The sequence below is a fragment of the Pseudoalteromonas sp. APC 3355 genome, assembly GCF_030407615.1.
Lineage (GTDB): Bacteria > Pseudomonadota > Gammaproteobacteria > Enterobacterales > Alteromonadaceae > Pseudoalteromonas > Pseudoalteromonas distincta.
The window spans coordinates 1-57,671 of record NZ_JASDDB010000012.1 but is presented as its reverse complement, the minus strand read 5'-3'; the positions used below and the strand labels follow the sequence as shown (position 1 = coordinate 57,671).

Sequence of the window (57,671 nt, the reverse complement as noted above, 5' to 3'; positions counted from 1 at the left end):
GCTATTAAGCATATTTAATACCTAAAAGTCGTTTAAAAAACACGCTTTTTAAATGTGTAATTACTTATAACATTTATTTGTTAGAGAGTATTAGAAAGCGCAAAAGGATTAGTTTAAAATGCGCCGCTATGATTAAATTCTTACTTTTAAAATTCATTACTTTCTTTTTAGGCTTTGTAGCTTGCTTTGCTATGCACACTACTTTTGCACTGCCTTTAGTAATTTCTGCCGCGCTAACGGGGCTTATTGGCTCTTTTATTCCTTTTCCTGCGCGTTATAAAAACCATCCTTATGCTGCAATTTATGCTGGTAGCTTTGCCGGTATGTGCTCAACCCATTTAATTACCAGTTACTGGGAAATTGCTATTATTTCGCTTATTGGCTCAAGTTTGTATGTGCTTACTATGAATATGTTTACAGGCTTTGGTGGCAAACTTGGCAGTGTCGCTTTTGCAAGCGTGGCACTTTTTGTATTAGCTAAAGGAATCGTACTATGAGTATTGAATACCCATTACTTGTACTGCTTGGTGCTTTTTTAACGTTTTACTTAGCTAAACATAGTCGCTTTGATGGTATAAGAGCATCCTCTTCACTTTCTATTATTGCTTACTTAATTTTTAGCGCATTGAATTTAAACCCCGATTTATACGCGATTATATTTTTTGGCGGTACATTTATTGGCATGAGCGCCCCGCATCGTTTTGGTATTTATACCGTAGCAAGCTCATCTGTTTTGTTTTCAATATTATTTGAATTTCTTGTACCAAAACTTGACGGCTACGGTGGTGCACTAGGTATTAGTGCATTTTTATCTGTATGTATTTGCCATACCTGTATTTTGTTAGGTGCCCCAAGAAGTAAAAAACCACCGCCAGTTAAATAAAAAATTATTGAGCTGGTCTAGTTTCTCCCAGCATTCGCTTCAATATAGTAGAGAAATTAGAGTGTAAAATATTCATGTTTTAAGCTGTTCTTTTTCTCTGCAAGTCTGTTAGAATCTTTCGCGAACTTTATTTACCCTAAATAAAGACAATCATATATGGATTTATGAAAATGAAAAAACTAATCGCAGTAGCTGCACTATCTTTACTACCTTTCTCAAATGCTATGGCTGACCAAGATATTGGTTGTGGTCTTGGTTCTATGTTATTTGCAGGTCAGCAAGGTAAAGGCGTTAAAATTTTAGGCGCTACAACAAACGGTACTTCTGGTAACCAAACTTTTGGTATCACTTTTGGTACTTTAGGTTGTGATGGTACTGGTACAGTAACGTCTTCAGAAAAAATTGCTTTATTCATCGATGGTAACATGGAGCAACTTGCTCGTGATATGTCAAAAGGTGAAGGCGAAACTTTAGCTACTCTAGCTGAAGCTTGGGGTGTTGCAGATCAAGATAAAGCAGCATTCAACGCGCTTGCTCAAGCACAGTTTTCTTCAGTATTTACTTCTGAAAACGTAACTTCGCAAACAGTTTTAGAAAACCTAAACACTGTTCTTGCAAGTAACGCACAACTTGCTTCTTATACTCTTTCTTAATCAGCTAAATTAGCCGGTTTTATACGTATAAATAAAGCCGCTGGAGTATTTCTCTAGCGGCTTTTATTGTTTAGTGATTATGAAAAAAATATTCTTTGTTTTATCAATTGCGCTGTTTAGTACTTACGTAAACGCTCAAAGTTTTAAAAATGACACCTTAGCAACCGACCCTTACTGGCTCAAATTAGGTCATTACCGTGGGGCCACATTAGGTGGTTGGAAAAGTGAAGTAGATAGTGCTGAGTTTTTTTTATCTCCTATAGGTAAAACAAGTCCACTGGACGAACTTGAAGCCACTATAGCCGCATTTAGTGGTAAAAATACTGACCCAAAAACAACACAATCTCGCTGTCGGTTTCCAGCACGCTATAAATGGCTAAAAACAAAAATTAAAAATAACTGGCCCGCGCTTAATTGCCCAGAGCTTCAAACGTGGCAAAAAATAATAAACCCAAAAGGGGTTACGTTAGTTTTTCCTACTGCATTTATGAATAGCCCCTCATCAATGTTTGGTCACACCTTACTTCGTATTGATGCAAAAGATCAGACTCGCCATAAAGAGTTGCTCGCATTCGCAGTTAATTTTGCAGCAGAACCAGACGGCTCAGACAATGCAGCTATGTACGCACTAAAAGGCCTGATTGGCAGCTATCCTGGTAAATTTTCGCTTATGCCGTACTATAAAAAAGTACGCGAATATAATGATTTAGAATCTCGTGATATTTGGGAATACAAACTTAATTTATCTGAGCCACAAGTAGAGCTTATTTTATTGCACTTATGGGAGCTACAATCAGCTATATTTGATTACTTTTTTATTGATGAAAACTGCTCTTACCAATTACTTGCATTATTACAACTCGCACAAGAGGACCTTGATTTAACATCGTCATTTAATATGCAAGCTATTCCATCAGATACCGTTGCAGTCCTAAGAAATAACAACTTACTACAATCACCTAATTACCGCCCTGCTTTTGGCACTAAGCTTTACCATTACTCTACTCAAATGACTAACGAACAACTTGATGATGCAAGAGAGTTAATGCAAGGTGGCTCCCTCAATACTCGTAATTACTCACAGTCGCAATTAGTCGCAATATTAGAAATGGCGTATGAATGGTTAAATTTTGAATTTTACGATAAAGCATTAAAGCGTGAAGAAATTGCCCCGCGACTAACTAAGCTACTACTAATGCGCAGCAAATATAAAGTAGCTTCGCCATTTACTAAGCCAAGTCGTCCTATTGCTTCTCCAGAGCAAGGTCATGGCTCTTCTAAAGTAACGCTTGGAAGAACTGAGTATGCCCATCAAAGTGACTTAACAAGCTTTGCGTATCGCCTTGCATACCATGATTTATTAGATAGCTCAGCTGGATTTATTCCTGGTGCTCAAATTAGCTTTTTTGATATTGAAGGTGCCATAAGCGATAAGGGTAACACGCGACTTGAGCATTTTTATTTATTAGATGCTATGTCACTTGCACCCGATAACCGCGTGTTTGATAGCTGGTCTTGGAACTTTAAAATGGGCTTTGATCGTCAGCCTAATAATAATATTCAACAAGGTCGTTGGTTTGCTAAAGGTGGATACGGAAAATCAATCGGTAACCCAAACACGTTACACGGCTATTTACTTGGCCAAGTTGAATTTAATAATGGTGACATAACAGACAACCTAACAACAGGCATTGGTAGTGAAGCAGGTGCAATATGGCAAATAAATAACAGTCATAAACTCGCTCTTACAGCAAACATAACATGGTTAATAGATGGCCAAGCAGATAAACACAGTGACTTTGCAATAAAGTGGAATTACTCTTTATCACGTAATTTATCTATACGTACTGAGCTTAAAAACCAACATTGGTATACAAGTAGTACATCGGCTAAATTTGCAATTCAATACTACTTTTAATCATTGCATATACCCACAAGCGCTTAATTATTTTTACAGCGCTTGTGGGTATATAAAACTTTACTCAATACACGTTCAATTTCCACTTCTTTAATTATGTAATAGACTCTCTACATAGCTATTCATTTACTTATTTTATACATTTGAGTATATATTTCAGACAAGACCCTTTAAACTCAAAGTATTGTAGTTAGAAAGATTCTCTTATGTATCTGCGTGTTGTAGTTTTCATTTTCGTTTTTATTTTTTGCAGTAATGTAAGGGCAGTAAGCTCTCTTACTTTTATTGCCGAAGATTTACATCCTTACCATTTTAAAAACAAAAGCGGTGAAGCTGACGGAGCTTCCGTTGATATTGCTAAGGCTGTTTTAAAAGAAGCAAAACTACAAGCTAAATTTGAAATAATGCCAATGGCACGAGCCTTTCATCAGCTAGCAGCTAATCCAAACACAATTATGCTCTCTTTATTAAAAACTCCCGCTAGGCAAAATCAGTTTAAATGGTTAGGAGCGGTATATTTTACTGATGCCTACCTAGTTAGTTTAAAAAGCCACAAAGACGAAGTAACTCATTTAAATCATGCAAAATTTTATAAAGTAGGCACTATTCGTGGATATTTGAGTGCCAAATATTTAATAAAAATGGGGTTTGAAGAAGATAAAAATTTAATACTAGCTAGTTATTATCAGCAGGCATGGCAAATGCTTTATAAGGGTAGAACTGACTTTGTCCTTATGAATACACTCACCTTAGATAATGAACTAAAAATGTCAGGGCTCGACCCAGACTTAATAACTAAACGACTTCATTTAGCTGATTTTCCTTCAATACTCTATTTTGCTGCTAATAATCAGCTTGACGATAAAACAGCAAACTTAATCTCGCAGGCATTAAAAACTATAAAAGTAAGTGGCGAATACCAAGCCATTTTGAAAAAGTGGCAACTCCCTCTTCCTCCTTCTATAAATTAAACCTATTTCAATAAGTATATTAGCAAACATCAAGCGCTACCAAATATGATGAAAAACACCTCTGTTTAACAATTTTAAATAACATAATAACGTTAACCAACCCTATTGGTTAACCAAAACATCATCATTGAAATAACAATTAATTATAAAAAACTACAAATTGGTAAGTTTTAATTTTTAAATTGGTATGTTAGATTGAAGTTAAGCGACGCCTGTACCGCGCAATTTTTACTTCATCACACAGAGACAATAATGATAAAAAATACATCCACATTTAAACTTACGGCTTTAGCCGTTATCACACCTCTACTTTTTACGGCTTGTTCAAGTACCCAAAGCACTAATCAGCAAAGCGATGCGCCGGTACCAGCAACAAAGTTTGATTTATCACACTGGAAAATAAATGTACCAGTTGATTTAAACAACGACGGTAAAATTGATGAAATAGATGTAGAAGAAATTCAGACTTACGCACACCCTGATTTTTTCTATCTTGATGATAAAGGCTACATGGTATTTACCTCCCCTAATAAAGCGCTTACAAGTGCTAACTCTACTAATACCCGTAGTGAACTTAGACAAATGATCCGTGGATCAAATACTAAGATTAAAACTAAACACTCTAAAAACAACTTTGCTTTAGCTGTTCACCCGCTATCAGACCGATTTGGTTCTGTTGGTGGAAAAATGGAAGCAACGTTAAAAGTAGATCACGTTGCGCTACGTGCAACTGATCCTGATAAAAAAGCGGCTTACTCGGTTGTTGTAGGGCAAATTCACGCAGGTAAAGATCAGGCACTTATTGATACCAAGCTTGGTTATGGCTGGGGGAATGAACCACTTAAAATATATTACAAAAAATGGCCAGGGCATAAAACAGGCTCAGTTTTTTGGAACTACGAACGTAATTTACCTAAAACCAATCCTGACCGTAAAGACATTACTTACCCAGTTTGGGGTAATACATGGGAAAACCCTAACGAGCCTGGCAGTGCCGGTATTGCACTAGGTGAAGAATTTAGCTACACGGTCAATGTGTATAAAAATGTTATGCACCTTACATTTAGCGCACAAGGCAAAGAAGACGTTAACTACTCTATTAACTTAGGTAATAACGTAGATGCTTATGGCAAAGTGGACGAAAAAGATCATCCACATGGTTACGCTGCAGATTGGCATTACTTTAAAGCCGGCGCTTATAACCAATGTAGTACTAAAAGCGCCAAAGGTATTTGGTACCCAGGTTGTTTAGGTACTGGCGATTGGACTACAGATAAACAAAATGGCGATTACGCTCAAGTAAGCTTTAGTAAACTAGAGTTAAGCCCAGCGACACCGCCAACAAAATAACTAGGCTAGTACAGCCTCAGATAAGTAATTTTTTAGTGATGTAAACAGTGGCGTTGGTAGATTATTAATATCGCACCAGCGCCACTTTAAACATTTATTAGGCTCTTTAAGCTCAGGCTCTCCGCCTTCAAAATCAGCTTTTACATACAACGTAATATAGTGTTTGTTCTCTGCTGTAAAAATATCATTGGTAAAATCAAGCTTAGTAATTTTACTTACCTTTAAACCTGTTTCTTCAAACACTTCTCGTATTGCACATTGCTCAACACTTTCACCAAACTCTAAATGTCCACCAGGTGTTGCCCATGTATTAGCACCATGCGCGCCAATACGCTCACCTAGTAAAATTGTGTTTTGGTGCTTTATGATAACCGCAACTCCTACTCTTACTACGTTACTCATATCGTATTTTCTCTTATTTTTACTGCCCGCCATGCTGAACCACACGCTTTGTATTGTCAATTTTGTATTTTTAAAACCAGTGTGTTGATTAACTTTTAGCCGACCAAGGTCGAATAGCTTGCTTGCTAAAAAAAGCCTACATTTTGTAAGGTCTCTCACACACAAATTTAGCTTTAGGAGCCTTACATGTCAGGCGAATATAAACAGCAATATAATGGTTTTAAACAAAACCCAGCCCAATTTTGGCTCGAACAAAGTAAAAATATTCCATGGTATAAAACCCCCACAAAAGCATATACACAAGACGACGACGGGCTTTATCATTGGTTTAGCGACGGGCAATTAAACACCAGTTTTTTAGCACTAGACCAACACGTTATTGCCGGATTTGGCGAGCAAACTGCACTGATTTACGACTCTCCAGTCACTAATACAAAGCAAACTTATAGCTACTCACAACTACAACAAGAAGTTGCTAAATTTGCAGGCGTAATACAATCGTTAGGCGTTACAAAAGGCGATCGCGTTGTTATTTATATGCCAATGATCCCACAAGCGGTTATTGGTATGTTGGCGTGCGCTCGCCTTGGTGCTATTCATTCGGTGGTATTTGGTGGGTTTGCTGCACACGAATTGGCTGTACGCATTGATGATGCCAAGCCCAAACTTATACTTAGCGCCTCATGCGGTGTTGAAGTAAACAGCGTTATTGAATACAAACCACTTATTGATAACGCAATAGACTTAGCTGCGCATAAAGTAGAACACTGCGTTATTTATCAGCGTCCACAAGTAACCGCCACTCTTAAGCCTAAACGAGACATAGATTGGACTCAGGCAATGAAAACGGCTGCAAGCGCAGATCCGGTGCCTGTAAATGGTGACGATCCGCTTTATATTTTATATACCTCAGGCACGACAGGCACACCCAAAGGCGTAGTACGCGAAAATGGCGGTCACGCAGTGGCAATGCAATACAGCATGGCAACCGTTTATGGTATGAAGCCCGGCGACGTATTTTGGGCAGCGTCTGACATTGGCTGGGTAGTTGGGCACTCTTATATAGTTTACGCGCCGCTAATGTATCGCTGCGCAACTGTATTATATGAAGGTAAACCCGTTAAAACGCCCGATGCTAGTGCATTTTGGCGCGTGGTTGAAGAATATAAAGTAAATGTATTATTTAGTGCCCCCACCGCCTTTAGAGCAATCAAAAAAGAAGACCCCAATGCCGATGGTTTGAATCAATACGATACCTCAAGCTTAAAACGTTTATTTTTAGCTGGCGAGCGGTTAGATCCTCCCACTTATGAGTGGCTTAAAGAAAAAACCAAACTGCCAGTGCTCGATCATTGGTGGCAAACAGAAACCGGCTGGGCTATTGCTTGTAACCCTGTAGGGCTTGAGTACTTAGCAACAAAACCTGGCAGCTCTACCGTGCCAACTCCAGGTTTTGACGTGAGAATATTAGATATGAATGGCAATGAATGCGCAGCTAACGAGCAAGGCGCCGTGGTAATTAAACTGCCACTTCCACCGGGTTGCCTACCAACTATTTGGCAAGATACCCCGCGCTTTAAAGCAAGCTACCTAAATGAATATGAAGGTTATTATTTATCTGGCGATGGTGGTTATATTGATGAAGACGGCTACCTATTTATTATGGGCAGAACCGACGACGTTATAAATGTAGCAGGACATAGGCTTTCTACCGGCGAAATGGAAGAGATAGTAGCCGCGCACCCTGCTGTTGCCGAATGCGCTGTTTTTGGTGTGAACGATCCTCTAAAAGGGCAACTCCCTATGGGAATGATCGTGCTTAAAAATGATTTTATGGGCTCAAGTACCGACGTAGAACAAGCGCTTGTTTTAAGTGTTCGTAATCAGATTGGCGCTATTGCGTGCCTTAAAAATATAGTTAGCGTAGATAGGTTACCTAAAACACGCTCGGGTAAAATACTGCGTAAAAATTTGCGCCAACTGGTTGATGGAGAAGAGCTACAAATACCTTCAACCATAGACGATGCCAGTATCTTTGAAGAAATAAACCAACAACTAACACAAAGATAAACCCAACCAACCTATCTAAAGCCATTTTTATAATGGCTTTTTATTTCATCCTTATATTTGATCCTTTTACTGAAGCTTTGGTTTGAGTTTAAGCTTTAATTTAACCAACAGCTGAAATTTTTTACCGCTTTTTGCTTTCTTCTTTTAATAGCGTTATTAATTTAATCAATTTAAAAAGGAATGGTGTATGCCCCGCTTGCTACAAAAACTATTAAGCACAGCCCTATTATTTATAGGCTTTGCCACACAAGCCTATGAAATAGAAGACTTAGGAGATGGCTTACACCGCTTTATAGACGACAGACACCGCTCAGTATTTTTAATCACTTCTGAGGGCGCAATTGTTACCGACCCGCTTAATAAAAAAGCCGCCATCTGGTTAAACGAGCAAATTAAAACTCGCTATAACGTGCCTGTAAAATATGTAATTTATAGCCATAATCACAGCGATCATATTTACGGCGCCGAGGTATTTAAAAACCCGCACACCACGTTTGTAGCGCATAAACTCGCTGCGCAAGATATTAAAAACACACAAATGAAAACAGTAACGCCCAGCCTTACTTTTGATGACGAGCTACTACTTACTCTTGATGATTCTACAGTAAAGCTTAACTACCATGGTCCAAACGATGGTCGTGGTTCGGTTAGTATATTATTCGAAAAGCAAAAAACACTATTTGTAGTTGATTGGATTGTTATTGGCAGAATGCCATGGCAAAAACTGTGGAGTTACGATATTCAAGGCATGATTAACTCAACCCAAGCGGTACTCAAATATGACTTTAATACTTTTGTAGGCGGACATGCCGATATTGGCAGCAAGGCTGATGTAGCGCGCTATTTAACTTATATAGAGCTTTTATATAGCCAAGTAACAGCAGGCGTTTTAGCTGGTAATACACTTGACGAAATTAAACAAAATGTAAAATTAGACCAATTTAGTGACTTTAAACAGTTTGATGTATGGTTACCACTTAACATAGAAGGCGTGTACGAGCGTTTAATGGAAGAGTCAGGCATGGGCTGGCGCAGCGATCTATAAGTTTGAACTCAGCGGACTAAGCTCTGAGCTCTAAACTCAATATTATAAGCATTGGTATTGGCGTATTTAACGCAGTACCAATGTACTTATTTATTAGTTAAATAGACGTCAAAAGCCATATAAACCACCTTTACAATGTCCTAGCGCGGTTTTATATTTTAAATCTAAGTAACCTAAACTCTGGATAATAAATCTATCTCAAGCAGCTATTTTCAGCGCTAGATAAAATAAATTTAAATATCACTATGATTCAATATGTTAGTAAATCTCTTAACCAGAGTTCAGGTTAAGTATTAAAAAAAGCCTATTAACTAAAATCGACCACCACTTCATAACGCCCAGGCATGTCGTTCACTTCGTATACCCAACCGTGTCGTTTTATTATTTTTTCGCTTAACTCTAATCCTAAACCGTAGCCAATATTGGCAGGCTTGTTTGTGTTATTAGCAGTGTGTGGCGTATCACTGTGCGCGCTGCTATTTACTATAATCACACGGCTGCCCTGCTGAGTAATTCGCACTTGCCCTTGTTGCGTATGCTGATACGCATTACGTATTAAGTTAGTAAGCACAATGTGGCATGCGGTGGTTTCGGTATTAATAGTTGTACTTTGGTTATCGGTATTTATAAGTACATCAACTTGTTTTGAATTGAGTAAATAATCGAGTTCGTTACTCAAAGTCGTTATTTTTTCGGCTAGGTTTACAGGCTCTGGTGCACTTTGCTGGTCGTCATTTCTGCTAAGCCACAATAACGTCTCGGTTAAATCGCTCATGGTTAAACCGGCGCGCTCTATTCGCTGCAGTGTAAGGTGTTGTTTATCGCTTAAAGGCGCTTTTTCGCTTAAGCGGTTAAGTAACTCAACGTTGCTGCGAATAACCGAAATTGGTGTACGTAACTCGTGGCTCGCATAACTTAAAAAGCGCTGCTCTCGCTCAAGGCTCTCGTGAGCAGAAAGCAAGCTACTGCGTATTAGCGTTGCCAAGGTATTTAGTTCGTTATAGGTAAAGTCGGGCGGCGTGTTTTGTAAATTTTTTTGATTTAACGACTTAGCCCAACCGCGTAGTGACTCTACTGGCTTAGCTATTTTTTTCATTACCATAAACAAAAAGAAGGTAAATAAAGCAATTGCCGTAACCCCTGTTAACGCTATCCATGCCAACTTTTTTATAGGTTTATTGGGTGAGCTTTGTTTTTTAAGGCGCTCTTTTTCAAGCATAATACGTGATACGTAACGGGGCTCCCCTGCAGGGTTTTGAAAATACGCTACAAAATAGAGGTCTTCCGGCATTGAAAAAAACGATGGTTTTACTTTGCTTTTTTGCAATACGCCAATCTCTGTAGGCTTTGTAAAGCGTTGCTGAATTTCGCTTGGCATGTCTTCCCAGCGACTCGCTATTTTAAAGCCAATCATTTCTGCAGGTTCACCGTTTTTAACCTCAGTAGATTGCGAAAGCGCATGCATTACGCCATTTAACCCTCGGTCTAAGCCATCAATAAAATAATTAACACTTAAAAACGAAAAGCCAATTGCCATTAATGAACTTAAAAGCACCATGGTGGCAAAAAAATACAACCTCAGGCTGGGTCTAATTTTCATGCTTGTGTCTCATTTTTTAATTTTAGCGCAAACCCTACACTGGGTATTGTTTCTAGTACGGCTTGGCAATGCGCTTGCTCTAGCTGTTTACGCAAATGATGAATATGCACTTTTAAGCTATTGCTGTCTGGCTGATCGTCTCCCCATATTGCTTGCATAATTACCTGTCGGGTTACCGGTTTTTGCTGCTCTCGTACAAGCACTTCTAATAACTTAAAAGTAATGGGTGATAACTTTAAACTGTGCGCAGCCACTGTTGCTGTATGCGCAGTTAAATTAAGTGTTAAGTTAGCAAATGTAAGTCGCTTAACCTCTCCACTTTTACGCTTTGCTAATACTTGAACCCGCGCTACTAGCTCTTTCATCGCAAATGGTTTTACTAAATAGTCGTCACTACCGGCTGCAAACCCCTCAAGCTTATTGTCGAGGCTATCGCGCGCTGTCAGCATTAATACTGGTATATCAATGCCTTGCTCACGCAATGATTTACACATGGTTAAACCGTCCATTTTGGGCATGTTTACATCTAATATAATCATTTGATATTGATTACGTTCTATTAAATTTAAACCCATTACGCCATTGCTTGCATGGTCACACTCTATTGACTCAATTTCGAGATAATCAACAATGGTGGTTGCCAAATCTATGTCGTCTTCAACCAGTAGTACGTTTATCATTAAGAGGCTACTTCCTGCGTTTTATTTTTAGCACCTAGCGATATTAGCACAGCATCAATACCGCGTTTAGCATCGGTTTGAATCATCAATAATGCCGGTATAAGTATTAAGGTAATAACCGTGGCAAACAAAATACCGTAGCCAAGTGATGCCGCAGCAGGAATTAAAAACTGTGCCTGCATTGAGGTTTCGCTAAGTAGCGGCACTAAGCCTGCGTACGTCGTAATTGAGGTAAGTAATACCGCACGTAACCGGCTCGTACACGACTCAACTATGGCATCGTGCGTGCTCATGCCCTCTTCTTTTACTAGTTCGTTAAAGCGTGAAACAAGTAATAAGCTGTCGTTTACAACTACTCCACTGAGCGCCAAAATACCATTTAACGACAATATACTAATGGTTAAGTCGTTCCACCAGTGTCCTAAAATAGCGCCCACAATGCCAAACGGAATTGCTACCATAATCAACATAGGTTGAATGTACGATTTAAGCGGAATAGCCAGCAACACGTAAATAACTAATAAAGCCGCTACAAACATAGTGCTCATTGAGCTGGTGGTTTCGCTTTGTTGCTCTGCTTCTCCTGCAAAATACACACTTAAATTAGGAAATTGCTGTGTTAACTCTGGAATTAAGTCGCGCTTTAAATTAGCAACTAACTCGTTTGGAGCAATCACGTTTTTATCTACTTGGGCGCTTAAATAAATTGCACGAAGTCCATCAATGCGGGTTATTTCATCTTGCTGATATTCACTGCTTACTGTGGCTACGTTAACTAAAGGGACAACCGTGCCATCGGGTAGGCGAATACGCGACTGCATTATATCGGCAGGTGTTTTACGAGCATCTTCTGGGTAGCGTACACGTACTTTAACTTCGTCTTTATTACGTTGGTAGCGCTGTACAACTGCACCACCAAAGGCTTGCAGTACTTGCTTTGATAAACTGGCTGTATCCATGCCAAGCGCGCGCCCTTGTGCATTTAGGGTAAATTTAAGCTGTGGCTGACCTGGGTTTAAGTTGTCGTCTATTCCGTTAACGCCTGCGGTATTTTGCAAGCGCTCCTTAAATAGTGCGCCAGCCGCCATTACGGTTTCGTCGTCCCACGCTTTAAGTTCAACTTTAAAGTTATCGACCATTTTACGCGTGGCTAATATTTGTAATTTTTTACTGCCCTCAAGGCTACCTGCCATTCTTGAGCAAATTCGCTTGCTGTAAAAGCGCCTTCGTTTAATAGCTCAACGCTTACTTCACCGCTGGTGTCGCTGCTACTAATGACTTGTAGGCTGGTTATTTCGCTTTTGTCAGAGCTCAACTTAGTCATTAAGTTTTGCTCAGCTTGTAATGCACTTTGCTCAAGCGTTAGTAAGTTTGTGTTTGTTTGCCCATAAGCGGCGTCGTTTTGCATAACTAAATCGGCTGTTACAGTGTCGCCTGCAATACTTGGGAAAAAACCAACTTTAACTGTGCCTGTCATCGGCATGCCAATAACTAATATAAAAAAGGCGATAAACGCAGCCACTACGGCGTATCTAAAGCGCAGTGAAAATTCAATAACCTTGCAGTAAATGTTTTTACTAAACCAGCTTAAGCCGCTATCAGCACCATGTTGTATTTTTGACCACAGACCTGCTAAGCCTTTTTTAACTTGGCGTTTAGTACTAATGTGGGCTAAATGCGAGGGTAAAATAAGTTTTGATTCAACAACTGAAAGCAGTAAACAAATGGTCACTACAGTGGCGAATTGAGAGTAAATTTTACCTAAGTTGCCCGACACATTCGAAAGCGCTACAAACGCAGCCACCGTGGTTAACACCCCAAATATTGTTGGCACAGCAACCTTCATGGTGCCTAAAACTGTATTATTTAATGTATCGCCATGTTTTTTACGTGTGGTGTAAATACTCTCGCCTACAACAACGGCATCGTCTACCACTATGCCCAGCGCCATAATAAAGCCAAAGGTAGTCATTTCGTTTATGGTTAGTGCGGTGTAGCCATCGGTCATAAAATAAAGCGTACCAAAAAATACAAACGGCAAGCCACCAGCAACCCACAGCGCTACGCGTACGTTTAAAAATATGGCAAGTATTACAAACACCATAATAATACCGGTCACGGCATTTTTAGTAAGTAGCGATAAACGCTCGGTGATCATGGTGCTTTTGTCGTGCCAGCTTTCAAGCTCTACGTTTTGAGGTAATAAACCGCTTTCGTGCCATTTATCTATTACGCTATTAGCTTGCTCAACAATGGTAGTTATATCGCTGTTATCGCCCATTAAAATTTCAACGCCTACGGCATTTTGTTGGTTATAACGGCTTAATGAATTGCTATCTTCGGCAAATGAGTCGGTAACGGTGGCTACATCGCCTAACTTAATTTGTGTGCCTGATGCGGTTGTTAACAATACAATATTGGCAAAGTCGCGCTGCCAGTAAGCTTGGTCGGCGGCTTTTAAGCGTATAATTTTACTGCTATCGCGCAAACTAGTCGAAAGCGGGCTTGATGACTCATTATTAATGACCTCGCTTATATCGCTAATAGTTAAGCCATAGGCTTGGAGTTTACCTTCGTCGATTTCTATGGACATCATCGGGTCGAGTACACCCGACTGCGCTACGTCGCTAATGCCTGATTGCGCTAATAAATCGGCTTTAAGTTTTTCGCCCAGATTTTGTAATGTATGGCGATCGGCATCCCCAAAAAGCTGCAGCGTTAATGCATGATCTTGCCTACGGGCTTTATCAATAACAGGTTGCTCGGCATCTGCCGGAAAGTTATTAATAGCGTCAACTTGGTTTTTAACGTCAACAAGTAACTCATCGAGTGAGTAATCAGTACTTTTTTCAATGCTTACATGGCTGCCGCTAGCATCGGATGTAGAAGTAATACGTTTAATACCCGATACGGTTTCGAGCGCTTCTTCAATTTTTAACGCTATTCCCTCTTCAGCTTGCAATGCATCGCCACTGTCGTAAACCACCGATACCGAAATAGTATCTGGCTCTAAACTAGGAAAAGCCTCTTTACGTAAAGTCGTAAGCGACATAATACCCATTACAATCACACTAACTAACAATAAGTTAGCGGCAACAGAGTTATTTGCAAACCAATTAATAATACCGTGCAGCGGGTTATTATTACTGGGTATTTGAGGTGGTTGATGAGGGCTCATTATTGTATCTCCTCAACTATTGGATTTACTTTCATGTCGTTTAAGTAACTAACAAGTGGGCGCGCCACCACTTTTAGATTTTTAGCACTATCTACTGGCGTAATATATACGTAATCCCCACGCTCAAATACTTTATTAGCGTGTGTGCTTACTAAGCTATTTTGATCATTTACGTACCAAATTAAGCCATCTTGAGATACCGCCGAAGCAGGCAGTTTTATTACGTTAGTTAACTGCTTACCGGCAATTTCTACCGCTAAAAATGTGCCAGGCAGTAACGGCGTTGTTTGCTCAAAGGGTTTATCTAAGGCAACAATTACGCTGCGCTGACGCGAGCTGTCATCAAGGTGTTGCTCAAAACGTGCAATATAACCGTTCCATTTAGTATTAGTGGTTACATCAGTTAAAATAACCTCGCCTGATTTATTATTTGCTAGGTTTTGCCACTGACTTAATGAAAGCGGCACGGTTATTTCTACTTTGTCAGTGCTGTTTAGCGTGGCAAGCGTATCGCCAATACTCACATAAGTACCTAAATCTATATCGCGCGATAAAATAACAGCGTCAAATGGTGCACTTAACTGGGTGTTATTTACATCACGCTGTGCGGTTTTAAGTGCATATTGTGCTTTATCGAGCATAGCTTGCGCGGCTTCTAGTTGTAGCGTTCTAAATACAAGCGGCGAGCTTGGTGCTTGCGTAACGCCTGAGCGATCCCATTCACGTTTTGCTTGATTACCTAAATCTTGTTCTTCTTGCAGTGCTAGTTTTGCATCAGCCAATGTTGATTTTGCGCTAGCTAGAGCTTGTAAGTATTCTGTATTATCTATTTGTGCAAACACCTGCCCTTTAGTTATTAAGTTACCGGTCGCAAATTGCTCGCTCATACTGGTTACTTCGCCTTTAACTTGCGCTTTTAAGCTAAGTGACCAATGCGCTTTAGCTTCACCATGCCCACTAACATAAGCCTGATAAGTGCTCGGAGCTGCATTAATTACCGATACATTTGGGGCAATAGCTTTAATAGCGGCAGGTTGTGGGCTATTTGCTTGTTCAGCCATTTTTTGACCGTTATACATAATAGCAAGCCCTATACAAACAATAGCAACAAGCGTTACAACAACCGGTGTTGGCGAAATTTTCATGACGATACTCCAAGGCCCAAAGCGAGGCCTAAATCTATGCGGTTAGTTAAAAGGGTGTAGTTTATTTGGCTAAGCTGGGCTTGCAGGTCGTATACTTTTTGTTGCACTGTTAGCAAATCTAAAATATCAACCAAACCTTGTTGATACTTACTTTGATAGTTACTAAAGCTGCGTTGAGCGCTGGCAAGTGCATTGCTAATTTGCAGTTGTTGCTCGGTTAATGATTGCTCCTGCCCGAGTGCATTTTCAACTTCGTTTACCGCACTTAGCAGCGTATCTTGGTACTGCCAAAACGCTTGCTCGGCATTTAATTTTGCAATATCAACTTGCGCACGCAGTGCTCCACCTTCAAATAAAGGGGCACTTAAACTGCCTAATAAACTCCACACTGGGCTGGTTAATAATGCTTGGCTTGGCGTGCTTGCTAAATCACTCAGTGATGCCGAAAGCGAAATACTCGGCAGTAATTCTTTGTACGATACATCAACCAAGTAATGCTTTGCCTGAATGTTGTAATAGGCACTTTGTAAGTCAGGTCGGCGCGCTAAATCTTGCTCTGGTAATGTACTTAATGGCTCAATAACGCTTGGCAGAGTTAATGTATTTGGCAGGTTTTGAAGTTTATCAGTGCCTACAATTAGCATTAAAGCACGCTTTGCTTTTGCTATTTGTTCTTGATAATCGGCAATGGTTGCGCGAGTAGATGCCGTGCTAGTACGGGCGGTATCAAGCGCTTCTAAATCACCTAATCCATATTGGTAGCGCTCTACAATACTTTGCTCATTATTTTGTAAAACAACTAAACGTTGCTGCTCTATATCGAGCAAATTTTGCTGCAAAATAATATTTAAATAAGTACGAATAACACTCGCTACTAATGTGTCTTTAGCACCTTGATAAGTAGCTTGGTTACTGGCAATAGTCATATCTTGCGCGGCTACGTTGTCAGCAATTTTTTGCCATATATCGGCTTCCCAGCTTATACCTACTGATGAGCTGTATTGCGTACCTTCGGTTTTACTGCGCTGCGCGTCAAATCCTGCATCTACACTAAACCACTGACTTGCAGCGGTTACATCACGCTGTGCATAAGCTAGTTTTAATGCAACATGTACTTGATTAAACGATGGATTATTAGTAGCAGCTTGCTCAATAAGCGAATCAAGCCCTTCAATATCCACCAAATCGGTAATGTAATTTACGTGCTGTGCGTTACTTTGCGTGTACTGCCAGTTTGTATGTTGCTTTAGCGACTGCTCAGTACTATTACCTTGATAGCTTGGCTGACTACTACATGCAGCAAGCGTGCAACTAAGTGCAAGTAACAAACCGGTTGAGTGCTTTTTAAAATAAACCATTTAACTATGCCTAATTCGTACTATTACACATAGCTTATTAGGTCGAGGGTTAAGGAGGGGTTAAATGATTTAATCTAAATATTGGGTTGCTAATTTAACAGTAAAAAGTAGTCACTTTAGATGTTTTATATCGTTATAAGTTTTGTAATTGCTCTATCAACCATTTATGAATTGGGCTGTTATTAGTACGCGGATGCCATGCGGCTATTACTTTAAATGTAGGAGGCAGAGCTTCTATTTTTAGCTGTTTAACTTTGCTGTTTGGTAATAATCTTGATGGGTAAAACGCGAGCATATCGGTTGTATGTAAAATGTCGGGCACTGCTGAAAAGCTCGGTACCGACATAACAATATTACGTTTTAGCCCTTGGCTTTCAAACCACTGATCGTGCGATCCGCGCAAATTTGCACGAGATGGCGACACCACTAGCTGTGGATGCTTTGCAAATTGCGCCAAACTCAAAGGTTCAGTGTAAGTAGTGTTACCTATACCGGTAATACACAAATGCTGTTCTTCAAACAAAGTGATATAAGAAAGGTTGTCGGGTATAAATTCTGGAAAGCTTATCAGCAAATCAAGCTCGCCTGCCGTTATAAGTTGATTAACGTTATCTGATGCAAAGTCGCGCACAATCAGCTTTAAACCTGGCGCCTCGCGGCGGGTAATATTAAATAATTGCGGCAATAAGGCCTGCGTGGCGTAGTCGGTTGCGCTTATGGTAAACACACCTTTATAAGTTTGCGGGCTAAACTGCTCGGGCTCTAGTAACGACTCTAATTGCTTTAAAATATTATTAACAGGTGCCTTGAGCCCTTGCGCTTTAGGAGTAGCAACCATGTTATTGCCTTGGCGAATAAACAAGCGATCGTCAAATAAGTCTCGTAGTTTTCGTAGTTGCTCACTAATAGCTTGTTGCGTTAACCCCATTTTTTTGGCTACTTGTGAAAGATTTTGCAGTTCTAATAAGCTACTGAGTACTCTTAACTGTTTTATATCGAGCCGACTGATACCATTCATAATTGTATGCTGCACAAAAAAGTGTTGTTTCAAATTGTATCCTTAAATCTCTATGCTGCCAATGTTGCTTAACCACTATTTAAGCCTTTGTTTGCTTTATAAGAGAATTTAAAATGAAATCAGATTTAGTTAATACCGCTCCTTTATTCTCATCAATTGAGCTTGGCCCTTTTACACTTAAAAACCGTATTGTGATGCCTCCTCTTACTCGCTCTCGCAGCACTCAGCCTGGCAATATTCCTAATGAATTAATGGCTGAGTATTACTCGCAGCGTGCATCGGCTGGTTTTATGGTTACCGAAGGCACACAAATAGAACCTCGTGGGCAAGGTTACGCTTGGACTCCAGGTATTCACTCGCAAGCACAAATTGAAGGCTGGAAAAAAGTAACACAAGCAGTACACGCTAAAGGCGGTGTTATTTTTGCTCAGCTTTGGCATGTAGGGCGCGTATCGCACGCCACACTACAACCAAATTCAGGTAAACCGGTTGGCCCTTCAGATATTATTGCTGACAACGTAAAAGTATTTATTGAAACCGCACCTGGTGAAGGCGCATTGGCTGACCCAAGTGAGCCTCGTGCATTAAGTACGACTGAGGTTGTCGAGCTGGTAAACATGTATGCCCAAGCTGCACGCAATGCTCTAGAAGCTGGATTTGATGGTGTGGAGCTTCATTGTGCTAACGGCTATTTAGTTAATCAGTTTATTTCTGAGCATACTAATAACCGTGACGATCAATACGGTGGAACGCTTAGTAATCGCCTGCGCTTTTTAAAAGAGATAGTTGAAGCGGTAAGTGACGTTGTAGGCGCAAACCGTTTAGGTGTTCGCTTTGCTCCTTTATTTGAAAGCACAGATGAAACACGAGTGTATTTAGGACTTGTTGAATCAAACCCTCATCACACCTATATCCAGGCCGTTAAAGTGCTTGAGCAAGCAGGTATTGCTTACTTATCGATTGCGGAAGCTGATTGGGATAACGCTCCCGATTTACCACAAGAATTTTATAAAGCAGTCCGAGCTGAATTTTCAGGGCGCATTATTTATGCAGGTAAATACACAGTAGAAAAAGCAGTGCGTATTTTAGGTGAAGGTTACGGTGACTTATTTGCATTTGGTCGCCCATTTATAGCTAACCCTGATTTACCAGAGCGTATAGCAAATAATTGGACGTTTAACGAAGCTGATGCAGCCACTATGTATGGCGGTACTGAAGTAGGTTATAGCGATTATCCTTTTTATCAAAAGTAATTAACCTGCAAAGCCAAGGAAGGCTTAATTACTAATTTAATAGCTATTTTTTGTGACACGACTAATCATTTTGATATATTAAAACGTTCCTAAAATCGTCAAAAACTAGAGATTATGTCAAGAACCGTCAGTAAAATGTAAAAAGCTGTAAGCATAACTCCGTTTGCTGTTGTATGTCAGTTAACATTCAGTTTGAGCCGCTAGTATTGAACCCAGTTATGTAAAAACATAAACGAGGCAATACTATGAAACTTACTTTTTTACTACCTGCCCTGCTCGCCATTGGCGCAGTATCAGGCTCTGCGCTTGGAGCACAAAACGAGCGAGAGAATGATAAAAGCTTTAAACGCGATCACGACAAACGTGTTGAATATAAACGCGATGAACGCCGCCATGAAAAAAAGCAGCGTATTGAGCATAAAAAAGAAAAACGAGAAGACCGTAAGCAAGAAAAACGTAAACTTGCTAAGTACAAACAGGAAAAGCGTGAACTACACCGCTACAACCAGCGAAAATATAACTACTTAACAAGCCATCACAATTCAGTCGCTTACAGACAAAATCGATTTATAAACCATTTACCACGCAATAGCGCATCAATCAGATTTAATGGTATTTCGTTTACGTTTAACGACGGCCTTTATTACCGTAAAGCTAAAAGAGGCTACCATGTTGTTAAACCACCTAGAGGCCTGCGTATAAATACGCTTCCAAGAAATTACAGGCATTTTAAACACCATAATACGACTTACTACACTTATCAAAATGTGTACTACATTGCGGATAATGATGGTTATACGGTTGTTGATGAGCCATCAACTCGCCTTAATCAGGCAATAAAAGTGGGTAATGTGAATGACTATAGCTTGGGCCAAACTTACGATTCATTGCCACAGGCAGCACAGGCCGTAATAATTAACTCGCAGCAGTATTTTAAATACGGCGATATTTATTTTTTACCGCAAATAAGTGGTGACGACATAAAATACCTTGCCATTAAGCTAGGTTAAACTCGCTATAAATTAAAAGGCCTTACTGTAAATAGTAGGGTCTTTTTCATTCCCCTTCGTAGGTAGTAATTTACAGCAATAAAATCAATTCTCTCTAAACATTAACATGTCTTAGTATTTGTAAGCTTTTTTGTTAAACTAGCTCGCATATTAATAGTGAGAGTGTATTTATGTCGGGTGAGTTTCCACGTGCTGGTTTTTGGCGCCGTTTTGCGTCGTTGGTCTACGATACGTTAGCCATTATTGCGTTTGCGATGTTAACTGTAGTGCTGTATTTATTTGCAGTACAGGGGCTTATTTCTCTCGATGTAATTAGTTTAAATGGCGCAGAGGATGTATCTGCATTTATTCAAAATTCAAATCTTCTTTCGGGTATTCGTACCGCTCTTTTAATTATTGTTAGCTTAGTATTTTTTGGCTACTTTTGGACTAAAAGCGGGCAAACCATTGGCATGCGTGCATGGCGTTTAAAAGTACAAACTCTTGAGGGTAATTTAATTAGCTGGCCGCAATCAATTATCCGCAGCGTTAGCGCTTTACTCGGTTTAGGTAATTTGGTGGTGTTAATCGATTTTAAAAACAAAAAAGCACTGCAAGATTACATCTCTAAAACAGAAGTTATTGCACTTACTAAAGAAGAAAACAGACGTATTTATAGTGAGCTTGATTAATACCAGCTTTCCAAAACTGGTAATTAAAAAGCAAAAAGGGTGACCACTGGTCACCCTTTTTTAATGCTTTGAATAGGTACTCTATACCCGTTTATTCATCAAATATGTCGCAAAGCCTATAAATATAATACTGGGTAATACCGCACCTATAATGGCAGGTATTTGGTAAACCATAACTACAGGGCCAAATATTTCATTAGTTAAGTGAAACACAATCCCCGTTACAACACCCATAATAATACGTGCGCCCATCGTAACAGTACGCAGTGGGCCAAATATAAACGAGAGTGCCACCAGCAGCATTACCGCTACAGATACAGGCTGCATAAGCTTACGCCACAGAGCAAGCTCGTAGGTACTGGTGTCTTGTTCGTTTTGCTCTAAGTAAGTTAAATACGACCAAAGCCCAGTAAATGAAAGTGACTCTGGTTTTACCGAAACAACCCCTAACTTTTCAGCGGTCAATTGTGAAGGGTAAAACTCTTCTGGTAGTTGCTCTGTTGTGGTTTTTTCGCTCGTAATAATAACCTTATTTACATCACGAAGTAGCCAGCCTTCTTTTCGGCTCAGTGCATCTTTTGCTTTAGTGATTTGGGTAAGCTCTAGCGATTTGTCAAAGTGGTACATGTGTACCCCGTTGAGCCTGCCGTTTTCGTCAACATCTTCAATATTAATAAAATTGCTGCCGTCTTTAGCCCATACACCTTTTTGTGTGTTAAATACATCGCCGCCATGTATTGCTTGGTTACGCATTTCTTTGGCGTGTAATTGCGCTTCAGGTGCACCCCATTCGCCAAGTGCCATCATGCATACAGCCATAAATATGGCCGTTTTCATCACAGAGCCAATTATTTGTAAGCGCGACATGCCAGCCGCTTGCATCACTACCAGCTCACTGTTTGAAGCAAGTGCCCCCAAACCCGTTAAGCCACCAATTAGCGCAGCCATCGGAAAAAACACCACTAAATCGCCAGGTATTGTGTAAAGCGTGTAAAGCATTGCGGTCATTAAATCGTAACTGCCACGCCCTACCGACTTTAGCTGGTCGATAAACTTAATTAAGGTGCTAATACCAACAAGTACTAACAATGCAAAGCCGGTAGTTTGTAAAATACTGCGGCCTAAATACCAATCAAGCGTTTTCATCATGAGCCTAACTCCCGCTTAGTTACAACGGCTTTAAGCCAAGCGCCCAACGGTCGCCCTTTTATAATTAATAACCCACCTATAAATAAGGCACTTAGGTGAATCCACCACAAGCCAATTGAAGGCGGAATTTTTCCATCTTCAACTGCAAATTTAGCGGCATTTAGTAAAATAAAATAGCCTAAGTACAAGCTTATAGCAGGCACTAGTTTTGCAAATTTACCTTGGCGAGGATTAACCACACTTAGCGGCACTGCCAGTAAGGTAAGTAGTGGGATTGATAACGGAATAGCGAGTCGCCATTGCCATTGAGCAATAGATTCAGGAGTGTTTATAGCCAATAATTGGTTAGTTGGCACAGCCTCTAATTTACGGCGTTGATGCTCTATTTCTTGTTCTCGTATTTGTACGCTGTAACCATCAAATTCTGTTAAATTAAGTGCAGGCGTTGTGCCATCTGTTTCGTAGCGTTTACCGTCTGTTAGCACGAGCTGTTGCTCACCATTTACGGCTTCAACCACAATACCTTGCTGTGCATATACTAAGCGCGCTAGGTTGCCTTTTTCGCTATCGGGTAACTGTGCAACAAATACCTTATTGAGCTCTTTGCCACCCTTTTCAATATTATGAATAAATACCACGGCTTTTTCGTTACCGGTTTCTTGGAACCGCCCAGCTCTGAGTGCAGATAACCCAGCATCGGCTTTGGCTTGCTCTTTTAATTGATACTCTTGCTCGCTTGCCCACGGCGCTATATACATAGTCAGTGCTGCGGCTAATATAGCAAGCCCTACACTTGATATAAGTGTTACGCGCACAACATACCATTCACTTACGCCACATGCTTTAAGTACGGTCATTTCGCTATCGGCGTAAATACGGCTGTAGGCTAAAATAATGCCTAAAAATATACTCAGCGGAAGTATTAGCGAGGCTAGTTGTGGAAGTTTTAGTGCAATCATCGATAACACTAATTTAGCAGGAATGCTGCCCTCAGAGGCATCACCTAAAATACCAACTAACTTTTGTGACAAAAATATTGTCATCAAAGTTAAAAATACGGCGACCTGCGATTTTAAAACCTCAGCGGTCAAATAACGGAAAATTAGCAATGCTCGCCCCTGTTAAACATGGAATTTCACTACGATAGTGAGAATTGAATAGTTAAATAGCTATTTTACCCAATTAATACCGGCAAATAGGCTATTATTATAAGCCATCAAAATTAATTATCCTACCTAAGTGCACGATATAATGTTGCATTAGTAGCCCTTAAGCATATAAAGTTCAATTACACAGTAAGAGTCTAGCAAAATCAGCTAAAATAAGAATTATCCTTACATAAGTTACGTAGATAAGACTAGAAAATACTTTTTTAGCCCCAACTTAGTAACTTAAACGACTCAAAACCAGGAGTAACAATGGAATTTAACGTAAAAAGTGGTAGCCCAGAAAAACAGCGCAGCGCATGTATTGTGGTTGGCGTTTACGAGCCACGTAGGTTATCCCCCATTGGTGAACAACTCGATAAAATTAGTGATGGTTATATCTCTAATTTACTTCGCCGTGGCGATTTAGAAGGTAAGCCAGGCCAAGTTTTATTATTGCATCATGTACCTAATGTATTAAGCGAGCGCATATTGCTTGTTGGTTGTGGTAAAGAGCGTGAGCTTGATGATAAGCAATATAAACAAATCATTTCTAAAACTATTAATACCTTAAACGAAACGGGCTCTATGGAAGCAGTCTGCTTTTTAACAGAGCAACACGTTAAAGGTCGCGACACCTACTGGAAAGTACGTCAGGCAGTTGAGACAACGCAAGACTGCTTATATACGTTCAACCAACTGAAAAGTAAAAAAGTAGACCCTCGTCGTCCACTGCGTAAAATGGTGTTTAACGTACCAACACGACGCGAACTAACTATTGGCGAAAGCGCTATTGAGCATGGTTTAGCCATTGCAGCAGGTAGTAAGCTATGTAAAGACGTAGCTAATATGCCACCAAATATTTGTAATCCTGTGTACTTAGGTGAACAAGCACAAGAGCTGGCAACTGATTTTGACAACATCACTGTTGATCTTATTGGCGAAAAGCAAATGGCAGAACTTGGTATGAATTCTTACCTAGCTGTTGGCCGAGGTAGTGATAACGAATCGATTATGTCGATTATTAACTACAAAGGCGCCGCTGATGACCAAGCCCCTATTGTACTTGTTGGTAAAGGTCTAACGTTTGATTCAGGCGGTATTTCATTAAAACCAGGCGAAGGCATGGACGAAATGAAATACGACATGGGCGGAGCAGCAGGCGTTATTGGCGCAATGCGTGCACTTGCACAAATGCAATTGCCGATTAACGTTATTGGTGTTTTAGCGGGTTGTGAAAACATGCCTGGCTCAAATGCGTATCGTCCAGGTGATATTTTAACAACAATGTCGGGGCAAACAGTTGAAGTATTAAACACCGACGCTGAAGGCCGCTTAGTATTATGCGACGCACTAACATATGTTGAACGCTTTAACCCAGATACGGTTATTGACGTAGCAACGCTAACTGGCGCGTGTATTGTAGCCCTTGGCGCGCATGCTACTGGTTTACTATCAAACCATAACCCACTTGCACACGATTTATTAAAAGCGTCTGAGCAAAGTGGCGACCGTGCATGGCAGTTACCGTTATGGGATGACTATCAAGATCAACTAGAAAGCCCATTTGCTGACTTTACGAACTTAGGTGGACGCTCTGCGGGTACTATTACTGCGGCATGTTTCTTATCTAAATTTACTAAAAAGTATAATTGGGCACATTTAGATGTTGCCGGTACCGCGTGGCGCAGTGGCGCTAAAAAAGGCGCAACGGGCCGTCCTGTTCCTATGCTTACTCAGTATTTATTAAACCGAGCGGGTGTAAGCGAAGCTACGCACGATTAATAATCTATTTAGCTATTTATAAGGCGCCATTTGGCGCCTTATTTATTTGTGTATTAATTGAAGCAAACCCCGTTATATGGCAAAATCTGCCTCTTAATTTGTGTATATCAATTTGGTATACATTCAATGTCATGGGAAACCCCGATACAATGAACATGAACGCTAAATTTTTCGTTCTAAAGCAACAAGATGAGTCTAAAGCGAAGGCTGACGAGCATTTTGCATTGGCAGCTCAAATTGCGGCCGATCAGTATCGAAATGGGCAACGTGTGTTTATTTGTGTTAACGATAACGAAGCAGCCTGTGCCATTGATGAAATAATTTGGGCATTCGATCCAGATAGTTTTGTGCCACATAATTTACAAGGTGAAGGCCCTAAAGGCGGCGCACCTGTAGAAATTGGTATTACGCCACCTGTTGGCAATCGTAAAGTTTTAATTAACTTGGCTACTCAGTTACCGGATTACATTCGTCGGTTTAACCAAGTTTTTGATTTTGTACCCGTAGAACCAGCTGCTAAGCAAGCAGCCCGCGAGCGTTTTAAAAAGCTACGCCAACTCGGTGCCAATCTCACCACGCAAGATATTAATAGCTAGCCAATCAGGCAAACTAACCAACTAATTTAAGTACTTATTTAAGGTTCTGTGTAATGGATAAAACCTACAATCCGCAAGATATTGAACAGTCGCTATATCAAGACTGGGAACAAAAAGGCTACTTTAAGCCATCTGGCCAAGGCGTACCATATTCAATTATGATCCCGCCGCCAAATGTTACTGGTAGCTTACACATGGGCCACGCCTTCCAAGATACAATAATGGATACCCTAACGCGTTTTAAACGTATGCAAGGTAACAACACATTATGGCAAGTAGGTACTGACCACGCAGGTATTGCAACGCAAATGTTGGTTGAGCGTAAACTGCATGCCGAAGAAGGCAAAACACGCCACGATTTAGGCCGCGAAGATTTTATTAATAAAATCTGGGAATGGAAAAAAGAATCTGGCGGCACTATCACTAAGCAACTTCGTCGCCTTGGCGCATCGGTTGATTGGGATCGTGAACGCTTTACAATGGATGATGGTTTATCTGAAGCTGTTAAAGAAGTGTTTGTACGCCTTCACAAAGAAAACCTAATTTACCGAGGCAAGCGCCTAGTAAACTGGGATCCTAAATTACACACTGCTATTTCTGATCTTGAAGTTGAAAACAAAGACAAGCAAGGCCACATGTGGAACTTACGTTACCCACTGGCTGATGGCGTAACAACACAAGACGGAAAAGACTACATAGTAGTAGCTACAACTCGCCCTGAAACCATGTTGGGTGACTCAGGTGTTGCAGTAAACCCAGATGATGAGCGCTACACAGATTTAATCGGTAAAGAGATTTTATTACCCATCGTTAATCGTCGTATTAAAATTGTTGCTGACGAACATGCCGATAAAGATAAAGGCACGGGCTGTGTAAAAATAACCCCAGCGCACGACTTTAACGATAACGAAGTGGGCAAGCGTCATCAAATGCCTATGATCAACATTTTCGATAAAGACGCCGCTATTCTTACCCAAGGTGAAACATACACCTTTGACGGTAAAGAGCTTGAGTTTGATGCACCAATACCTGAGCGCCTACATGGACTTGATCGTTTTGCAGCGCGTAAAGCAATTGTGGCAGAATTTGAAGAACTAGGTTTACTTGAAAAAATTGAAGACCATGGTTTAACGGTTCCTTACGGCGATCGCTCTGGTGTGGTAATTGAGCCACTGCTTACCGACCAATGGTATGTACGTGTTGCACCACTTGCTGAACCTGCAAAAGACGCTGTTAAAAACGGCGACATTCAATTTGTACCTAAGCAATACGAAAACATGTACTTCTCGTGGATGAACGACGTACAAGATTGGTGTATTTCACGCCAGCTTTGGTGGGGTCACCGTATCCCAGCTTGGTACGACAGTGAAGGCAATGTATTTGTTGGTCGCGACGAAGCCGAAGTTCGCCGTGAAAACAACATTGCAGATAACGTAACGCTAAGCCAAGACGAAGACGTACTTGATACGTGGTTCTCATCAGCGCTTTGGACTTTCTCTACACAAGGCTGGCCTGAAAATACCGATGATTTAAAAACCTTCCATCCGTCTGACGTGTTAGTAACTGGTTTTGATATTATTTTCTTCTGGGTTGCGCGCATGATTATGATGACGCTGCACTTTGTAAAAGACGAAAATGGCAAACCACAAGTTCCGTTTAAAACCGTGTATGTAACGGGTCTGATACGTGATGACAACGGCGATAAAATGTCTAAGTCAAAAGGTAACGTACTTGACCCACTAGACATGATTGACGGCATTGAACTTGAAGACCTAGTACAAAAACGTACTGGTAACATGATGCAGCCAAAACTTGCCGCTAAAATCGAAAAAGATACGCGTAAAGTATTTGCAGGCGGTATTGAAGCACACGGCACTGACGCCCTTCGCTTTACACTTGCTGCAATGGCATCTACCGGTCGTGATATTAACTGGGACATGAACCGCCTTGAAGGTTACCGTAACTTCTGTAATAAATTATGGAACGCGAGCCGTTACGTATTAATGAATACAGAAGAGCAAGACTGTGGTTTTGCAAACGATGCACAAAAAGAGCTTTCATTAGCTGATCGCTGGATTTTAGGCCAATTTGAGTCAACAGTTAAAACGTACACTGAGCACCTTGATAACTACCGTTTTGACTTAGCTGCTAACACGCTTTACGAATTCACTTGGAACCAGTTCTGTGATTGGTACTTAGAGCTAACTAAGCCGGTATTATTTAAAGGTAATGAAGCGCAACAACGTGGTACACGAAATACACTTATTACCGTACTTGAAAGCTTACTGCGTTTAATGCACCCAATGATGCCGTACATCACTGAAACTATTTGGCAGCGTGTTGCACCTCTTGCAGGCCTTGAAACAGCAAACACCAGCATTATGGTTCAGCCGTTCCCTGTATATAATGAAGCAAATGTTGATGCTAAAGCAATGGATGACTTAGAGTGGGTTAAACAATTCATTTTAGCTATTCGTAATATTCGTGGTGAAATGGATATTAGCCCAAGTAAACCGCTTAGTGTATTACTTGCTAATGCATCTAGCGACGACGTGCGCCGCATTGAAGAAAACAAATCATTTTTAGCATCACTTGCAAAAATTGAAGAGTTTACAATGCTTGAAAACAAAGACGGGGCACCTGCATGTGCCACGTCTTATGTTGGCAACCTTGAGATCATGATCCCAATGGCAGGCTTAATTGATGTAGAAGCCGAGCTTTCGCGTATTAATAAGCAACTCGAAAAAGCAGAAAAAGGCCTAGCACAAGTGCAAAACAAACTCGCTAACGAAAAGTTTGTAAATAACGCACCTGAAGCCGTACTTGCTAAAGAAAATGCAAAACTGGCTGAGTTTAGCGATGCTAAAACTAAGTTACTTGAGCAAAAAACTAAAATAGAAAGCTTATAAGCTTTCATAAAATGCCTATTAACACTATTTAATAGGCATTAAAAAAGCCGCTCACTTTAATTAAAGTGAGCGGCTTTTTTGTGCCCTGTGATTAACCACAAGACACTTCTACATTAAAACTTGTAGTTGTACTGAGCGCCAATAAGTACTGCATTACCTTCTGATTCAAACTCAAATCCATCTTCTTCAAAGTTCTGAGTTTTACCACGGATAATACTTACGCCTAGATCTACGTTAGAGCTTTGATCAATTGTGTAGTTACCACCGAATGAGAACCAAAAACGATCTGTATCTGGGATAGAGATCGACAGGTGATCTTGTGATACTGGAGACTGATCAAATGCTACACCAGCACGAAGTAATAAATCTTCGTTATATTGGTAATCTGAACCCACAGCGAAACGGTATGAATCAGAGAAGCTTTCATCTTTATTAAATGCGCTAAACTTATCGCCAGTTGGAGCTGTAACTTGTGCTTCTAATGAATCAAAGCTACTCCAACCTGTCCATAGAATACTGTAATGAAGACCAAGTTTTTCATCTAACTGATGAGAACCTGAAAATTCAGCTATTGCAGGAAGTGTTATTTCAACAGAACCAGGTAATTCAGTTCCATTTAATCCACCAAAAGCTGTTGGTATTTGATTCGAATAATCACCTTCGAATGTAATATCTGTTTCTGTACGATAATTAAAACCAAAACGGCTGTTATCATCTAGCTGATACATTAAACCAACATTTAAAGCGTAACCTGTATCATCACCTTCCAAGTTCACAACTTCAGTGCTTGAAGCAAATGGTAAACCAGAGCCAGCATGACGCACAATTGTTGCATCAGCATAAATTACGTTTAAGCCAATACCATAGCTAAACTTTTCAGTAACTTTATAAGCAACGCTTGCATTTAAGTTAACGGTGAAGATTTCTGTTTTACCAGCAATCTGTCCTGCTGAGTAGTCATCGTCAAAGTCTGTTGATAAACCAAAGTTAGAAAATGCACCAAAACCAAGTGATACTTTATCGTTGTAAGGCATAGTAAAGTAAGCTGCTGGTACCACTGCACTTGGGGCAATGCTATCGTCATCTAATGTAGATTGATCAATACCAGTTGGCGCGCCTTCACCTTCTAAGCTTACATCTGGGATTACACCAATAGCAGCAACACTTAGTTGTTTATCTTTAAATAAAGTCATTAGTGCAGGGTTACGTGCAACTACAGATGCATCGTCTGCAATAGAAGCTTCACCAGCGTATGCACGGCCTAAACCCGATGCATTTTGCTCTGATAATTGAAACGCAGCTGCAAAGCTATCAGCTGAAACAAATGCAAGCGAAGCTGCAATAAGGGTTTTAGAAAATTTCATTGTTGAGTCCTTAACCAAACTGACTGTCTGGGTACTATGTGTGTTGTTATTAGGATTTGAAACTTTGCTACACTACCTTAATTTTTTGTAAAAAACTCTATGAATGCGTCAAAAAACAGCAAAAAACATGTTATTTAACGACATTTTAACAACTATTTAAAACTCATCGGATGAGAAATGTGTTATTAGAGTTAAAGCTCTAATTGTAATTAATTATCATTTAGATTGACTTGAAATATATAGCAAATTACACTCACTATAAAATCGCAAAGGAAGTAAAACTGTGATCATTTTATTTATTATTACAGGGCTAATATTTTGTGGGGCGAGTGTATTTTGCTTCTACAAAGCAAACTACTGTGCATGCACTCAAGCAGGACAATGCGATAACCCCGTAAACCATTATTGGCTTGGGGCAATGTTAAATGCGTTGATTTCTTTAGCGCTTTGTTGTTTTGCATTGCACGTAGAGTTAGGTACTTTGCTATGGCTCACACTGATGGGAAGTTGTTTTTTGGGTGCGTTTATTTCTGCAAAACAAACTAAAAAAAGGCAATGCAGTAAAACTAGTTCAACAAATGCTCTTTTAGCAGGCGAGACAAATTAATCTGATAATCAAGAGGCTTAACACTTGCTAGTATTTTAAGCTCTTGGGTGTGCTCACTTAAATCTATGTCTTTAGGTGTAACATGATGATTGTGCTTAGCATTATAAAATAGTTTAATTTTAGGTTTTATAGGATTTAATACGTTCCCCTCAAGCACTAAGGCTAAACGTTCATTCGTTAATTTTACAATAGTCCCTACCGGATGGACCCCCAAGCACTTTATAAATCGCTGAACTAACTCACCATCAAACAAGTGTTTATTGGCTAATAAGTAGCGTAATGCATTAATAGGCTCATCACCCTCTTGGTGCATTCTATCGGCTGTCATAGCATCGTACACATCTACAATTGCCATTATACGCGCCGGGCGACTTAACTTTTCAGCCTGCAGGCCTCGCGGATAACCAGAGCCATCTAACCGCTCATGATGATTTACTATCATATCGAGCATAAGGGGAGTTATACCCTTCTCACCTTTAACTAAACCTAAACCTTGGGCAACATGCTTTTTAATTGCTGCTAGCTCGTTATTACTTAGTTTAGTTGGCTTGGAAAATATACCCTGCGGTAATTTAGCTTGGCCTAAGTCATGAAGTAACGCCCCCATTGCAAGCTCTTGTACAACAGCCTTTTCATACCCTAAGTATTTAGCAAATACAGCAGTAAAAATGGCGCAGTTGATCATATGGCGCCAGTTATAGCTATGTTTGTCTTTTATACGAGTAAGAATAGTCATAGCGTTAGCATTACGAAAAACTGAGCTGACTATCTCGCTAGCAATTTCATCAAGCACTTTTATATTAACACTCAGGCCAGATGTTAAATCACCATATAATGATTGTAACTTTCGGCCATGCTGATCGTAATTTACAGTCGCTTTAGCAAACTCCTGTTCGATAGAAATAGCTATAGGTGTTTTTTCTACTTTTTTTTGGCTATTAGATGTTTTAGGTGCACTTTGGGGCTTATATTTGGCAGGAACTGGCGCATCACCTTTAGTAAAATCTATAAGCAGCTCGAGCACCCCTTCAGACACTAAACGCTTAATAATAGATTTGTCGCGCACCAAGCCACTGGTCTTAATTTTTATGCTATTGATCCCCTCGTGTTGCTTAGTAACGCTATCAACGTACATACCAGGGGTGAGCTCAGACACAGGCAAAGTAATTAGCATAAAGGTGAGATTTTTTACATTTAAAGTAGATGTACCTTAAATAGCATTAATTAAGCTTAAAAGTCTAGTTTTTGAGTTGTAAGTAGTGATATATAACTACAAAGGATTACTTGCTGTATCACTCTTATTAGCTGTAGTGGGTAACCTTATTTTATGGATAATTAAAACCCTCTTCTATTTTCTTAATAACCTACAGCCACTTAGTACTTAAAAGGCTATTTGAGTATTATTTTTACGCTTTTAAACAAACTTAATTAACCTAATTTGAACATAATGTGGTTTTTCCTCGGTCTAAATATACACAACAGCTATAAAAATTTAAGAGCATCAACGTATATGACAAAATTAAACCACCCCGTATCAAACTTAAGTGTAGCGGCAATAAGCACCGTTTCTCCTTTGAGTCATATACTAAAAATAGCCGCTCCGCTGCTCGATAGCCTATTGGGCATCAATAAGCTGCGTGATATATACCTCTCTAATAATTTATCGGGTTTAGATAAACAAGAGTTTAGTGAAAAGCTGTTAAATGTATTAGGTATTAATGTGCTTGGTGCACAAGGTGTTATTAACAAAATACCAAAGCAAGGCCCTTGCATAGTGGTATGCAACCACCCTTACGGCATGATTGAGGGCGTAATTATTGCAAATTTACTCACCCATTATCGTAGCGATACAAAAGTAATGGCTAACGTGGGTTTAAAAATATTTAAAGAAATTAAAGACTATTTTATTTTTGCTAACCCACTAAAACCAAAAGCAGCCATTAATACCAGCGCAATAAAACAGTGTTTTAGTCATGTTAAAAATGATGGCTTACTTGTGGTTTTTCCTGCGGGAAGAGTGTCATTTTTTCAATCAGAAAAACAGCGTGTAACTGACGGGCAATGGAATCGCTTAGCCGCTCAACTAGCTTTAAAAACACAAGCTCCTTTATTGCCTGTATTTATTAGCGGTCAGAATAGCTCAACCTTTTATAACTTGGGGCGTGTTTACTACCGATTTAGATTATTAATGCTAATACGCGAATTACTTAAAATTCAAAAAAGCTCTATTAGCTTAAGCGCTGGTAATTTACTTACACCCAAATTATTAAATAAGTTTGAAAAAACTGACGACATAAACGCACTTACACGCTTGCAGTGTTACTTAAACGATGAGCGCTTTGTAACGCCTTGGCAAGAGGATAACCAATCAACACAGCTCAAAGCTATTATGCAGGAAGTTGATAAAACAAAAATGAAAAATGAGCTTGCCAACTTGCCAAGCGAGCAGCACTTAGTCGACTTTAAAGGTTACTCAGTTTATTACGGCTACCAAGAGCAAATACCTAATTGCGTTACTGAAATAACACGCCTCAGAGAAATAACCTTTCGCACATTAAACGAAGGAAGTGGCGAGCCATGCGACACAGATAAGTTTGATGCGACTTACATGCATTTGTTTATTTTTGATCATAAAAATGAAGAAATTATTGGTGCTTATAGAATTGGACAAACCGATTTATTACAAAAAAATAGCGACGTGAGCGCTCTTTATTTATCGCAAATGTTTAACTTCGAACCTTCTTTTATTAATCAGCAACAGCCGTGCTTAGAAATGGGTCGCTCGTTTATAGTTCAAAAACATCAGGGCAGTTACCATGGTTTATTACTGCTATTTAAAGGGATTGGTGCGTTTATGGCGCAAAATCCACGCTATAGGACTTTATATGGCACTGTTTCATTAAGTAAACTTTATGACCCTCGTTCTGTTGCAATTATTGACCATGCAATGGTTAATAATAAACAAGGTGTTAGCGCCAATACGCCTTTTAATAATAAGCTGCACCCAGAGTTTGAAGACTTTATTAATGACCACACGTTAAATATAAGCCATGTATCAGCATTGGTTATGGGAATAGAAGAAGATAAAAAAGACATACCGATTTTATTAAAGCAATACCACAAGCTAGGCGCTCAATTTCATTGCATGGGCATTGATAGCAACTTTAATCACACGCCAGGATTACTTTTAAGTGTGCACCTACCAAGTGCGCCTGAAAAGCTACTTAAGCTCTACCTTGGTGATAAAAAGGATGATTATATAAATCACTCATAATTTTTACCTGCTGTATTAATATAGCAGGTAAAAATTGAGCAAAAAAAGTCGACGCTATTAATTGCGTCGACTTTTTTAGTTATGTAACAGCTATAAAAATATTTAGTTAAGCTGCAGCCACTTTTAAACAACCAATGCTACTAATGAGCTGAGACTGCTTATCAAAATAATTAAAGCGTATAGTGTTACCAACTTTAATATGACTAATACTGACCGTCATTGCATCTTCTCTTAGCATGTTTACGCCATATTGCCCTTGTTCGGCTTTACTGTAATGAAACGCTAAAAACTGCTCACTTTCAGGATGTCTTAAATCAATAAGTTGCTTAAATTGTTGTTTACGCTTTTGTGTCACCGTTTCAAGCTCAACACCTGATGACGTAGCAAGTGGTTCAACTTGGCAGTGGATTAACTGCTTTGCATCCCACCTAACAAAAACCACGTTATTGTTATTTATCGATAGCCCATCCGGAAAAATACACAACTTAAAAGGCGCGTAGCCCGATAAATCCATGTTTTGTAATTGGTACAATGCAGGGGCTTTATTGCTCAGTAAATGAGGGATTAACAGACCTCTACTATGCTTTACCGCAGTTATATCAAATACACTTTGGTAATCATTTAATAATGCGAGTGTTTGCCCAAAATGCGATACCCCAAGCCAAGTACCTCCTCCTTGCGGATCAATGGGGAAAATTGCATTGCCCTGGTGCTTACTTGGAGCGATTGCCGTTTCTCGTGTTTTTTGCTCATCGCGATTAAAAAATAGCTCGTAGCCATCATCAGTTAAAAAGTAACTTAACGTGCACATTTTAATTTTGCATCGATTTTGGTTGTGCTGGCTGGCTATTTTCTCTTAAAAAGGTAGCTGTACTTGGTGCTAAACCAAAGCTTTGATCGAGCTGCGACTTTTGAGCAAAAGAAATTTGTGAAATCATCGCGTAATGGTGCACAGCGTGACTGCCTACAAAAATAAGCTCTCGCGCAAGTGATGTTGTTACTGTTTGTACATTTTTGCTTTTAATCGAAACTTCACTTGAAAGTAATAACGGTTTATTAAAATCATCTGGACTTAGCTGTTCAACCCACGTTGTTATTTCGGCAATTTTTTTTATTGCAGCAGTTGGAGAGCTTTCAATATCTCCTCCTCTTAAGCGGCAATCATAATCTACTTTTTGCGTGCTAAAGCCGGTCATTAAAGATTGATAATGATCGATAATATGTCGCATATGAGCTCCTGCCGAGCTAATAAAGTTAGGAGTAATGACTTGGGAATAGTCCTCTTTAGTTACACCTTCAAGATAAGCGTGTCCTTGAGCTAGTATCTCTAATTGACTATTTAACATTGAATCGGTCTTCCTCATTTATCACTAAATCTTATATGCAAAAAAGTACAACATGATTTTTGGATGCTAATTTTGCATTGTATAAATAACTAGAAAGCTGTTTTTAAAATTAACTTTCAAAGTTTTTGCAGTAAATGCATTTTTAAATACAAGAGTAATTAATAAGAAGCTAGGTAATATAGAGAGGATAATTAATACATATAAAAGCAAATGGCGCTCTCGGTAGGGATCGAACCTACAACTCAGCCTCCGGAGGGCCACGTGATATCCATTTCACCACGAGAGCACATTTGTTGCCGCCACACCAACTCGCGATATCAGTGCTTTAGCACCCGCAATGATAAAGAGATCTTTAAATAAATACCAGTAAGATCAGCTTATATGCTTATTAATTAAACTCTTTTAAATAAAACACTTCACAAAGGCTTAAAAACACGCTATTTATTCTTATTAGATAAGAAACAGTAACGGTTTAGCAACATTAAAATTATGATTGTCGCTGTGAGGATTAGTTTAATACGAGGAAATAATGATGAGTTTAATGTCTACTGAGCAAGTCGCTGAGTTTTTAGGTGTAAAAGTAGAGCGTGTAAAACGTCTCTCTAGAGAAAGTTTATTAATTGCTAAATCTGAAGACGAGAATGGCGAACCACAATTTGATGCGGCTGAAGTAACAAAGTACAAAGAGCTCGCTGAACGCTTTGGTGGTTTGTAACTTTTATAAAAAAGTATTAGTAACAAGTTTATTTAGCTGCGCACGTAACATTATAGATTTACTAGTTATGCTGCGCTCCTCATACCAAGCAATACATAACACCAAAAAAAACAGCTTATAGTAATTTAACTTATCTATTGATGGGTAAAACGTGCTTGTTTTATCAACGCTATTTTTATAGTTGTTTAACAATGTACTGTCACTGCTCTCATTAAGATTAAAGCTCACTGCAAGGGCTGCCAAATCAAAATATACATCGTTAGTTTGCGCGTACTCAAAATCAATTAAATACATACCCGAAGCATTTACAATAATATTATCTTTTACCAAATCGTTATGACAAAAGCCTTCATCAAATTGCATGGCTGCAACTACTTTGAGTGCCTGCTCTATTTGAGGTTTATATTGCGTATATACGCCGGTGCTTTGATAAAAATGCAGCTCTTTAGCTATATCCATTGGCGCGGTAGACGCTTTGTAATTATGCACTTGAGCAAGTTTATTAATAAAGCTAAGCGTTATATCCGATTGCGCTGTATTACCTTCAATATAATTAAATACCGCACGGCTATTCTTTTTATCGAGCCAAACAGGCGCAGGACATATATTAAGCTCACTTAAAAAACGCTGTGCTTCAAGCCCTATGGCTGGCCAATGGCTTTTATAACACTTTAATAAATACCCTTGTTGTTTGGTACGTATTAAAAAATTATCGTTACTAAAACCATTAAGTAGTCGCTCGCTTGAAATAACGCTCGTAGGCTCTATAAACGCCCTACACATTTTTACTAGCTGATTATGCTCAATCATTAATTAAAGCTGAGCTAGCGGCTTAGCTTGGCTTTGTTCGTACTCTTCGTACCAGGTTTTAAAGCCCCACGCCGCCATAATGGTATAAAATATAAAGAGCGCAAGCGTTGGGTAGTAGCCTTTTTCATAATATAAATACATGGAAGCGGCATCTATTACAATCCAGTACAGCCAGTTTTCGAGGACTTTTTTAGCAACTAAGTAGGTAGTTACTACGGCAAAACACGTTGTAAAACTATCAAGATAAGCAAAATCGGCATGCGTATAGTTTTGCATAACGTAACCAATTGTAATTGCAGCTACGGTTGTTAAACTAATTAAAACAGCATGACGGTTTATCGACCACGATGTAATATTTAAATTTTCAGCTTTGCCTTTTCTCCATACAACCCATCCAAACACAGCCATATACATATAATAAAAATTAAGTAACGACTCCATGAGCAATGCGCCATTCCAGTACATAATTGTATAAATGAGCGTGCTAAAAAATGCCGCCGGCCAACACCATAAGCTTTCCTTTATTGCCAATAATAAGTACGCCATCGACAATCCTACCGCAATGTATTCCCAATGCGACATTGCTGTAAAACCGCTTAAGGTTTGTGTTAAAAAGTCCATATTATGCAATCACCGTTTAGTTGCGCCATTTGTTATACCAATCTGCTTATATACGGGGTCTATTTAACGTTAAGAAAATCAAGCTAGAACTAGGCAAAAATTTTTGTATCTAGTTGTTCTAAATAAAAAAAATTTAACGACGTTATAGTGCAATTTAATTCGTTAAATTGATCAAAGATTTATGCAGGTTGGTATTATAGATTATTCAGGCGATAAGTCGCCAGAGAGAAACTTACATACAAAAATAGCTTTACCAAATTCTTCATATGAGCGCTTAATTTCGGTATTTAACACCTGCATTACTAAATCATAATCACCAAAAATTTGCGTTGATAGCGTATTAGTAATCACTTTTAAATTTTCGTATTCGTTTAAGCGGTCAATAAAGCCTTTAATAAACGGAATATAATCTTGGTGAAGTGGATATTTACTGATCTCTACTGATAATTTCATTTTAAACTCTACTTTTTAATTATTTGATTTAAACAAATCATTCAATGCCAGTTCAATACAGTGTAAAATTATACTAACACTCAATTTAACTGAGCTTATTATGGCACGCAGAATAACGTATACATTTAAAAACCAACCGCGCGAAATTAACTTCGCAAAAGATAAATACCACGACATGTATCAAGCTATTGCTGCTGCCGAGGGTATTGATTTAACAAATTACTTAAACATGGTACGCCAAATAGAAATGACCTCAAAAGGGTCTGCTTCTGTTCGTAACTTTCGCGACCAAGAATTTGCCCGTATGGGCTTTAGCGACATTTACTTTATAAAAGAGTAATTATACCCAATTGGTGTACGCTAAAAACTAACTATGGCTGATACTCATAACTTACGCGTGGTGTAATATTACATAATAGCTCGTAAGGAATAGTATCAGCGCACAGTGCTATTTCTTCAACTGGAAGCTCAGGGCCCCACATAGTGACTCTGTCGCCAACTTTAATATTATGCTCATTAGCACCTATATCAACGCTGATCATGTCCATAGCTACGCTTCCTACAATACCATAACGCTGCTCACCAATTATTACCGGTGTCCCCTCTTTAGCATGCCGAGGATAACCATCGCCATAACCCATAGCCACTACAGCTAACTTGGTTGGTTTATCGCTTTTCCAACGACCACCATACCCAACAGCCTCATTAGCAGGCACATCTCGTACTGCAATTACGCGCGTAGTTAAGCGCATAACTGGTTTTAATTTGTGTTGCTGCCCAATACTATTTGCCATTGGCGATACACCATATAACATAAGCCCAGGACGTACCCAATCGCCATGACCGCTCGGCCAGGCAATAATACCAGCAGAATTTGATAAACAATGCGCTTGGTCAATGCCATTCACTAAATTATCAAACAACGTAATTTGTTGAACCGTTTTAGCATTATCAACGTCATCAGCACACGAAAAGTGGGTCATTAAATTAACGGTATTTTTAGCGTTAGGTGTTTTTTGCAAGCGGTTATAAAACGCTTCAAACTGCTCTGGCGCAATACCTAATCGATGCATACCTGTATTTACTTTTAACCAGCATGTTATTGGTGCATCTAGCTTTGCTTTTTCAAGCGCCGCTAATTGGTACTCATCGTGAATAATAGTTTGAAAATTGTTGGCGAGCAGAATCGGTAAGTCGGCTTTGTTAAAAAAACCTTCTAGTAAAACAATTGGCTTTGTTAAGCCCCCAGCTCGAAGGGCGAGCCCTTCATCTATACGTGCCACAGCAAATGCGTCAGCATTATTTAAATGCTGCGCAATCGTTACTAATCCATGCCCGTAAGCATTTGCTTTTAGCACCGCCATCACTTTGCTGTTAGGTGCAAAGCCCTTAACTTGCGCTAAATTATGCGCAAGTGCCGTTAAGTTAATTTCAGCAGTCGCTAAGCGCATTAGTAATCGTCATCTACCGCTGGTCCCGCGTAATTATCAAAGCGAGAAAATTGACCTTGGAACGTTAAACGCACTTTACCAATTGGGCCGTTACGTTGTTTACCTATGATGATTTCAGCAATACCTTTATCGGTACTGTCTTCGTTGTAAACTTCGTCACGGTAAATAAACATGATTAAATCGGCATCCTGCTCTATCGACCCTGACTCACGTAAATCTGAGTTAATTGGGCGTTTATCAGCACGTTGCTCTAGCGTACGGTTTAGCTGCGAAAGCGCGACAACCGGACATTTTAGCTCTTTTGCTAGTGATTTAAGTGAACGCGAAATTTCAGCAATTTCAAGCGTTCGGTTATCAGCAAGGCTAGGTACACGCATTAGCTGCAAGTAATCGACCATGATCATACTAATGCCACCGTGGTCACGCGCAATACGACGTGCACGAGAGCGAACATCGGTAGGTGTTAAGCCCGAGGCATCATCAACATACATTTTGCCTTTTTCCATCAACAAGCCCATTGTTGATGAAAGTCGCGCCCAATCGTCATCATCTAACTGACCTGTACGTACCTTAGTTTGGTTAATACGGCCAAGAGACGCTAACATCCTCATCATAATTTGTTCTGAAGGCATCTCTAGCGAGTAAATTAGCACGGGTTTGTCTTGAGTCATTGCGGCATGTTCTGCAAGGTTCATCGCAAAGGTGGTTTTACCCATTGAAGGACGCGCTGCCACAATAATTAAGTCAGACGGCTGCAGGCCTGTCGTCATTTTATCAAGATCGGCATAACCTGTACTTACACCCGTTACACCATCTTGTGGCGATTGATAAAGCTCTTCTATTTTATCAACGGTTTTTTCGAGTATGTTATGAATACTTTGCGGGCCTTCCGTACTTTTTGTACGTTGCTCGGCAATTTTAAATACTTTGCTTTCGGCAAAGTCGAGTAAGTCGTGACTAGTACGCCCTTCGGTATTAAAACCCGCTTCGGCTATTTCATTTGCCACGCCAATCATTTCACGTACAACAGCACGCTCACGTACAATGTTTGCGTAGGCATCAATGTTGGCTGCACTTGGCGTATTTTTAGCAATTTCGGCTAAGTAAGCAAAACCACCAATACCTGCAAGTTTATTATTTTTTTCTAAACTTTCAGAAATAGTGATTAAATCTATCGGATCGCCAATCTCAGCAAGTGCCGTCATCGCCTCAAAAATTAACTTGTGCGTGCGGGTATAAAAATCCTGTGATACAACAAGCTCAGCTACGCGGTCAAAAGCTTGGTTATCAAGCATTAAGCCACCTAAAACAGATTGTTCAGCTTCTATTGAATGGGGAGGAACTTTAAGAGTATCGACTTGCTTATCTGGTTTGGCCATAACTTCACAGTAGTAAAATTGAATGGCTCTATTCTATCGACTTGCAGGGGCTGTGCAAATAGAAAAGCAGGAAATCTTTCCTGCTTTTTGTAATCGTGATGGGGAATGAGTGTTATTTGGTACGAAGCTCTATTCGCCCACTAATGGTATCCATTTCAACATTTGCATTACCGCCATTAATACTAAACTCTAAATCACTGGCTGGGCCATATTTAGCTTTACTGACTTTGTCACTACTGACTTTGTTAATGATTTTACCATTAGCATGGGCTTTAATTTCAAACTTTGCTGATACACTTTGTGGGAAATAAAAGTCGGCATCACCACTTACTGATTCAAAACGTACATCACCGCCTTTTAAAAGCTCGTTAATCTGTACTTCTGCTTCGCCATTGACCGTATTAATACGTAGGTTTTTAATAGCCGATAGCGTAAATTCTATATCGCCATTTACGTTTTCAAGGCGTACATCATTAGCGCTTGAAGTTGATTTAATATCACCATTAACAGCGCTAAAACGCAGCTCACCACTTGATTGCCTATCGTTAATTTCACCATTTACGGTTTCAAACTGAATATTCCCGTTTAAGTTCTCAGCGTTCACATCACCATTTACAGTGGTGAGCTTAATGTTGCCAGTAATATCATCTACCGTAATTTCGCCGTTAACCACATCAACTTCTGCGCCGTTTTTAAGCTCTTTTGCAGTCACCGATACATTTACGCCAGCAAACTCTAAACTACTGCTTTTAGGCATAAATATAGTTAGGTTTGAGCCGTCACCACTATTGCCCCAATTTGATTTACGGGGCATTTTTACAATAAACTGTGTTTTATCACCACTTGTTTTAAGCTCATAACCCTGTGCTTTATCATCAAGCTCGCCAGATACTTTAAATTCGTTTTTATCCCAGCCTGTAATATGTATATCACCGCGTTGGTTTTCAATAAAAATAGTGCCGCCACTTGGTACGTCTATTTGCTTATCTATTTTTTCACCCGCAAATGCCGCCAGTGGAAATAAGCTCAGTCCTAATAAAATCGCTTTCATATCGTACTCCTAAATGTGCTGCCAACGTGGCGCGTGCACCTTGTTAATTAAATCAAGTTGTTGTTGATATATTTGCGCTAACATTGTCAGTAGCGCTTGGTTTTGTGGTTCGTTTTCAAGAGCTTGCTTTATTGCTTGCTCAGCTTCTTCAAGTTCTTGTAGTTGCGTTTGCCAGTTAGTGGTTAATGCTTCTTTATTTTCGTATTCAACTAACAAACTATTTTTTTTATCCGAAAAGTAATCACTTATAGCCACTACGGGCTGTGGTTCAGGTGCTATAACAAATATATTAACAGCAATTAAAGCAGCCACAGTACACGCTGCTATTGCCGTTAGTTTTGGCCAAATAATAGTGCTGTTTGGGTTCTGCTTATTATTAACAATTGCTCGCTCAATCCCCGCCCATAAATCTTTTTGTGGCGTAATTTCTTTATCAAGCGTGTTTAATGACTCGTTTAAGTAGTCGTTAAAGTTTGGTTTACTCATTTTCATACCACTCTTGTAATAACTGCCTAGCACGATGATATTGTGACTTACTTGAACCAACAGCCATACCTAATTGCTCTGCGATTTCCTCGTGCCTGTAACCTTCAATAGCAAATAATACAAATACCATACGTGCGCGCTCAGGAAGCCTTACTATTAACTTATCGAGGCCATTTAAGCCTTTGCAGTCGTTAGCTGATTGCTCATCCATACCGCTGTGTTCAATACTTACTACTTTTTGTAACCAATTTTTTTGCTTGCGCAGGTAACTTATCGCTACATTACTGGCAACACTATATAGCCAAGTAGAAAACTGCGAACGCCCATCAAACAATGCTATTTTATGCCATACCTGTACAAATACCTCTTGGGCGGCGTCTTCGGCGTGTGCTTGGTCTGCTAATAAACGTAAACATAAACCGTATACTCGTTTTATATGTAACTCATAAAGCGTTGTGTATGCGCCTTGATCACCCGATTTAACTCGCTCAATGAGTGCAGCTTCGCACAAAGGCGTTGGTTCGGGTTTAACGTGTAACATCCGTGATGCCGCCTTTTAATTATTATTGTTGAGTTGCTACTTAAGTGTATTGATAAGTTAGACGTAATGACAGTTCGAAAAGGTTTAAAAGGAATGAAAAAATAATTGAATAAAAAAGGGGCTTATACGAGGCTATATACCAATTCGCTTAATTAAGTGATCTATTTTGAGGATGGAAAAACGTGTTGATAGCTAGACAAAAAATTCGCTATTTAGTTGTTCTCGGCAATTGCTCCTGCATTGCTCTACCTTCTGCATCCATGCAGTCGTAAATGAGAATTTTTTAACACAGGTAGCGACACGTTTAGCCCCGCAAAATGATTAAGTATTATTGCGGATTGGTATTATTAAACTGTGCCCTCAACTAATGAAGTTAGCCAAATTATAGGCACAAAAAAGCCGTGCTAATAGCACGGCTTTTTTAGCTTAATTAAAAATTAAGCTTCAGCGATTACGATTACTTTGATAGTAGCCGTTACGTCTGAGTGAACTGAAATTGATACGTCAAATTCACCAGTCTCACGGATAGTACCTAGAGGCAAACGAACTTCTGACTTAGCAACTTCAACACCAACAGCTGAGATAGCGTCAGCGATGTCACGAGTACCGATTGAACCGAATAACTTACCTTCGTCACCAGCTTTAGATACTAATGTAACTTCTGCTAATGCTTCTAGTTTTTCAGCGCGTGCTTGTGCAGCAACTAACTGTTCAGCGATTTTCGCTTCAAGTTCTGCACGACGAGCGTCAAACGTTTCAATGTTAGCTTTAGTCGCAGGAACTGCCTTACCTTGCGGGAAAAGGAAGTTACGTGCGAAACCAGATTTAACTACAACCTGTTCACCTAGGCTACCTAGGTTAGCGATCTTATCTAGTAGAATAACTTGCATGTTTCTACACCTTTTAAAAACTGTTAATCCGCTGCTTACTTATGTAAGTCAGTGTATGGAAGAAGGGCTAAGTAGCGAGCACGCTTAATAGCAGTTGCTAGCTGGCGCTGGTATTTAGCGCTAGTACCTGTGATACGGCTAGGTACGATTTTGCCACTTTCTGTAACATAGTTTCTAAGAGTAGCTAGATCTTTGTAATCGATTTGTTGTACGCCTTCCGCTTTAAAGCGGCAGAACTTACGACGTCTGAAATAACGTGCCATGAGATTAATTCCTCAAATAATTCTTTCTATATGCTGAGCATGCAAAACCAATTGGCTAAGGCCGTTACGACCTTCGTGGCGATTTAAAAAACCACTCACTTGCAATGCCTGCCCAACGTGCAAATGTTGAGTCTGTTGTTGCATTTGCTTTCCACTGGCAACTACCTGAAGCCTCACATAACTATTACGGTTAAGGTCTGCTTCGGTTTGCATCGATTTATGTTCTACAACAAAAATACAATGCGGGATGCCAGCAGGGCTTTGGCTAAACTTGGGAGTTTTACAAACTACCCCAGATATAACCAGCTGATTCATATATGGGCTAACCATTATAATAACTGCTGACTACATGCCATGCTAGGACTCAAAACAATTAAGCAGCTGGTGCTTCTTTCTTCTCTTCTCTTGCAAGAGGAGACGCTTCAGTTACAGCATTTTTAGTACGCATAACTAAGTTACGAAGCACTGCATCGTTGTAGCGGAAAGTAGTTTCTAGCTCGCTGATTACTTCAGTAGGTGCTTCAACGTTCATAAGAACATAATGAGCTTTATGAAGCTTGTTGATTGGGTAAGCCAGTTGACGGCGGCCCCAGTCTTCAAGACGGTGGATAGTACCACCAGCTTCAGTGATAGAACCAGTATAACGTTCGATCATACCAGTTACTTGCTCACTCTGATCAGGGTGAACCATGAATACGATTTCGTAATGACGCATGGATATTCCTTACGGTTAATAGAGCCTTCTACCGTTTCGGCCGGTCGGTTTAAGGCAAGGAATTAATAGTTTAAAAGCCGAAATGAGCGCGCATTTTACGCTTAGACGGATAATTAAGCAAGCAGGTTTTTTAAGCTTTTATAGATAAGAGTTTAAAGGCAATTATTGCGAGCTTCGCTCATCCCGTTAGCAAGCCGTAGGCCTAAAGGAAAAGCTAAACTCGCAGTTTAATATTTATCATATACGCCAAGCTTGGCTTGCGCGCGTAAAAAGCGCAGCTTTGAATTACTTAAGTCTAACACCTGCCTCAAAATATAAGTATTTACTCAAACTTAAAGCCGTGCAATTATTAAGCAACACATTATTAAATAAGGATATTTATGAAGCTCTTACTATCGCTTGTATTAATACTTACTTTTAGTACACCATTTTTAAGCCACGCAAAAACCAATACAACTGACATAACCGTTGGTAAAAAAGTCATTTTACAATCAAAAATACTTAACGAAGACAGACCCATTAAAATTTTCATACCTGACACTGTAAAAGACGATCAGCCGCTTTATGTTATTTATTTACTTGATGGTGTTGAGCACTTTCATACGGCGTCTGGGGTTATTAAATCCCTTGTTGATTACGAGCAGATACCTAACGCAATGCTCGTTGGTATTGATACAACTAACCGTGTTCGCGATTATTTACCAAAAGTACAAGGTGAACCTAAAACTGAGTTTCAAACCTTTGTTAAAAATAAATGGCCTGAAGCGGGGCAAACTGACGAGTTTTTGAAGTTTGTTTCTGACGAACTTATGCCATACATAAATTCTAACTACTCAACTAACGGCTACAACACACTAATTGGCCACTCTAATGCAGGTACTTTAGCGCTTTATACTTTAGTTAATCAGCCTGAGTTATTTAATAACTATATAGCTATAAGCCCAAACAGTTGGTGGAGTGATGAAGAATTAAAAAATAATATTATAAAATACACTAAAAATCCTAAAGGCGGTCAATCGTTATTTATTAGTGTAGCAAGTGAAGGGTCACGCTTTTATACAGGTGTATTAAATACTTTGGTAAATTTAGAACAACAAATGCCCACACAGTTAAAATGGGAATATAAGCATTACCCTACTTTTAGTCATATGGGCACCATACTACCAGCGCTTAGCGATAGCCTAATTCACTTATTTGGCGACCTAATTTTTAGCGTTACTGACGAGCACGGAAGATTTGCTGATGTATCGCTCATTACAGGTTACTACCAAGCACTGAGTGATAAGTACAGGTTTGAGCTTAAAATTCCACAAGATGTATATGTAGAATTTGCTCATAGCCAGCAAAAATTTGGTAACACAGCCAAAGCTATTACCACGCTTAAACACTTTACTACCCATTACCCAAATGCAGCCTATTCTCACATGCGTTTATCGCAAGGGTATACTGCGAATAAGCAGTTCAAAGAGGCCGTCACCAGTATGAAACACGCATTAGAACTTGCTAAGCAAAACTCGCGAGATCCGATGTTAATTGATGCGCTCAAGGATATGCTGAATGAAGCACAAAAGAATTTGTAACTGATTTAACGCAAAGCGCTTTTTTACTAAGGATAATTACGAGCTACGCTCGTCGCGTCAGCAAGCTAAACGCCTACAGGTAAAATTAAGCTCAGTGTGAAACTTTGCATGTAGATACAAGACGCTGAGCTTGCTCGCGTAAAAAGCGCAGCTTTTAATATATTTAAAACCACCATAAAACAAAACCGATGCTTAAATTAAACATCGGTTTTTTATTAAAAGCGAATAACTAACCGCTTTTCTCGTGGAGTTTTGTTTCACTCAACCTACATCACTTTCCTATCGCTTCTTTGGCGAACAGGTGTTTTATTGGGCCTAGGTTATCAACTAATGATAGCCCTACTCCGCGGATAAGTTTTTTAACCGGGTTTGCACCTTCAAATAACTCTTTTAACCCTTGCATCATGGCGATGTGCTTTTGTGCATCGAGCTTACGAGTGCGCTCGTAATCGCGCAGTGTGCGCGTGCTTGCAAACTCCTTGCTATCACTTGTGAGTAGTTCAATTAAATAAGCGGCGTCTTTTAGGCCTAGGTTCATACCAAGCCCTGCAAGTGGATGGATTGTATGTGCAGCATCGCCAATGAGTACCACTTTGCCTGAAACCCATTGCTGAGCGTAGCGCATTTTAAGTGGGAAAGCTGCGCGCGCACTTTGCACTTCACATAGCCCGCATTGGCCATCTATTGCAGCCATAACGGCTTTATTAAAGGCAGTGTTATCCATTGCAAGCAGCTCATCGCAGTGGTTTGGGCTGGTAGACCATACTATTGAATGGGTATTTGCATCGCTCAGAGGTAAAAATGCCAGTGGCCCGGTTGGTAAAAACACTTGGCGTGCGGTATTTGCGTGCGGCTCTTTAGTTTTAACAGTCGCAACTAGCGCATGATGGTCGTAATCTTTAAAGCTAAGCGCCATATTAAATTGTTTGCGAATAGCTGAGTTTGCCCCATCAGCCGCCACCAGCAGTTTTGCAATAATTGGCTCGCCGCTTTTAAGCGTTATAAATACATCTGATTCGCTTTGATGTATTTGCTGATACTGCGTATCAAACATTAGTGTTGCATTGCTTTGTTGCTCTAGCTCTTTTATAAGCGCGTAGCGGATAATGTCGTTTTCAACAATATGGCCTAAATGCTCAAGCTCAAGTTGCTCGTTATTAAAGGTTATTTTACCAAAGCTGTCGGCATCACGTACATCCATATGCGTATAAGCGCACGCTCGCTGTGCGATAATTTCTGGCCATACGTTTAATTGCTCAAGCAAGGTTTGACTTGCAATGCTTAGCGCACTTACGCGCAAACCATATTCGTCAGTTGGCAACGCTTGTGTTGGTGCGCCGTCGAGTACAACGACGCTTATATCGGCTTTTGCCAATCCAAGTGCTAGTGTTAGCCCCACACAGCCGCCACCTACAATACAAACCTGTGCTTGCTTCATAAACGCCTACCTTGTTTAACTTGCCCCATTAACTGTTTGGCTAATGGCGCTTTTAATGCGGGAAATAAATCCATCGAGAACAACCCAATACTGCGCCCCAATGCGAGCACTCGCGATGAATTTGAAAAAAGCCTAACAAGTGCATCGGTTAAACTCATTACGGTTTTTATATCATCACTGCGCTTTTTAGAATATTCACGTGTAAACGCATAGCTGCCTATATCGTGTTGGCTGTTTGCTATTAAATTACTAAGTACTTGCACGTCGCGAAGGCCTAAATTAAAACCTTGCCCTGCAATAGGATGAATAGCATGTGCGGCATTACCAATAACCACTGTACGGTGCGCAGTCAAAGACTCAACTTGCCCGTAAACGAGCGGGTAACTCGTGCGCATGCCTACTTTAGTAAATTGACCTCCGCGATAACCAAACGCGCTTTGTAGGGCACTTAAAAAAACTTGTTCATTAAGTGCCATGTGCTGTTCAACTTGATCTTGGCTCATACACCACACCAACGAATAACGGTTATTGCTCATGGGTAATAACGCCATAGGCCCGCTTTGTGTAAAACGCTCAAAGGCATGATTATTATGCCCACCAGCCACTTCTACATTAGCAATAATTGCGCCTTGTTCATAAGGCTGGGTATTAAAACCAAGCCCAAGTAAATTACGTGTGGGTGATTGTGCACCATCAGCAATAACCAATAGCGCTGCGCTTAATTGCTCGCCGCTTTGCAGGGTAAGTGTATTGCTATGCAGAGTTTGCTCAATGGCAGTTACGCTATCGGGGCACAAAAGCGTAATATTTGATTGCGTTAAACGCAGGTGGAGCGCTCGGCCAAAAGGGTTAACTTCTACTACGTAACCAAGTGAAGGCTTAGAAAATTCGTCGCAATTAATGTGCGCTTTGCCAAAGTGGCCTCTATCAGACACGCTCACTTTTTTGATTGCGGCGGTGTAAGGGGCATTTTGTTCAAATAAATTGAGGCTTTGTAAATACTCTACCGATTGCTGAGCAAGTGCAATGCTTCTGTCGTCAAAGCTTGGGTGGTAGTCGCCGGTAACTTGATTAGCTTCTACAACGGCAATATTTAACGCGGGATTAGTTTTAGCCACACTTAATGCGCAGCTTGCTCCTGCTAAACCACCGCCAATAATAACTACATCAAACTGCTTAGCCACTTTACTCTCCGAGCTTTATACGTTTTTAGCACTTTGCATAAGTGCTTCTATATCGCTAATTTTTTTAGGCACGCTTAGGGTCAAGTTTTCATGGCCTGTTTCGGTAACTAGCAAGTTATCTTCAATACGAATACCAATGCCTTTGTATTTTTTCGGTGCGCTTGAGTCTTCGCTTATATAAAGCCCAGGCTCTATGGTGAGTACCATACCGGGCTCAAATGCACGCTCAACGTTATTTACTTTGTAATCGCCAACATCATGTACATCTAAACCAAGCCAATGCCCAAGCCCGTGCATGTAATATTCTTTACATGCCCCTTTTGCCATTAGCTCGTCAAAGTCGCCGGTTAAAATACCTAAATCAAGTAAACCTTGGGTCATTACTTCCATTGCTAGTTTATTAGCATGCGACATGTAACCACCGGGTTTTACTTCATCAAAAGCAACTTCTTGCGCTTTAAGAACAATATTATAAAGCGCGGCTTGCTCTTCGCTAAATTGTCCATTTACTGGAAAAGTACGGGTGATATCGGCGGCGTAACCTTGTAGCTCGCAACCGGAGTCTATAAGTACCAGGTCGCCATTTTTTAATACGTCGCTATTTTGCGTGTAATGTAAAATATTGGCGTTATCGCCACTGCCAACAATTGTGCCGTATGCAGGGTGCGGCGCACCATTCATAGCATAATGATGATGCAGCTCAGCCTCTAGCTGAAATTCAGTAGCTCCGGCATGTGAAAAACGCATAGCGCGCATGTGCCCTCGCGCACTAATTTCACAGCCTTCTCGCATAACATCTATCTCGCTTGGCGATTTAAACAAACGCATTTCATGAATAAGGCCGCGTATTTCTTTTAAAGTACTCGGTGCTTTGAGGCCTTTTCGCGCACCACTTCGAAGTGTACCTAGTAACGAAAACACTTTAGTATCAAATGAGGGATAAGCACCTTGTGCAAAATAGAGAGCATTTTTTTCATTTAGTATATCGAGTAGCTTATCCTTTAATTCACTTAGCGGGTAAGCTTCATCAAACAAGTAGTCACTTTTAGCTTTATCAAAGCCAACCCTGCGGCCATGCCAAATTTCTGCAAGCTTGTCTTTATCTAGGCAAAATAAAGTACTGGGTGCATCGCTGTTATTATAGAGTACAAGTACGGCGTCGGGTTCGTTAAAGCCAGTTAAGTAAAAAAAGTCGCTATCTTGTCTAAATGCATATTCGGTATCGCGGCTGCGCGTAACTTCGCTCGCAGCGGGAATAATAGCAACGCTATTTTCATCCATTTGCGCAAGTAAGCGCTCGCGACGTGCTTTAAATTCTGACTTTTGTACTTCAACCATTATTAACCAACCCGTTTAACTTTTTAAACTAATGAAGTGTTTTTTTAGTACTTTGCGTGTTTTGCTCTTTACCAAGCTCTGCAAAACAAAGTAGTGCTGATACGCGCACATATTCAATCACTTCGTGCAGCGCTTGGCTGTCTTCTTCGGTTTCTTCAAAAGTGGTATCTAGGCGAGTGATTTCGCTAAAATCAGTAATAACTTCTTTAACATCGCTCGATAGTTTACCGTAATCTTTTTGCTTTAAGCCAAAACCAAGCATAAACCCTGCTACCCATGATACGAGGCCATTAGCCTGATCGATGAGTGTTTCGTCATCGTTTGGTAAAAATAAATCAAACTGAAATTCGTCATCATTAAAGCTCGCAACTACTTGCTTATAAATAGTGCCAAAAAACTGCTTTAAATCGTTACTAAATGATTCACCATCGTTAAACACATCGCTCAAAAGGCCTAAGTATTCTTTGTCGTCAATGGTTAAACCACACGCAAGTAAACCACTAATTACACCATGCGCTTCGGCAGGTGATACAAATATTTCGTTTTTTTCTAAAAGCAGTTGAGCTTTTTCGTAATCGGGTAAATCGTTCATAATCGAATCTTCGCTTTGCAAGTTAAGGCAATGCTACCACTCGATAAAAAGCAACTCCAATTAATTGTATGATCAAGCTCAAAAACCATGCGATAAAGTAAATGACGAGTTAAAGGTGCGGGAAAACTAAGCGAACGGTTTAATTTTTTACGTTTAGGGTTTAAGGATTGGATTATGTCTTATATACTTAAATTGTTCCCTGGGGTACCGGAGCTTGGTTAAGTCCCTGAGCCGATAAATTTTATACCAGGATTTCTGTTCGTCTACTATTGTGCAAGCTCGGCATGTACCGAGAAGCCTACGGTAAACCGCAGATTTCCGCCCTGAAACCTTCTGGTTTCAGGACTGAAACCGGGTACCGTATCTTGGGGAACACCTTCTTGTTTTTATACTCCCTCTTATTACTTATTCATTTTTTTGCTATACCTTCGTACATTATTTTTATAATTTTTGGCAAAAAAAAGCTGCAAGCAATTTCTTACTTACAGCTAAATTTTAAATGCTTACGCTTATTTACTTAAACCAACCTTGAAAGCGCTCCATCATCATGTAGTTTATTGGCACTAACAATAAAGTAATAAAGGTCGCAAAAATAATCCCAAACCCTAGACTTACCGCCATAGGTATTAAAAACTGCGCCTGAGTTGCTTTTTCAAATAATAACGGCATTAAGCCAATAAAGGTCGTTAAACTTGTTAGCATTACAGGGCGAAAACGCGATGCACCGGCAAGTTTAACTGCATCTAGTAATTTGCCGCCTTCACTGCGCTTTTTATTGATAAAATCAACTAGTACAAGGGAGTCATTTACTACCACCCCAGTTAGGGCGAGCATACCAAGCAAGCTCATAATGGTTAAATCCATGCCCATAATCCAATGCCCGACTACAGCACCTATCATGCCAAATGGAATTACACTCATTACTATAATTGGCTGTAAGTAAGACTTAAGCGGTATCGCTAATAGCGCATAAATTATGAAAAATACAAACACAAGTGCCCAAGCCAATGAGCCAAACGACTCTCGCTGCTCTTTAGCCTCACCTTCTAGTTTGTAATCTACTCCAGGATATTGCTGCATTAATTCATCTAAATACTCCGTTAGGTCAGCCTGAAGTATGGTCATGTTGGTGTTATTTTTTTCGATATCCGCTGTAACATTTAAAGTACGGTAGCGGTCTATTCGGTTAATAGTTGACGGGCTTTGCCCTGCGGTAAGGGTTGCAACATGCGATAACGGCACCGAGCCACCAGTAGGTGTATTGATGAGTATATTTTGTAAATCGGCTACAGAGCGGCGCTCGTCTATAGGCAAGCGTACCATTACTCGTACATCATCACGCCCGCGCTGAATACGTTGGACTTGCGAGCCAAAGAACGAGTTACGCACTTGACCTGCAACATTAACTCTATTTAAGCCCAGCGCTAAGCCTTGCTGCGTAAGCTCTATTTGTAACTCTTCTTTACCATCAGACATGCTATCTGCAATATCAAATACCGTTGGGTAGGTCGATAAACGGGTTTTAATGTGATCAGCCACGTCTTGTAAAATAGTCAACGAAGTCCCGCTAAGCTGAACATCAATTGGGTCAGAACTTCGGCCAATTTCAGCTCTAAACGTTAAGCTTTCAGCGCCTGGAATGACACCAATTAAATCACGCCATTCGCTGGCAAGCTCTCTTGATCCTATGTCTGATTCACGCTTTTCTGCCGGTGTTATTTCAAAGCGTACAGAACCTGAATTAGATACACCACCGCGCCCACCTGTTGTGGCTAATATATTTAAAATAACGCTTTCACCTGTATCTGGATCGCGGTATTTTTCTTGTAATTGCTGCGCCTTTTGCGACATATCAATTACGTATTTATTAGTGACTTCAAACGGCGTACCTGTTGGTAGTGTTAAGTTAACGCGGACTGTTTCGCTTGGTATACGCGGGAAAAATACAAACTTAGTCCAACCACTAGTGATCATGGTTAAAATTATTATAAACACACCAACAAACAAACTTACCGAAGCCAATTTATGGCGCAGTGCTAAATTTAAAGTGGGTTGGTAATATTTTAAAATCGCGTTTTCAAATCCATCTGCAAAACGCTGTTGAATAACATCAAACTTTGAAGGTTCGCCTTTTTCGTGGCGTAGTTTTATATATTTTAAATGTGCGGGTAGTACAAATTTAGATTCAATCAATGAAAACAATAATACCGGAATAACCACTACCGGTATTTGTGCAAACAAAGCACCGCGCGCCCCTTCAATAAAGGCCAAAGGTAAAAAGGCTGCAACGGTAGTTAATACACCAAATGTTACTGGTGTTGCGACTTCTTGAGTACCTAAAATTGCAGCTTGCTCGCCCGACTTAGCTGTTTTTAAATGGGTATAGACATTTTCGCCAGTAACTATGGCGTCATCAACAACAATTCCCAGTACTAATATAAAGCCAAATAAACTCATAATATTAAGGGTTACGCCAAATATAGGCATCGCTATAAACGCGCCCATAAACGAAACCGGAATACCAATAAATACCCAAAATGCAATTGCAGGTCGTAAAAACAAAGTAAGTAAAGCAAGTACTAAAATACCGCCTTGTAGGGCATTGGTCGTTAGTGTGGCAATTCGACTTTTAACCAGCTCCGAATCATCATCCCAGTAACTTAGTTCAAATCCTTGTGGGAGGGAACTTTGTTGCTCTTGTATGTAATTTTTAACTTCGTCAGCAACAGTAATCGCACTTTGCGGACCAATTCGATATACGTCGATAAATGCAGCCTGCTTACCATTAAAGCGAGTACGTACTGGGGTTTCTTCAAAATCGTCTTTAATTATTGCAATATCGCCTAAACGAATAATCGTGCCGTCAGCTTGGTTTTTAACAACAATATTGGCAAATTCATCTTTACGATATGCTTGCCCTTTAGAGCTTATAAGTACGTCCCCACCTTCAGTTTTTAAGTTACCAGCAGAAATATCAGAGCTTGAATTAGCAATGGCACTCGATATTTGTGCCAAACTTAAATCGTACTGGCGAAGAACGTCTTGGCTTACTTCAATGGCAATTTCGTAATCACGAACACCACTTAGCTCTACCTGCGTCACATTTGGTAAACGTAGAATTTGATCGCGTACTGTTTCTGCGTATTCACGGGTTTCTTTTTCGCCGTAATCACTTGATACGGTAACCGCGATAACTTCGCGAATTCGTTCCGCAAGCGCGACTATTGGCTTTTCAGCATCGGCTGGAAAGGTGTTAATTGCATCTACACGACTTTTAATATCGGCTAAAAGCTCACGCGGGTCGTAGCCCGTTTCAACTTCTATTGTTACAGAGCCTGAGCCTTCAGAAGAGCGGCTAAATATTTGCTTAATACCTTCTAAATCTTGTACGGCTTCTTCTATACGAATTGTTACGCCTTGCTCTACATCCTCTGGTGTTGATCCACGCAAACTTACGTTCACGCTTATCATGTCGGTTTCGAATGAAGGGAATACTTCAAGCGGTATTTTAGTCGATAAACTAAAAAGCCCCGACAGCAGCAACGTTACTAGCAATAAGTTAGCTGCAACATGGTTTTTGGCAAACCAAGCTATCATGGCTTATCTCCTTGCTTTGCTGGACGGCGTTTTTTTAACTCTTCAACACTAATACCAAGCTCTTTTGCTTTTTGTTCAAGCTGCTCTGGAGTCGGGCGCTTTCCTTTACCTTGCCCATTCGCTCCACGGCTTTTAGGTTGATCTGCACTTTGTTCACCTAAAATACTTACTTGAGTTCCTGAACTTACTTGACCAAGTGGAGTAATAACAAGCTTATCATTTGCGTTTAAACCGGTTTTTATCATCGCCTGAGTCGCATTTTGCCAAGCTAGTGTGATGTCTTTGCGCTTAAGTACGCCACCTTCAACAATGTAAACGTACGTTCCTTGATAAATTGTACTGTTAGGAATTATAAGTGCGTTAGATACTGTTCTGCCGGTAATTTGCGCTTTTATATACTGCCCAATTTTTATTGGGTACTGGTTATTTGCTGTTGCTTTATACGGGTCATTAATTTTAGCAACTACATAAAGCTGCTGTGCGCCTTCATCTATAGCACCTTCTGTGCGTGCTAATTGACCTTGCCACGTTTGCTCACCTACTAAGTCAGAAGTAAATTTAACAATTGAACCCGCTTGGTTTTTAGCACCATCGCGATACTGCTCTGGTAAATTTACAAATGGGAGATCTTTATTTTTAATTGGTAAGCGAATCTCAACGCTATCGATTGCGTAAATGGTTGCTAACTGTGTGTTGTTAGTAACAACTTGCCCTAAATCAACACTGCGGCTAAGTATACGCCCCGCATATGGCGCCGTTACTTTAGTGCGCTCTAAATCAAGCATCGCTTTTTCAAGTGCTGCCTGCGCCGACAAAACCTCAGCTTCAGCGGCTGCTAGTTGTGGCTCACGTAGTACTAAACTGCTTGCCTGATTTGAGCCGCCAAGGCGTTTCCAATCGGTAATAGCTTGTTGTCCACGCGCTTTTTCTTCTAGCAAACCTTGCTCTGCTGTTAATAAATTGGCTTGAGCAGATTTAACTTCAGCCTGATGATCTCTGTCGTCTAGTTTTAAAAGTATATCGCCTTTTTCAAAAAAACCGCCTTCTCTAAAGTCATCACTTACTTCAATTATTTGCCCAGATGCCTGAGCCACTAACAAACTTTGTGTACGTGGTTTTACCGTACCGTAGCTGTCTATCATAACTTGATAATTTTGTGGTTTTAGCTCAAGCGCAGCCACACTTATTGATGCCTTCGGAGGTGTCCCAAAGCGTTTAGCCTCTGGTGGATTCCCCTTAATAAACATAACAATTAAAATTGTGGCAACAATAACCACCGCTGGAATAATAATTTTTGCTGTTTTAGTTTTCATCGTTATTGCTCTTTAGTTCACTTGAGGGCTTTGCAAAATCACCACCAAGGGCAATGTGTAGGTTAATTCTATTGGCTATTAATTGGTTTTTAATATCGATTAAGGAGCTTTGCGCATCGAAAGAGCGATCTTGGGCATCAAGCACTGTCGTGTAAGTTACCAAGCCACTTTGATACTGCTCAAACGACAATTGCTCTGCAGCAAGTGCGTTTTCTTGTGCCTCTAACGTGCTTGTATATTGAGCTTTGAGGGACTGCTGCTGCGAAATTGCATTTTCAACATCACCAAATGCGTCATAAAGCGTTTGTAAATAAAGCTGCTCTTGCTTTTGAGTATTAAGACGCGCTATTTCTTCGTTGGCTTTTAAGCGCCCACCTTCAAAAAGTGGCGCTGAAATACTACCTAACAAAGACCATGCAAGGCTTGATGGAGAAAACAAGTCGCTTACTCTGTCGGTGCTATCGCTTAATGAAGCAGTTAAATCTAAACTTGGAAAGCGTTGTTTGTGCGCATATGCCAATGATGCGTCGGCTGCTAAAAGCTCATACCAACTTGCACGTAGAGTAGGTTTTCGCGTTATAAGTTCAGAAGGTAATCCTAGAGAAATATCGGTATTAATAACAGGTAAGTCACTACTAGCAGTAATAGCGCCTTTTGGGTATTCACCAAGTAAACGTTCAAGTACACGTGCTGATGCCGATAAACTCGCTGTTTGAGTGGCAATGCGAGAGCGTTCATTATTAAGCTCATTACGAGCTAAATACACATCGAGCGCTTCGTTTATACCTTGGCGATAGCCAGCTTCAATAATATCGAGATTTTGTTGTGCATTGGCTTCGCGACGCTTAAATAAATCCAGTAATTGCTGCGCCGTAACCACATCAAACCAACCTGTTACCACATCAGCAACAAGTTGCTGTTTAGCTTGCTCAAACCGCGCCTGCTGAGCTAAATAGTTAAGATTAGCTTCGCGCTTAGCGTCAGAAAGCTTACCCCATAAATCAACCTCGTAAGTTAAATTTAAACTTACGGAGCTTGCGTTGTCGTAACTTACAGGGCGGTTGTCTTTACTACGGCTTGTACGTGTTGATAAATCGAGGCTTGGCCAAAGTGCAGCGCCCGAGACTATAAGTTGCTGCTTTTGAATTTCAACATCATAACTCGTTTGCAAAAGCTGTTGGTTATTTTTAAGTGCTTGTTGTACAAATTTGTTAAGCGTAGGATTTTGTAATTGTGTAAGCCATTGCTCTTGTACTTTTAATGCTGAGCTTGATGCTTCTTGCTGCCATTGCTGAGGCATATTATTAGGGACTTGCATGCGCTGAGACGAGTTTAAATCACTCGCACAGCCGCTGAGCAGCATCACACTAATTGCCAGTAGGGTTGGCTTGCATTGCCAGATCATAATTAAACCTAAATTACTGCTATTTATGAACGTAATTCAAGCACTTTGGCAAATTTTGCTCAACTTACTTTACATAACATTACATAGCTAGCGATGAATTAACATAATAGCCAGTTATACGGTAAAAATGAGTAAATGATCAGCAATTTTTAATACTAAAATTAACTTTTTGTAGTGTATCTAAAAGATTATACCTATTCGCTTAATTAAGTGATCTATTTTGAGGTAAGAAAATTGTGTCGATAACAAGGCAAAAATTTCGTTATTTTTGTCTTATATCAGAAATTTTTAACGCAGTTAACGGCAGGTTTAATCACTCAAATTAATTAAGTATTATTGCGGATTGGTATTAGACATATAGAAACAAAAAAGCCTCGCTATAAACGGGGCTTTTAATAAATGGTGCCGACTAACCGAGTCGAACGGTTGACCTACTGATTACAAGTCAGTTGCTCTACCAGCTGAGCTA

50 protein-coding genes, 2 tRNA genes, 1 other RNA gene and 1 pseudogene are annotated in these 57,671 nt (G+C 40.0%); 20 read left to right on the top strand and 34 right to left on the bottom strand.

Going from position 1 to position 57,671, the window contains the following annotated elements; genetic code table 11:
• Nucleotides 1-191: 191 nt before the first annotated feature.
• The 6 genes from QMA08_RS16070 (at nt 192) to QMA08_RS16045 (ending at nt 5,775) form a co-directional block, all read left to right on the top strand.
• Nucleotides 192-497: a hypothetical protein gene (locus QMA08_RS16070; RefSeq protein WP_002962854.1), complete on the top strand. Its 306-nt coding sequence runs from the start codon at nt 192-194 to the stop codon at nt 495-497.
• A complete protein-coding gene (locus QMA08_RS16065) occupies nt 494-883 on the top strand; it encodes a hypothetical protein (RefSeq protein WP_290174943.1) in 390 nt (129 codons plus the stop codon). The genes QMA08_RS16070 and QMA08_RS16065 overlap by 4 nt, the downstream gene beginning before the upstream one ends.
• A gap of 170 nt (nt 884-1,053) precedes the next feature.
• A complete protein-coding gene (locus QMA08_RS16060) occupies nt 1,054-1,536 on the top strand; it encodes a DUF3015 domain-containing protein (RefSeq protein WP_002962856.1) in 483 nt (160 codons plus the stop codon).
• 79 nt (nt 1,537-1,615) lie between these two features.
• Complete coding sequence (locus QMA08_RS16055; RefSeq protein ID WP_290174942.1) at nt 1,616-3,454, top strand: DUF4105 domain-containing protein; 1,839 nt, start codon at nt 1,616-1,618, stop codon at nt 3,452-3,454.
• 206 nt (nt 3,455-3,660) lie between these two features.
• On the top strand, nt 3,661-4,425 hold the full coding sequence (locus tag QMA08_RS16050; protein ID WP_138489590.1) for a transporter substrate-binding domain-containing protein: 765 nt from the start codon (nt 3,661-3,663) through the stop codon (nt 4,423-4,425).
• A 252-nt stretch (nt 4,426-4,677) separates the two neighbouring features.
• The gene (locus tag QMA08_RS16045) at nt 4,678-5,775 is read left to right on the top strand and encodes a polysaccharide lyase family 7 protein (protein WP_182696150.1); all 1,098 of its coding nucleotides are present in this window, start codon (nt 4,678-4,680) and stop codon (nt 5,773-5,775) included.
• Here QMA08_RS16045 and QMA08_RS16040 read toward each other — a convergent pair whose 3' ends face one another.
• Nucleotides 5,776-6,177: an NUDIX hydrolase gene (locus QMA08_RS16040; RefSeq protein ID WP_024589726.1), complete on the bottom strand. Its 402-nt coding sequence runs from the start codon at nt 6,175-6,177 to the stop codon at nt 5,776-5,778.
• Between the two features lie 186 nt (nt 6,178-6,363).
• Here QMA08_RS16040 and QMA08_RS16035 point away from each other — a divergent pair, with 186 nt between their 5' ends.
• Entirely contained in the window at nt 6,364-8,247 is a 1,884-nt protein-coding gene (locus QMA08_RS16035; RefSeq protein WP_290174940.1) for a propionyl-CoA synthetase, read from the top strand.
• A 187-nt stretch (nt 8,248-8,434) separates the two neighbouring features.
• Nucleotides 8,435-9,292: an MBL fold metallo-hydrolase gene (locus QMA08_RS16030; RefSeq protein WP_290174939.1), complete on the top strand. Its 858-nt coding sequence runs from the start codon at nt 8,435-8,437 to the stop codon at nt 9,290-9,292.
• Between the two features lie 307 nt (nt 9,293-9,599).
• Here QMA08_RS16030 and QMA08_RS16025 read toward each other — a convergent pair whose 3' ends face one another.
• From QMA08_RS16025 to QMA08_RS16000, 6 genes and pseudogenes are all read right to left on the bottom strand, one after another.
• On the bottom strand, nt 9,600-10,892 hold the full coding sequence (locus QMA08_RS16025; RefSeq protein ID WP_290174938.1) for a HAMP domain-containing sensor histidine kinase: 1,293 nt from the start codon (nt 10,890-10,892) through the stop codon (nt 9,600-9,602).
• Nucleotides 10,889-11,572, bottom strand: a complete 684-nt coding sequence (locus QMA08_RS16020; protein ID WP_002961983.1) for a response regulator transcription factor — start codon at nt 11,570-11,572, stop codon at nt 10,889-10,891. The genes QMA08_RS16025 and QMA08_RS16020 overlap by 4 nt, the downstream gene beginning before the upstream one ends.
• Nucleotides 11,572-14,750, bottom strand: a pseudogene (locus tag QMA08_RS16015) (efflux RND transporter permease subunit). Before QMA08_RS16015 ends, QMA08_RS16020 begins: the two are co-directional and overlap by 1 nt.
• On the bottom strand, nt 14,750-15,895 hold the full coding sequence (locus QMA08_RS16010; protein ID WP_290174937.1) for an efflux RND transporter periplasmic adaptor subunit: 1,146 nt from the start codon (nt 15,893-15,895) through the stop codon (nt 14,750-14,752). The pseudogene QMA08_RS16015 and the gene QMA08_RS16010 overlap by 1 nt, the downstream one beginning before the upstream one ends.
• Nucleotides 15,892-17,253, bottom strand: coding sequence for a TolC family protein (locus QMA08_RS16005; RefSeq protein WP_290174936.1), 1,362 nt, complete (start codon nt 17,251-17,253; stop codon nt 15,892-15,894). Before QMA08_RS16005 ends, QMA08_RS16010 begins: the two co-directional genes overlap by 4 nt.
• A 133-nt stretch (nt 17,254-17,386) precedes the next feature.
• Nucleotides 17,387-18,304: a LysR family transcriptional regulator gene (locus tag QMA08_RS16000; RefSeq protein WP_200886975.1), complete on the bottom strand. Its 918-nt coding sequence runs from the start codon at nt 18,302-18,304 to the stop codon at nt 17,387-17,389.
• Nucleotides 18,305-18,384: 80 nt separating this feature from the next.
• Here QMA08_RS16000 and QMA08_RS15995 point away from each other — a divergent pair, with 80 nt between their 5' ends.
• From QMA08_RS15995 to QMA08_RS15985, 3 genes are all read left to right on the top strand, one after another.
• Nucleotides 18,385-19,524, top strand: a complete 1,140-nt coding sequence (locus tag QMA08_RS15995) for an alkene reductase (protein ID WP_290174935.1) — start codon at nt 18,385-18,387, stop codon at nt 19,522-19,524.
• 245 nt (nt 19,525-19,769) lie between these two features.
• Nucleotides 19,770-20,534: a DUF6515 family protein gene (locus QMA08_RS15990; RefSeq protein WP_149603170.1), complete on the top strand. Its 765-nt coding sequence runs from the start codon at nt 19,770-19,772 to the stop codon at nt 20,532-20,534.
• A 170-nt stretch (nt 20,535-20,704) separates the two neighbouring features.
• Nucleotides 20,705-21,205 (top strand): RDD family protein, encoded by a 501-nt coding sequence (locus QMA08_RS15985; RefSeq protein WP_278380690.1) that lies wholly within the window; start codon nt 20,705-20,707, stop codon nt 21,203-21,205.
• A gap of 81 nt (nt 21,206-21,286) precedes the next feature.
• On the opposite strand, the gene lptG is transcribed toward QMA08_RS15985, so the two are convergent.
• Together lptG and lptF are read right to left on the bottom strand one after the other, a co-directional pair.
• Nucleotides 21,287-22,354: an LPS export ABC transporter permease LptG gene (gene lptG, locus QMA08_RS15980; RefSeq protein ID WP_024603537.1), complete on the bottom strand. Its 1,068-nt coding sequence runs from the start codon at nt 22,352-22,354 to the stop codon at nt 21,287-21,289.
• Nucleotides 22,351-23,463 (bottom strand): LPS export ABC transporter permease LptF, encoded by a 1,113-nt coding sequence (lptF, locus tag QMA08_RS15975; protein WP_290174933.1) that lies wholly within the window; start codon nt 23,461-23,463, stop codon nt 22,351-22,353. The genes lptG and lptF overlap by 4 nt, the downstream gene beginning before the upstream one ends.
• A gap of 309 nt (nt 23,464-23,772) precedes the next feature.
• On the opposite strand from lptF, the gene pepA reads away from it, so the two are divergent.
• The 3 genes from pepA (at nt 23,773) to QMA08_RS15960 (ending at nt 28,789) form a co-directional block, all read left to right on the top strand.
• Entirely contained in the window at nt 23,773-25,284 is a 1,512-nt protein-coding gene (gene pepA / locus QMA08_RS15970; protein WP_039490278.1) for a leucyl aminopeptidase, read from the top strand.
• 149 nt (nt 25,285-25,433) lie between these two features.
• Entirely contained in the window at nt 25,434-25,880 is a 447-nt protein-coding gene (locus QMA08_RS15965) for a DNA polymerase III subunit chi (RefSeq protein WP_290174965.1), read from the top strand.
• A 53-nt stretch (nt 25,881-25,933) separates the two neighbouring features.
• On the top strand, nt 25,934-28,789 hold the full coding sequence (locus tag QMA08_RS15960; protein WP_290174932.1) for a valine--tRNA ligase: 2,856 nt from the start codon (nt 25,934-25,936) through the stop codon (nt 28,787-28,789).
• 113 nt (nt 28,790-28,902) lie between these two features.
• Here QMA08_RS15960 and QMA08_RS15955 read toward each other — a convergent pair whose 3' ends face one another.
• Entirely contained in the window at nt 28,903-30,153 is a 1,251-nt protein-coding gene (locus QMA08_RS15955) for an outer membrane protein transport protein (RefSeq protein WP_024596459.1), read from the bottom strand.
• Nucleotides 30,154-30,436: 283 nt separating this feature from the next.
• Here QMA08_RS15955 and QMA08_RS15950 point away from each other — a divergent pair, with 283 nt between their 5' ends.
• Nucleotides 30,437-30,760: a hypothetical protein gene (locus QMA08_RS15950; protein WP_154903641.1), complete on the top strand. Its 324-nt coding sequence runs from the start codon at nt 30,437-30,439 to the stop codon at nt 30,758-30,760.
• On the opposite strand, the gene QMA08_RS15945 is transcribed toward QMA08_RS15950, so the two are convergent.
• Nucleotides 30,720-31,934: an HD-GYP domain-containing protein gene (locus tag QMA08_RS15945; protein WP_039490270.1), complete on the bottom strand. Its 1,215-nt coding sequence runs from the start codon at nt 31,932-31,934 to the stop codon at nt 30,720-30,722. The genes QMA08_RS15950 and QMA08_RS15945 overlap by 41 nt on opposite strands.
• Nucleotides 31,935-32,270: 336 nt before the next feature.
• On the opposite strand from QMA08_RS15945, the gene QMA08_RS15940 reads away from it, so the two are divergent.
• The gene (locus QMA08_RS15940; protein ID WP_290174929.1) at nt 32,271-34,034 is read left to right on the top strand and encodes a GNAT family N-acyltransferase; all 1,764 of its coding nucleotides are present in this window, start codon (nt 32,271-32,273) and stop codon (nt 34,032-34,034) included.
• Between the two features lie 106 nt (nt 34,035-34,140).
• Here QMA08_RS15940 and QMA08_RS15935 read toward each other — a convergent pair whose 3' ends face one another.
• The 3 genes from QMA08_RS15935 to QMA08_RS15925 all read right to left on the bottom strand — a co-directional run bounded on the left by QMA08_RS15935 (nt 34,141) and on the right by QMA08_RS15925 (nt 35,666).
• Nucleotides 34,141-34,845: an NRDE family protein gene (locus QMA08_RS15935; RefSeq protein ID WP_002963038.1), complete on the bottom strand. Its 705-nt coding sequence runs from the start codon at nt 34,843-34,845 to the stop codon at nt 34,141-34,143.
• A 1-nt stretch (nt 34,846) separates the two neighbouring features.
• Nucleotides 34,847-35,380 carry a DinB family protein gene (locus QMA08_RS15930; protein WP_138489604.1) on the bottom strand — a complete coding sequence of 178 codons (534 nt, stop codon included), beginning with the start codon at nt 35,378-35,380 and terminating at the stop codon, nt 34,847-34,849.
• A gap of 211 nt (nt 35,381-35,591) precedes the next feature.
• Nucleotides 35,592-35,666 (bottom strand) — tRNA-Arg (locus QMA08_RS15925).
• A gap of 246 nt (nt 35,667-35,912) precedes the next feature.
• Between QMA08_RS15925 and QMA08_RS15920 the strand changes: the two genes are divergently transcribed.
• Nucleotides 35,913-36,095 (top strand): hypothetical protein, encoded by a 183-nt coding sequence (locus QMA08_RS15920; RefSeq protein WP_039490259.1) that lies wholly within the window; start codon nt 35,913-35,915, stop codon nt 36,093-36,095.
• Nucleotides 36,096-36,098: 3 nt separating this feature from the next.
• Here the strand turns inward: QMA08_RS15920 and QMA08_RS15915 are convergent, their stop codons facing one another.
• The 3 genes from QMA08_RS15915 to QMA08_RS15905 all read right to left on the bottom strand — a co-directional run bounded on the left by QMA08_RS15915 (nt 36,099) and on the right by QMA08_RS15905 (nt 37,979).
• Nucleotides 36,099-36,905, bottom strand: a complete 807-nt coding sequence (locus tag QMA08_RS15915) for a phosphotransferase (protein WP_290174928.1) — start codon at nt 36,903-36,905, stop codon at nt 36,099-36,101.
• 3 nt (nt 36,906-36,908) lie between these two features.
• Complete coding sequence (pnuC, locus tag QMA08_RS15910) at nt 36,909-37,526, bottom strand: nicotinamide riboside transporter PnuC (protein WP_002963042.1); 618 nt, start codon at nt 37,524-37,526, stop codon at nt 36,909-36,911.
• Nucleotides 37,527-37,727: 201 nt separating this feature from the next.
• A complete protein-coding gene (locus tag QMA08_RS15905) occupies nt 37,728-37,979 on the bottom strand; it encodes a hypothetical protein (RefSeq protein ID WP_002963043.1) in 252 nt (83 codons plus the stop codon).
• Nucleotides 37,980-38,079: 100 nt separating this feature from the next.
• On the opposite strand from QMA08_RS15905, the gene QMA08_RS15900 reads away from it, so the two are divergent.
• Complete coding sequence (locus tag QMA08_RS15900) at nt 38,080-38,319, top strand: DUF2960 domain-containing protein (RefSeq protein WP_002963045.1); 240 nt, start codon at nt 38,080-38,082, stop codon at nt 38,317-38,319.
• A 31-nt stretch (nt 38,320-38,350) separates the two neighbouring features.
• Here QMA08_RS15900 and alr read toward each other — a convergent pair whose 3' ends face one another.
• The 9 genes from alr to rpsF all read right to left on the bottom strand — a co-directional run bounded on the left by alr (nt 38,351) and on the right by rpsF (nt 44,755).
• Complete coding sequence (gene alr, locus QMA08_RS15895; protein WP_138489606.1) at nt 38,351-39,430, bottom strand: alanine racemase; 1,080 nt, start codon at nt 39,428-39,430, stop codon at nt 38,351-38,353.
• On the bottom strand, nt 39,430-40,809 hold the full coding sequence (gene dnaB / locus QMA08_RS15890) for a replicative DNA helicase (RefSeq protein WP_002963050.1): 1,380 nt from the start codon (nt 40,807-40,809) through the stop codon (nt 39,430-39,432). Before dnaB ends, alr begins: the two co-directional genes overlap by 1 nt.
• A gap of 112 nt (nt 40,810-40,921) precedes the next feature.
• Nucleotides 40,922-41,860, bottom strand: coding sequence for a DUF4097 family beta strand repeat-containing protein (locus QMA08_RS15885; RefSeq protein ID WP_002963051.1), 939 nt, complete (start codon nt 41,858-41,860; stop codon nt 40,922-40,924).
• Nucleotides 41,861-41,869: 9 nt separating this feature from the next.
• Nucleotides 41,870-42,352, bottom strand: coding sequence for a hypothetical protein (locus QMA08_RS15880; protein ID WP_290174926.1), 483 nt, complete (start codon nt 42,350-42,352; stop codon nt 41,870-41,872).
• A complete protein-coding gene (locus QMA08_RS15875) occupies nt 42,339-42,887 on the bottom strand; it encodes a sigma-70 family RNA polymerase sigma factor (RefSeq protein WP_002963053.1) in 549 nt (182 codons plus the stop codon). Before QMA08_RS15875 ends, QMA08_RS15880 begins: the two co-directional genes overlap by 14 nt.
• Before the next feature lie 437 nt (nt 42,888-43,324).
• Entirely contained in the window at nt 43,325-43,777 is a 453-nt protein-coding gene (rplI, locus tag QMA08_RS15870) for a 50S ribosomal protein L9 (RefSeq protein WP_002962755.1), read from the bottom strand.
• 35 nt (nt 43,778-43,812) lie between these two features.
• Nucleotides 43,813-44,040 (bottom strand): 30S ribosomal protein S18, encoded by a 228-nt coding sequence (gene rpsR / locus QMA08_RS15865; RefSeq protein ID WP_002962753.1) that lies wholly within the window; start codon nt 44,038-44,040, stop codon nt 43,813-43,815.
• Nucleotides 44,041-44,052: 12 nt separating this feature from the next.
• On the bottom strand, nt 44,053-44,370 hold the full coding sequence (gene priB, locus QMA08_RS15860) for a primosomal replication protein N (RefSeq protein WP_004588456.1): 318 nt from the start codon (nt 44,368-44,370) through the stop codon (nt 44,053-44,055).
• Nucleotides 44,371-44,413: 43 nt separating this feature from the next.
• On the bottom strand, nt 44,414-44,755 hold the full coding sequence (rpsF, locus tag QMA08_RS15855; protein WP_002962750.1) for a 30S ribosomal protein S6: 342 nt from the start codon (nt 44,753-44,755) through the stop codon (nt 44,414-44,416).
• A gap of 380 nt (nt 44,756-45,135) precedes the next feature.
• On the opposite strand from rpsF, the gene QMA08_RS15850 reads away from it, so the two are divergent.
• A complete protein-coding gene (locus QMA08_RS15850) occupies nt 45,136-46,335 on the top strand; it encodes an alpha/beta hydrolase-fold protein (protein ID WP_290174925.1) in 1,200 nt (399 codons plus the stop codon).
• A gap of 271 nt (nt 46,336-46,606) precedes the next feature.
• On the opposite strand, the gene QMA08_RS15845 is transcribed toward QMA08_RS15850, so the two are convergent.
• Genes QMA08_RS15845 through QMA08_RS15830 form a run of 4 tightly spaced genes read right to left on the bottom strand, consistent with a single transcriptional unit; the run spans nt 46,607 to nt 50,887 of the window.
• A complete protein-coding gene (locus QMA08_RS15845; RefSeq protein ID WP_290174924.1) occupies nt 46,607-47,773 on the bottom strand; it encodes an FAD-dependent monooxygenase in 1,167 nt (388 codons plus the stop codon).
• Nucleotides 47,770-48,957, bottom strand: coding sequence for a 2-octaprenyl-6-methoxyphenyl hydroxylase (gene ubiH / locus QMA08_RS15840; RefSeq protein WP_290174923.1), 1,188 nt, complete (start codon nt 48,955-48,957; stop codon nt 47,770-47,772). The genes QMA08_RS15845 and ubiH overlap by 4 nt, the downstream gene beginning before the upstream one ends.
• Nucleotides 48,958-48,972: 15 nt before the next feature.
• Complete coding sequence (gene pepP, locus QMA08_RS15835; protein WP_290174921.1) at nt 48,973-50,295, bottom strand: Xaa-Pro aminopeptidase; 1,323 nt, start codon at nt 50,293-50,295, stop codon at nt 48,973-48,975.
• A gap of 28 nt (nt 50,296-50,323) precedes the next feature.
• Nucleotides 50,324-50,887 carry a UPF0149 family protein gene (locus QMA08_RS15830; protein ID WP_002962745.1) on the bottom strand — a complete coding sequence of 188 codons (564 nt, stop codon included), beginning with the start codon at nt 50,885-50,887 and terminating at the stop codon, nt 50,324-50,326.
• 193 nt (nt 50,888-51,080) lie between these two features.
• Here QMA08_RS15830 and ssrS point away from each other — a divergent pair.
• A non-coding RNA gene (gene ssrS / locus QMA08_RS15825) (6S RNA) lies at nt 51,081-51,263 on the top strand.
• 137 nt (nt 51,264-51,400) lie between these two features.
• Here ssrS and QMA08_RS15820 read toward each other — a convergent pair.
• The 4 genes from QMA08_RS15820 to QMA08_RS15805 form a co-directional block, all read right to left on the bottom strand.
• The gene (locus QMA08_RS15820) at nt 51,401-54,484 is read right to left on the bottom strand and encodes an efflux RND transporter permease subunit (protein WP_138489612.1); all 3,084 of its coding nucleotides are present in this window, start codon (nt 54,482-54,484) and stop codon (nt 51,401-51,403) included.
• Nucleotides 54,481-55,797 carry an efflux RND transporter periplasmic adaptor subunit gene (locus QMA08_RS15815; protein ID WP_002962743.1) on the bottom strand — a complete coding sequence of 439 codons (1,317 nt, stop codon included), beginning with the start codon at nt 55,795-55,797 and terminating at the stop codon, nt 54,481-54,483. The genes QMA08_RS15820 and QMA08_RS15815 overlap by 4 nt, the downstream gene beginning before the upstream one ends.
• Nucleotides 55,787-57,202, bottom strand: coding sequence for a TolC family protein (locus QMA08_RS15810; protein WP_290174918.1), 1,416 nt, complete (start codon nt 57,200-57,202; stop codon nt 55,787-55,789). Before QMA08_RS15810 ends, QMA08_RS15815 begins: the two co-directional genes overlap by 11 nt.
• A gap of 400 nt (nt 57,203-57,602) precedes the next feature.
• A tRNA-Thr gene (locus QMA08_RS15805) sits at nt 57,603-57,670 on the bottom strand.
• Nucleotide 57,671: the final 1 nt, after the last annotated feature.

Bases quoted from the DNA above. Each gene is read 5' to 3' on its own strand.
- QMA08_RS15965 (WP_290174965.1), top strand. From the start codon at position 25,434: ATGAACATGAACGCTAAATTTTTCGTTCTAAAGCAACAAGATGAGTCT.
- QMA08_RS15885 (WP_002963051.1), bottom strand. From the start codon at position 41,860: ATGAAAGCGATTTTATTAGGACTGAGCTTATTTCCACTGGCGGCATTT.
- dnaB (WP_002963050.1), bottom strand. From the start codon at position 40,809: ATGGCCAAACCAGATAAGCAAGTCGATACTCTTAAAGTTCCTCCCCAT.
- priB (WP_004588456.1), bottom strand. From the start codon at position 44,370: ATGGTTAGCCCATATATGAATCAGCTGGTTATATCTGGGGTAGTTTGT.
- QMA08_RS15875 (WP_002963053.1), bottom strand. From the start codon at position 42,887: ATGTTACACGTTAAACCCGAACCAACGCCTTTGTGCGAAGCTGCACTC.
- QMA08_RS15935 (WP_002963038.1), bottom strand. From the start codon at position 34,845: ATGTGCACGTTAAGTTACTTTTTAACTGATGATGGCTACGAGCTATTT.
- QMA08_RS15845 (WP_290174924.1), bottom strand. From the start codon at position 47,773: ATGAAGCAAGCACAGGTTTGTATTGTAGGTGGCGGCTGTGTGGGGCTA.
- pnuC (WP_002963042.1), bottom strand. From the start codon at position 37,526: ATGGACTTTTTAACACAAACCTTAAGCGGTTTTACAGCAATGTCGCAT.
- pepA (WP_039490278.1), top strand. From the start codon at position 23,773: ATGGAATTTAACGTAAAAAGTGGTAGCCCAGAAAAACAGCGCAGCGCA.
- alr (WP_138489606.1), bottom strand. From the start codon at position 39,430: ATGCGCTTAGCGACTGCTGAAATTAACTTAACGGCACTTGCGCATAAT.
- QMA08_RS15820 (WP_138489612.1), bottom strand. From the start codon at position 54,484: ATGATAGCTTGGTTTGCCAAAAACCATGTTGCAGCTAACTTATTGCTA.
- rpsR (WP_002962753.1), bottom strand. From the start codon at position 44,040: ATGGCACGTTATTTCAGACGTCGTAAGTTCTGCCGCTTTAAAGCGGAA.
- QMA08_RS15900 (WP_002963045.1), top strand. From the start codon at position 38,080: ATGGCACGCAGAATAACGTATACATTTAAAAACCAACCGCGCGAAATT.
- QMA08_RS15940 (WP_290174929.1), top strand. From the start codon at position 32,271: ATGACAAAATTAAACCACCCCGTATCAAACTTAAGTGTAGCGGCAATA.
- QMA08_RS15995 (WP_290174935.1), top strand. From the start codon at position 18,385: ATGAAATCAGATTTAGTTAATACCGCTCCTTTATTCTCATCAATTGAG.
- QMA08_RS15955 (WP_024596459.1), bottom strand. From the start codon at position 30,153: ATGAAATTTTCTAAAACCCTTATTGCAGCTTCGCTTGCATTTGTTTCA.
- QMA08_RS16035 (WP_290174940.1), top strand. From the start codon at position 6,364: ATGTCAGGCGAATATAAACAGCAATATAATGGTTTTAAACAAAACCCA.
- QMA08_RS16050 (WP_138489590.1), top strand. From the start codon at position 3,661: ATGTATCTGCGTGTTGTAGTTTTCATTTTCGTTTTTATTTTTTGCAGT.
- QMA08_RS15905 (WP_002963043.1), bottom strand. From the start codon at position 37,979: ATGAAATTATCAGTAGAGATCAGTAAATATCCACTTCACCAAGATTAT.
- QMA08_RS16045 (WP_182696150.1), top strand. From the start codon at position 4,678: ATGATAAAAAATACATCCACATTTAAACTTACGGCTTTAGCCGTTATC.
- QMA08_RS16070 (WP_002962854.1), top strand. From the start codon at position 192: ATGCACACTACTTTTGCACTGCCTTTAGTAATTTCTGCCGCGCTAACG.
- QMA08_RS16005 (WP_290174936.1), bottom strand. From the start codon at position 17,253: ATGGTTTATTTTAAAAAGCACTCAACCGGTTTGTTACTTGCACTTAGT.
- QMA08_RS15815 (WP_002962743.1), bottom strand. From the start codon at position 55,797: ATGAAAACTAAAACAGCAAAAATTATTATTCCAGCGGTGGTTATTGTT.
- QMA08_RS15985 (WP_278380690.1), top strand. From the start codon at position 20,705: ATGTCGGGTGAGTTTCCACGTGCTGGTTTTTGGCGCCGTTTTGCGTCG.
- QMA08_RS15960 (WP_290174932.1), top strand. From the start codon at position 25,934: ATGGATAAAACCTACAATCCGCAAGATATTGAACAGTCGCTATATCAA.
- QMA08_RS15930 (WP_138489604.1), bottom strand. From the start codon at position 35,380: ATGTTAAATAGTCAATTAGAGATACTAGCTCAAGGACACGCTTATCTT.
- QMA08_RS16065 (WP_290174943.1), top strand. From the start codon at position 494: ATGAGTATTGAATACCCATTACTTGTACTGCTTGGTGCTTTTTTAACG.
- pepP (WP_290174921.1), bottom strand. From the start codon at position 50,295: ATGGTTGAAGTACAAAAGTCAGAATTTAAAGCACGTCGCGAGCGCTTA.
- QMA08_RS15920 (WP_039490259.1), top strand. From the start codon at position 35,913: ATGAGTTTAATGTCTACTGAGCAAGTCGCTGAGTTTTTAGGTGTAAAA.
- QMA08_RS15990 (WP_149603170.1), top strand. From the start codon at position 19,770: ATGAAACTTACTTTTTTACTACCTGCCCTGCTCGCCATTGGCGCAGTA.
- QMA08_RS16010 (WP_290174937.1), bottom strand. From the start codon at position 15,895: ATGAAAATTTCGCCAACACCGGTTGTTGTAACGCTTGTTGCTATTGTT.
- QMA08_RS16060 (WP_002962856.1), top strand. From the start codon at position 1,054: ATGAAAAAACTAATCGCAGTAGCTGCACTATCTTTACTACCTTTCTCA.
- QMA08_RS15915 (WP_290174928.1), bottom strand. From the start codon at position 36,905: ATGATTGAGCATAATCAGCTAGTAAAAATGTGTAGGGCGTTTATAGAG.
- QMA08_RS16055 (WP_290174942.1), top strand. From the start codon at position 1,616: ATGAAAAAAATATTCTTTGTTTTATCAATTGCGCTGTTTAGTACTTAC.
- QMA08_RS16040 (WP_024589726.1), bottom strand. From the start codon at position 6,177: ATGAGTAACGTAGTAAGAGTAGGAGTTGCGGTTATCATAAAGCACCAA.
- QMA08_RS16020 (WP_002961983.1), bottom strand. From the start codon at position 11,572: ATGATAAACGTACTACTGGTTGAAGACGACATAGATTTGGCAACCACC.
- lptG (WP_024603537.1), bottom strand. From the start codon at position 22,354: ATGATGAAAACGCTTGATTGGTATTTAGGCCGCAGTATTTTACAAACT.
- QMA08_RS15850 (WP_290174925.1), top strand. From the start codon at position 45,136: ATGAAGCTCTTACTATCGCTTGTATTAATACTTACTTTTAGTACACCA.
- rplI (WP_002962755.1), bottom strand. From the start codon at position 43,777: ATGCAAGTTATTCTACTAGATAAGATCGCTAACCTAGGTAGCCTAGGT.
- QMA08_RS15880 (WP_290174926.1), bottom strand. From the start codon at position 42,352: ATGAAAATGAGTAAACCAAACTTTAACGACTACTTAAACGAGTCATTA.
- rpsF (WP_002962750.1), bottom strand. From the start codon at position 44,755: ATGCGTCATTACGAAATCGTATTCATGGTTCACCCTGATCAGAGTGAG.
- QMA08_RS16025 (WP_290174938.1), bottom strand. From the start codon at position 10,892: ATGAAAATTAGACCCAGCCTGAGGTTGTATTTTTTTGCCACCATGGTG.
- QMA08_RS15830 (WP_002962745.1), bottom strand. From the start codon at position 50,887: ATGAACGATTTACCCGATTACGAAAAAGCTCAACTGCTTTTAGAAAAA.
- QMA08_RS15945 (WP_039490270.1), bottom strand. From the start codon at position 31,934: ATGCTAATTACTTTGCCTGTGTCTGAGCTCACCCCTGGTATGTACGTT.
- QMA08_RS15810 (WP_290174918.1), bottom strand. From the start codon at position 57,202: ATGATCTGGCAATGCAAGCCAACCCTACTGGCAATTAGTGTGATGCTG.
- QMA08_RS16030 (WP_290174939.1), top strand. From the start codon at position 8,435: ATGCCCCGCTTGCTACAAAAACTATTAAGCACAGCCCTATTATTTATA.